Raw genomic sequence first — 56,554 nt, forward strand, 5'->3', positions numbered from 1 at the left:
TGCCCTTGGAGTGCACCTGTGCCCCGAACCGCACCACATGCGCCGGTTCGCTGTCCTCAGCCCCGGGAAGGGCCTGTTCCCAGGTCGGCAGCGCTTCCCGGGTGGCCGGGTCGACGAAGCCCTTGGCACGGTCACACCACACCGGCACCGTCTCGCCCGGGTAGACCAGCTCGTCATGCTTCGGCCACCACACCTGGTGGTAGGTCCCTGCGGTCACGAGGCGCACGAGTTCGTGCGGGATCGCACCACGGATTGCGGCATGCCAGTGCGGCGCCAGCCGCCGCTGAGGTTCCACGGTCGAGAAGTACTGCACCTCATAGCCCACCGCCCGGCGCAGGTTCTGCACCCACCGGTCCAACAACGCCGCGAAGTGCACCGCATCCCGAGCGGCCCGCCGGTAGTCATAGCCGTCCGGGTTGACCGGGGTGCCGTCATCGTGGACCCGCCCATAGGAATCCAGGGTCAGCGTGAGGAACATCGACGGGCGGAACCGCCCGGCGAACTCGCGGCCGAGGGTGTGCTTGGCGACCTTGCGCCGGGGCAACTCCGGCACGTCCTGCTTACGCCGGGTCGAGCGCTTGACCGGCTTGGCGGCCGGGGCGTCCAGGGCCGGGAGCTTGCCCCGCACCCCACCGGCCCGCAGCTCCACATCAACGGCCGCAACGGCTTCCCGCAGATCCTCCATTCCGGACTCGTCGCCCTCGGCCCGCGCGGCCTGGTAGTCCGCCCACAAGGTGGAGCGCAGCTCTGTCAGCGCCGTCTGGTCTGCCGTCGGCGCGGCCGGGGTGAAGTCCGGTTCGTCATCGAGGTGCCAGCCTTCCCGGCACTGGGCCATGCGCAGCTTGCGGGCCTTGTCCGCGCACGGGGCACACACGGAGGCCACAGTGGAGCCACAGGCCACCGGCAGGACATCCACGCGGCCGGTGGCGTAGTCCAACCTGCGTTGTGCCAGCGGCCGGACACAGACGCCGTTGGTCTCAGCCAGCGAGCGCACCACATCTAGGGCTAGGGGTTGGCGCATGCGATCAGCACGGGTGATATGCAGGCCTTCGGCCGGCATACGCTCACCAGCCTCGCTCACGTGCTCGGTCATCACCATGCACCCCCGCACGGGGTGAAGGCCACGGCCAGGCCACAGCCGGGGCAGTGCCCGTAGGCGCAGTCATCCTCAGCCCGTGTCCGCGTCCGGCAGCCACACCACAAGTCATGCAGCCACCCCGGCATCCCGGGAACACCATCGACCAGCCTCGGCACCATCTCGGGCCGGGGCGGGACCACGTTGTGCCGCAACACCTCCAGTGCCCGAGCGATCCGGGCCTGCTGGTCGCGGGAGAGTCGCCGGGTCATGCCGCCACCTCCCCATCCACGCCATAGCCGCCACCAGGGAAGGGCAGGACTTCGGCATGCACCACGTCGCGGCCGGTGACGTAGTCGACCAGGCGGCCCAGATCCGCGTCAGTGATGTGGAAAGCCCGTGCCCGCAACGGTTCCCGCCGATCATCGACCTTGACCCAGGTCACACCCGGGGTGGCTTCGCTGATCTCGTGAGCCGCCGCACCGCGTTGCCGCACACCCTCGCCCAGCACCATGTCCACCTGAGCCGCCTCATCCAGCCGGAGGGCGACCTTGGTGCCGAACAGGTGCCGGAAGGACACGATTTCCTTACGGGGGTCCTGGACCAGGCCCACGATGGCGAAGCCGGGGGCGCGGCCCTGGGATGCGATGGTCTGCACCGCCCGCGCCGCCCTTTCCCGCAGTCCCTTGTCGGTCTGGTAGGCGATCACGTCGGCCAACTCATCGATCACCAGCACCGTGAACGGCTCCCCGGTGCCGGGCTTGAAGCGCCGCAACAGACCCCGGTACCGCTCGGCCCGTTCCTTGAGTTCGGCGGCCAGGGCCTCCAGCAGCTCCACCGCTTCCACGCCGTTGGTGTAGGCCAGGCGATGGAACAGTTCCGGTGCCTGCCCGAGTTCCATGCCGCCCTTGGGGTCAATGCCGACCAGGCGGACCAGTCCGGCCTTGACCGCCGGGGCCAGGGCCCAGATCAGCGACCACATGACCGAGCCCTTGCCCGCGCCGGGCGAGCCCACCACGAGGAGGTGGTTTCCCTGTAGCCGCAACGTAAACGGCCGTCCAGTCTCCGTGCGGCCGATCAGCAGGCGCTTGAGGTCAACCGCGGAATCCTTGGCGGCCAGCGCGGGCACCGGGATCGGTCGGATGAGCGGGTCACGGTGGACCAGGTCCAGTTCTAGGCGTCCGGGCTTACGGACCCGCACCCGGCAGGCGGTCGCCCCGAAGGCATGCGCCAGCCCAGAGGCCCGTAGCTCGAACGCTTCGGGGGCCTGGCCCTTGACCATGCGCACCCGGACCCGGTCCCGCCACCCATCGGCCCGGACGCGGCCGAGCTTGGGCCGGTACTCCGCACCCCGCATGGACTTGGTCAGGTCGGCCAGGCGCATGACCGAGCGCCACTGCCACCCGTAGACCGTGCCGCGCCGCCACTCCGTGCGCACCTGAGACCAGCAGAACCGCACGAACGAGGAGCGGTGACCCCATGCCCACCAACCGAGCCCAATCCCTGCCACCGCAACAACAAAGCCGAGATTGCGCCCGCCGAACTGGACGTAGCCAACCCATCCGAGCAGCGGCAGGAACAGCGCCACCGGGTAGCGCACCGCCAGCCGGACCGCCCGGATGATCAGCCATCCGGCCGACCACACCAGGGCGACCGGCAGGAGGGTGAGCTTGGCCCAGGTCGGCAACAGGGTCCACCAGGGCAGCCGGGGCCGGGCGATCTCCAGGGCCGCCGGTTCGGCCAAAGGCTTACGGGAGAAGGCCATCACCACTCACCACCCTCAATGCAGGCGATGCAGCGGAAGACCTGCGAGCCACCAACGACCTGTCCGGCGGGCACGAAGGCGGCCGTGCCGATCCCACACGGGTGGTTGCACCCGAGGCACGTCAGGCCGTCCGCTTGGGCCTCGGTGAGCTTCATGCGCTGCACCGCAGCCCCGTCCAGCTTGACCGGGTAGATGCCGATGGTTTGCAGCCGTGCCAGCAGGCTCGACCACACCCGAGCCCGGGAGAACCGCACCCGCCGGGGCTGGGAAGCATCCTCGGTCGTGGCGTTGATCACGTCGGTGAAGTCCAGGGGCAACCAGCCCTCGCAGACCCCGCACCGGTGGTCTCCAGGCAACATGCGGGCGTACTTCCCGCAGGTGGAGCACCGGCGTTGACCTTTTCGGGGGACCCCGCCTAGCGGTGGCCTTCCGTCACGTCCTACAGTCATTCTTGTTCACTTCCTGTGGTTGTGGACGGCACAAGAGCGGCGAGGTTCCTAGGCCTGAGAGCCGCTCTTGTGTCTTTAGTTTTGTTACGCCGCAACAAGACGTGCGGTATCGCCACGGCACCCGAAGGTCCGTGTCTGTCCTTTGTGGACTGTCTCTTGTGGACTTATCGTTTGCGCTTCGGCTGTTCCGTCACGCTCCTTCCGTGCCGGACCAGCCAGGCCACGCACGACCGGCAGAAGTCCTGCCCGTCCCGCAGCCGCGTCCACTGCCCGCACACACCCGAGCAGCGCCGCCAGGACACCCGCACCCGCAACGCCCTCAGATGGGCGTAGGGGGCGTCGACGGGGTTCCCCCGCCGGATCCAGTTGCCTAGCCTGGACATCACCACCGCCTCACGTCGAGGTTCGTGGGAGGCACGAGGAGCGGGAACCACGGCTACCACCAACGGAGCCCGCCCCCGTGCCGACTCATTCCCCGTCACGTATCGCGTGCCTGCTCGCCCCGGCTACGACCTCGCCCGCGACCACTCCGCGCGCCTCGATCTGGTCGCGGTATGCCTGCGCGGAATGGAACGCGAACGTCTCCACCGCGTCCAGGAACTCACGCGCGACCTTCACCAGGTCCCGCGCCACCCGGACACCCATTGCCGACCCGTGGACCTCCGCAGACACCGCAAGGCGCACCGCGCCGCCACCGTCAACGATCGACAGCACCGGCTGGCCCTGCGACATGGTGCCGAAAGTGACCACGGTGCTCTCATCCGGCGTGACCCACACCTCAAGACTCATGCCGGATCACCTCCGTCGACCGCGACCTTTCGTTCACGGGCAACCAAAGCCAGTTCACCGTAAAGCCGCTCGAATTCGCCGCCGTCCAGCACCACCACGAACCTCTGTGACGGACCGTTGAACCCAATCGTCAAGTGCGCGTCATTCCACGACTCGACCTGAATATCCGTGTCTTTGTGAACAGAGATCGAGTAGTCACTGTAGAAGTAGCCTGGGTCGACCGTCACGTGAAGGCGACTCATGCCGGATCACCCACCGGTTCCGGCACAGGGTCGTAATGCCCCACGACCGGGGTCATGAGGTGGTAAAGCCGCTCGAAGTCGTCACGGTCCAAAACGACGACGATCCTTTGAACCGGCCCGCCGAAGATGACCAACAGGTTGTTGTCGTCCCACGGCTCGATCTGAATCCCGGTGTCGTCATAGATCGACACCGTCAGGTCCAGGCCCAGTTCGTCCCGGGTGATCGGCATGACTATGCCGCCTTAGAGGGGTCAGCCGCCTTGGCTTCGGCAGGCTTGGCCGCCGGAGTCTTGCCCGCATTCGTTCCCGCGGACTTGAACCCGGTCGCCCTGAACAGCCAGCCCTGATACTTGTACTCACCGCTGCCCGACACACGCGGTTCGACCGTCAGCCCGTCCAGCTCGATCTGGCGCATGCCCATTCCCGGCACCAGTTCGGCCGTGGTCGGGACCGGCTGAACGTCGGCGATGAACGTAATCTGGAACGACGCCCGCTTGGCCTTCAGTTCGTCCGGGTCGGTCACCGTGCCGACCCACTGACGCTTGCCCGTCACCGGGTCAACCTTCTGCCGAGGCTCCCTGTTCTTGTTCTCCTGATACTCGAAGTCCGGCGCGATCTCGCCGATCAGTACCAGGCCTTTGCCGAATGCCTGATCGAAGTCGATTGGGAACCGGTGGCCCTTCTGAATCGCCATGGTCGGAACCTCTCTACGTGGTGTGGCCGGGTCTCCGGCCTGTCCGTACCGCCTGCTCAGCGGCACAACATGAGGTTCGCCCATGAGGGAGTCGCGTCCACACCGGCGTCACGTCTCGTCTCGAACATTCGATACTCAGGTAGTCTCGTTAGGTCTCGCCTGTGTGGTACTCTCGTCTCGTCTCGTCCCATGGAGGTTGAGTGGTGGAACCACAGGCGAACCTGCTCAAGACGCTGCTGAGACAGCGGCACTTGCAGGCATACAGCGCGTTCTGTCGGGAGTACGACAAAGTGGCATTGAAGACCGAGTCGGTCCTAAAAGGGCGCTGGCCAAGCAAAGCGCAGTTCTATCGATGGCTTTCTGGCGAGCTGATTAGCCTGCCGCATGCCGATCACTGTCGGATATTGGAGGCAATGCTTCCGCCTCACGGCGTAGAAGCGCTATTTGCGCCATATAACGCGCCCCCCAAGGTCGAGCAGGAACCAGAGCGGCGAACCGATGTAATTGACTTCCCTATCCCAAGTCCTGTCACTTTCCCTATTGACCGTAGATATGCGGATACAAAGCAGATTTTCGTCAGTCGATCTGACTTCATGCACGAACTGCCACCCGGCAAGTTGTTTGATGGTGTGCGCGAAATCTGCATCACCGGCCTATCGAACAACCTGATTTGCCAGCAGTACTCCGACCGCGCACTAGTTGACGCGCTTGAGGATGGGGTGGAGATTCGCGCGCTATTCCTGGACCCAGAAGGCGAGCACATCAAAGCCAGAGAGCTAGAGGAAGGTCACCCGCCCGGAGTCCTCAGCACGCTTACTAGTCTAAATATCCAGGCGCTGCGTCGCCTTAAGTCGAAGGTTAGCGGAGAATCCGTAGGTGAGCTTGGGATTCGAACCTATGACGAGCCAATCAGGTTCAACATTATCATTATTGATCAGGTGACAGCCGTAGTTCAGCCGTATTTGCCCAACGCGAGAGGTGTGGAATCGCCAACAATGCTAATCGAGAAGGATGATGACTGGCCTAAGCGAACTGGACTTTTTGAGACCTTCAGTCAGGTGTTCGAATCCATGTGGGAACGCGGCAAGGAGATTTCCTGATGCGTCAGATCGCTTTTCTTTCCGGTGTTGCACAGAAGGCTACGGAGATTGGCTACAAAGCCATTCACGATACGCGCCCGCTGGACGTGCAGGACAAGAACGACCGCGATATCGTCACCGAACTTGATGTTCAAATCGAACGCGACATTCGCGCCTACCTGGCCGAGCAAACACCTGAAATTGGGTTTCTTGGCGAAGAGGAAGGCGAACGGGGCTCGCAAACCGGAGGTGACTGGCGGTGGATTCTTGACCCGATCGATGGCACTTCGAATTTCGTTCATGGGGTACCTCTCTCCGCAGTCTCCCTAGCCCTGTCTGACGGGGAGGCTATTATTGTCGCCGCAATCGCCCTTCCCTTCCTGAATCTCCAGTATGGAGCCGCAACAGGACTTGGGGCTTTCGTGAACGGGCGGAAGCTCGAAGCGAGCAAGACTTCCGAGCTGTCCAAGGCCATGGTGTCGATCGGTGACTACGCCGTCGGCGACAACGCCGCCAGCCGCAACGCCAGGCGACTTCAGGTGACGGCGAAGCTGGCCGAGAACGTTGAGCGCGTCCGCATGTTCGGCTCAGCCGCCGTTGATCTGGTGTGGGTGGCCGAGGGCCGACTTGACGCAGCAGTGATCATGGCCAACCACCCCTGGGACACTGCTCCAGGGGTGCTGATCGCTCGTGAAGCCGGTGCCGTTGTGGTTGATGCCACAGGAGCCCCGCACACGGCCAGGTCCACGGAAACCATTGCGGTGAACCCGAATCTGGCACAGCCGTTGCTTGAGGTCATCCGCGACAGCCAGTCATGATCTGATCCGTCGCTCGACACGGTTCTGTCCGCGTTCTGTTGCCGAATTTGGCTCTATGGGATCAAGGCGCGCCGCCAAGCGGCGCGCGGCGGGTGGTCGCGCTGGCCGCGACGGGCACACCCATCCAGGCACGGCCGCCTACCGCTCCGCTGCGGCGGCCGACCTGTCGGCGCGCCCGTCGAACCGGCGCCCACCTGCCGGGCCGGGTAGCCGCGCGCCGCCCCCATCACAGCCAACCCTTCCCGCGGAATTGCCTGCTCCGACCTGGCACTCAGCATGTCCCGAACGCCCCGGCCGGCATACCCCTTCGCGTGTATCCACACGAAGGACCATGCAGGCCGAGACGCCCAGGCCACACCGAGTACTTCCCAGCCAGGTCTTGTAACCCTCTGGATCACCCTGCGACGGCAACTCACGTTAATCCCTCACCTCCGCCTTTTTATTCTTTAACACCGGAATTACGGCATCAAGAGCGCCTACGGCGTCGCTCCGCGATGGACGCAAGCGCCCACTCTTGACACCTCCATTCCGGTGCTAACTGCCGCCGGGGCGAAGGAAACGGGAGGCGAGAGGTTCCCTCTCCACTTCCGCACCGCCGTCGACCAGGGAGGCCCCACCGTGAACCGCACCCGACGCCCCGGCCCCGGACAGCTCGCCCTCTGGACCGACCAGCCTGCCCCCAAGCCGGTCGGTCCCCGGGCCTGCCGCTACTGCCAGAGCTGGTTCACCCCGATCACCCGGTCCACCACCCTGTGCCCGCCCTGCGTGATCAACCAGGCCCACGCCGAGGACCGCCAGGCCGCCGACCGACGCGTCACCAGCCCCCAGCCCGGACAGCTCAAGCTGATCATCGACCGCCCCACGCCGACCAAGATCATGCCGTCCACAGGCCGTGAGACGTCCGGACCCAACCGGATGCAACCGGATGCAACCACCACGAAACGCCTGGTCAACGGCCTGCCGCAGATCAACGCCGCAGGTCCGTCCACCAGGCATTCAGTTGTCGTACTTGAGGTAGTCGACCTCCCAGTCGGCGAAGGTCTGGGCGTCGATCTCCTCGTGGTCCAGGCCACCGGGCATGGTCTTGGCGCAGGTGACCGTGCCCGCGCTGGTGTAGATGCCCAGTTTCAGGCCGCGGGCGTGCACGTAGTCGGCCAATGCCTTGATACCGCTGGGAAAGCGCTCCGGGTGGTGGGTGAGTCGTGTGGTCACCGGGTCCCGCTCCGGCGCGGCCCAGCAGTCGTCGATGTTGACGTATTCGTAGCCGGAGTCCTTGAGTCCCTTGCTGATGAACAGGTCGGCGGTGTCCCTGATCAGCTTCTCGTCCACCGCGCATCCGGTGGCGTTCCAGTTGTTGAAGCCCATCGGCGGGGTGAGCGCCTGCCCGTCCGGCAACGCCGCCGCCTGCTGCGGCAGCGCCACCAGGAGTCCGAGCACGGTGCCCGCCGCTCCGATCGTCGCGATCAGCTTGCGCGCCAACCTGTTCACCGCTACTCCCTTGCTGTCACTGGAGGATGTAACCCTTGTAGCCACGGATGAGCTGGTAGCAGTCCTTGAGTCCGGAGCTTTCGATGCTGCGGTAGATGCCCCACTTGGGGCGCAGGTAGTTCTTGTTGCGCCACATGTCCACCGCGGTGGTCCGGTAGTCCTGCACCACCCGGCCGCCGTCCTTGATCACCCAGCGCACGTAGCCGCCGCTGTTGACCGCCTTGACCTCGAACTCGATATCGATCCACTTGTTCTGCAACGGGGTCAGCGGCACCGGGGCGTGCACGGTGTTGGCGTCGTTGTCCCGCAGCGTGAGCATCTCGATCTTGGGTCCGTTGCGCTCACGCAAGGTCATGGTGATCAGCGGGCCGCCGACGTCCTGGACCTTCATCTGGAAGATGTGGCTGAACCGGGTGGTGGCGGTCAGCGAACTGGGAATGTAGGTCTGGTAGGTGATCCGCCAGGTCTGGCCCTCCTGGATCTTGTGCAGGGTGCCGCCGCTGCGCATGCCCTTAGACTCGTTGCGCTGCCGGTCGGAGCCGTCACGGTCCCTGGTGTGCATGTCGAAGCGCCAGTGGTCGGCCAGCGCGTGGATGTGCTTGACGCCGGGGTGCGAGCCGGATCGGTCGTCCTCCAGGCCCTCGAAGGCCTGCAGTTTGTCCACGGCGGGGCTGGGGTTCCAGCGCAGTGCCCAGTCGGCGGGCCGGGGTTCGACCGCGCTGGTGTAGGCCGGGGCGGCGAGCGCGGACAGCGGGGTGGCCAGCCCGCTGGCGGCCAGTGCGCCGAACGCGCCCAGGGTGAGCGCTTTCCGGCGGTCGATGCGGTTGGGTTCCTCGGACATGGGAGTCCCCTTCCTCATACAGGGTTGGTGACCTTCTCCAATGTCACGGCGAACACGTGCGAGCGTGGTTTCGCGTTGGCGGACAGGGTGATCGCGCGCAGTCGCCGCGTGCTGTCGGCGGCGAGAACCTGGTGGAACACCGCGGCCCGGAGCGGGACGGGCCCGGTGCGGGTGTGGATCTGGTTGGTGCGCAACGCTTCGCTCTCGCCGAAGGCGGCGGAGGCGAGCCAGTCGGTGAGCGCGAACTTGACGGGTGTGGCGGTGCCGTCGGTGTAGTGCAGGGTGACGGTGCTGTCGGTGTTGCCGTTGTCACTGGCGCCCAGGACGTGCAGCCTGCGGTAGTTGCCCTCGGGCAGTTCCACGGTCTGACCGGCGCCGATGATGTTGTTCCTGGTGCCTTCGTGGCCGTTGGTGAAGCGGAACGGCACGCCGTCGTTGGTGAGGGATCCGTTCTGTGGCAACGCGCCGGAGGGGTAGGTGCGGCCGGTGCCGTCGAAGTCGCCGTCGCCGAGGTAGAACTCGTTGGTGATGCCGTCGTTGGTGTAGAAGGGTTCCAGGTCGACGGTCACCATGTCGCCGCCGGGCGGCAGCGGCGGCAGGCCCCAGGGCGGCGCGGGTGTGCTGACCTTGACCGGGGCGATGGTGAGGTCGGGGCGGGCGCCCGCGGCGTGCACGATGACCTCCTCGCCGCGGCGCAGTTCGATCTCAATGGTGTTGTCGGCGCCCTGTTTGTAGCGGTGCGGGCGGCCGTGGCTGTCTCGCACGGCGAGGCGGCCGGGGATGCCGGTGCGCACCCGGCAGGGTTCGCCTGCCAGGCTGCGGATGCGCACGAAGTCGGTTTTTCCCTTGCGGCGCACCGCGCTGACCAGGAACGCGCCTTCGGTGCGGAAATCGTGCAGGGTGACCTCGGACCAGTCGCCGGGCACCGCGGGGAAGATCCGGATGATGCCGCCCCAGCTCTGGCAGAGCATGTCGTGCAGGGACTGCATGCCCGAGAGCGGGGTTTCGATGACCGGTCCGGCCTCGTAGTACATGGTGTTGGGCTGCAGGAAGCGGGCGACCAGCTCGCGCAGGTACTTCAGCGCGTCGTCACCGCGGCCGAACTGGCTGGAGATAGAGGCGGCGCCGGTGAAGCTGTAGCCGCGCAACGCGCCCTCGAAGCTGATCCAGTGTTTCAGCGAGCGGTCGATGAGGTCGCGGTGCTCGGGTTGTTCGGCGTTGACCAGGTAGAGCGGGTAGACCATGAGCAGGTGCGAGTAGTGCCGGTGTGATTTGGCGAACGGGGCGCCCGCGCCGATCATGAAACCGTTGCCGTCGACCGGATAGTCGACCAGCTTGTCCAGCACCTCCTGCCAGCGCGCGGCCAGGGGGTCGTGGATGCGTAGCAGCCGCACGGATTCGAGCAGGGTGGCACAGCTCCAGCGGATCAGCGCGAGGTCGTAGTTGCAGTCCGGCGCGCTGCCGTATTCGGGCGAGAACGTGGGTGGCAGGTGGAGTTTGCCGTCCGCGGCCGGGGCGAGGAAGTGCAGGTAGTAGTTCATCGCCTTGCGCAGCAAGGGGTAGAGCACCTCGCGCAGCAGGCGTTCGTCCATGCTGTGCCGGTAGCTGAGCCACACGTTGTGCAGCAGCCAGGGCAGGTCACCGACCTCCGGGTCGGGCGAGAATTGTCCTGGCACGCCGACGAATCCGGCGTCGTCGAACTGGGCGTCGGTGCTGCGGCGCAGTCCGGCCGAATCGTGCCGGTACTCCGGGCGCAGGCCGTCCACCAGGGTCTGCCGGTGGGTGGCCAGGGTGCGCGGGATCGGGTCGAGTTCGGGGTGGCCGGAACCGTGCACCGGCCAGTACTGCAGCTGGGCGTTGAGGTTCCACCACACCGAGGGCCAGGGTGTGGGTTCCAGCCAGGGGCCGGTGGTGGCCATCACCGGGCCACTGGCGCGGGAGGCGCTGGCGAGTTTGTAGAGCTGGATCCAGTAGAAGCTCTGCAGCAGACCGTCCGGAATGGACAGGAAGCTGCGGCGATAGCAGTCGTGCCACCAGTTCCGGTGCTCGCGCAGCAGTTCGCCCTCGCCGGTGAGCGCGGCACGGCGCACGGTGGTGCGGGCGAACTGCTCGGCGGTGGCGTCCGGGTGGGTGTGCGCGACCGAGAGCAGCAGGGTGGTCTCGTTGCGCCCCTTGGCTTCCCGGTAGGCGGTGGCGGTCTGACCGCCCGCGACCATGGGTTGGACGACGATCTTGAGGTCGCCCGCGGTGCGGAGTTCGGGTGGCGGGTTGCGGGTGAAGTTCTTCGGCGGCTCTTCGCGGATAGTGCGCGGGCTGATCGCCTCGGCCGGGTGGAAGGCGAGCGTGAAGTCCTTCTCCCCCAGGCTTCCTCGCACGGTCAGCCGTAGCAGCGACCGGACACTGTGGACGATCGCGCGGATCTCCAGGGTGCCGCGGTCGGTGGTGACGGTGCCGCGCAGTTCGGCCTGCCAGAGGTCCAGCCGCAGGTCCACGCCGGTGATCGTGCCGACCGGGGTGAGCAGCAATCGGCCCACCGGCAGCCGGGCCACGCCCCATTCGTTGCCAAAAGCCGGGCGGTGGTCCTGGACCTGACTGTGGTCGACGGTGAAGCGCAGCGCGTTCGCGCCGGGTTCGCGGTAGACGCTGGTGGCCAGGAAACCGTTGCCCAGGAAGGGTCCTTCGTACCAGGTGCGCGGCATTCTGGCCCAGCGCAGGTCCTGCGCGCCGAGGAAATCCGCCCAGGCCTGCTCGGAGCGCATCCGGTCGCGCAGCCCAGCCCTGGCCCCGTCGGCGGACTCGGCGGCCAGGCTCTCCGCGGCCAGCGGCCCGGCCAGCGATCCGGCGAGTGAGCCTGCCACCGCCACCCCCAGGAAGCCCCGGCGGGAGATGCCCGCGGTCCCCTCGTCCATCGACACCAAGTCCTCACTGTTCAAGCATGTAAACGTTGCTCAAAGATCGGATGTGTGACCGACCCGAGCGTAGGACGGGCCAAATCGGGCGTCAAGGCGCAGCCCCGGTTACGCCAACGGCAGGACAACGACTTCCTACCCTTGACAGTCCCTCTTGACCCCGGTGTGCTGGACGAACCGCCACCCACTCGCCGCCGCCGCTCTCAGTTGAGATCGGATGATTACCTTTACATCGAGAGGTGGACGACGTGATCACCACAACCCGCGCCCGCGGGCTGGTCCTCGGTCTGCTGCTGACCCTGACCACCACCCTGGGCGCCCCCGCCGCCCTCGCCGCACCGGCGGCGCCGGATGACTGGTCGAAGGCGGTCGTGGACTCGACCATGAAGCGCCACACCCCGGCCACTCTGGGCGGCTGGAGCTACACGCGCGGGCTGTACCTGTACGGCCAGTACCTGGTCTACAAGCGCACCGGGGAGAAGAAGTACTTCGACTACATCAAGGCGTGGGTGGACCGCTTCGTCAACGGCAACGGCGAGATCAGCAACAACTTCACCAACCTGGACTCGATGCGCGCCGCCACCCTGCTGATCATCCTGCACACCGAGACCGGGCAGGCGAAGTACAAGAAGGCCGCGGACAAACTGCGCAACCGATTCCCGGGCTACCCGCGCACCAGCGACGGCGGCATGTTCCACGCCGCCAGCAAGGTCGGCCAGCTGTGGGCGGACGGGGTGTACATGGCGCAGCCGTTCATCGCGGGCTACGCCAAGCAGTACAACGAGACCTACGGCTATGACGAGGCAGTGCGCAACCTGGCCGCCTACTTCAAGAACCTCAAGCGGGACAACGGTCTGCTGTGGCACGCCTACGACGAGGACGGCTCCGAGCCCTGGGCGAAGAACCCCGGCCGCCACTCCGCCGAACACTGGGCCAGGGCCATCGGCTGGTTCGGCATGACCGCCATCGACATCCTGGAAGTCCTGCCGGCCAACCACCCCCGCCGCGCCGAGGTGATCGCCATGGTGCAACACCTGGCCCGCGGCTACCAGCGCCACCAGGACGCCACGACCGGGCGCTGGTTCCAGGTCGTGGACAAGCCCACCGCCAGCGGCAACTGGACGGAAACCTCCGCCTCGGCGATGTACACCTTCATGATCTCCCGCGGCGTCGAGCGCGGCTACCTGGACGCGAGCTTCAGCGCGGTGAGCCGCAAGGGCTACCAGGGCGTGCTGGCCAAGGCGAGCCTGGGCTCGGACGGCCTGACCAACATCAAGGACATCAGCGAGGGCACCAACGTCGGCAACCTGTCCTACTACCTGGCCCGCCCCCGCAACACCAACGACTTCCACGGCCTGGGCGCATTCCTGATCATGAACGAACAACTCCGCAAATCCGGCGCCTAACCCACAACGGCCAACACTCGATGCGTTTCGAGTGTTGGCCGTTGTCGTACGCCGAGTTGGCCGTTATGGACGCCGAGTTGGCCGTTGTCGTACGGCAGGTTGGCCGTTGTTGTACGCCGTAGGCAGCTGCGACCGGGCGAAGCCCGAAAACCGGTGGCGGGGGTGGCTTTTCAAACTTCATCCGAGCGGTTCCCCATCCCCGTCAGCCTGGAGAGGACACACCGCATCTCACCGAGCGGCCCCTGCAACACAAACCGCCGCCAATCCTGCCCAGCGTGACGGGGGCCGCTCGGTGAGATGTGGTTTGGTATCGGAGGGCTGACGGGGATGGGGAACCGCACACGAGCACTGCTCTTGTCTTTGCTCTTCGTTCTTCCCCCCCATCCTTTGATTCCTGCCCGTCCGGCGAGGACGATCTTGATCTTCGCTCTTGACTGTCAACCCGAAGATCAAAAAAGGATGGCCTCGCCGGCCGGGCAGACCACCGGAGGGGTGGGACAGATCAACACCCGGGCGAGCAGGTTGCGGGGCGGGGTTTGGGCTGCCGACTCAAGACCCAGCGTGGCTCCGAGGGCTCGCGTGTTCTCCGCACGGCCTTCCGCCAGCCAACCACACCTCACCGAGCGGCCCCGGTCGCGTTGGGTTGGTTTGGCGGCGGTTTGTGTTGCAGGGGCCGCTCGGTGAGGTGTGGTCTGCATGCTCCAGGCCGTACGGAGAACACGCGAGAGCCCTCGTCGTGGGGTTTCACCCCCCACCCCTTGCCCCGCCCGTCCCACAACGGCCAACGTGGCGTACGAGTTGGGCCAACTTGGCGTCCACAACGGCCAACTCGCCGTACGAGAACGGCCAACACTCGCGGGAGGGGTTTGACCCTTCGCGCGTGTTGGCCGTTGTTGTACGGCACGTTGGCTGTTGTGGACGGTGGCTGAAGGTTTGCGGGGTCGTGACCATGGCGGGGTACGCTCGTTGACTCTCAGTAGTCGAGTGGTCACATCAAGGGGCGGGTTGTGGGTTCAGCGAGTATCGCGATCAGTGGCGGCGGGTCCGAGCAGTTGCGGGAGCTGGCCGGGTGGTTGCGTGATGAGGACGAGTTACGTGGCCGGGTGGAGCTGGTCGACGCCCCGGTCCGGTCCGGCGAGCTGGGTGCGGAGCTGGAGGCCGTGGTGGTGCTGGTGACCAGTGGGACGGCGACGGTGCTGGTGCGGTCACTGTTCGGCTGGCTTGGCAGGCGGACCGAGGCGCGGCGGGTGTCGTTGAAGATCAAGGCGCAGGGGCGGGAAGTCACCGTGCAGGCGGGGTCGGCGGATGAGGCGCAGGCCGTGCTCGCCGAGGTGCGCAGGATTCTTGACGGCGGGGCGTGAATGCGGGCGCCGGATCCCCGGTTGTCGCGGGCGGTGCTGATCGGCACCAGCCACTACGCGCATGCCGAGGAGTTGCCGCCGTTGCCCGCGGTCGGGGACAACCTGGCCGATCTGCGCCGGGCGCTGACCGATCCGGACACCGGCATCCTCGAACCGGCGCAGTGCACGGTGATCGACACGCCGGACTCGCCCGCGAGTCTGCTGGAGCGGCTGGGTGAGGCGGCGGGGCAGGCCGAGGATCTGCTGCTGGTCTATTACGCGGGGCATGGGATCCGGAGTCAGGTGCGGGAGCAGTTGTTCCTGGGGGTTCGGTTGACCAGTCCGCGGAACCTGTGGGGGACGGGGGTGCCGTTCGACTCGATCCGGGAGGTGGTCGAGGGGTCACCTGCGCGGACCCGGGTGTTGTTGCTGGACTGCTGTTACGCGGGGCTGGCGGTGCGCACGATGGCCGGGGCGGGGGTGGACATCCAGGAGGTGGATGTGCGGGGGACGGCGGTGATCGCGTCCTCGCCGCGGAACGAGCGCTCGCATTCCCCCGAGGGTGAGCGGCACACCGCGTTCACCGGGGAGGTGATCCGGTTGCTGCGGGACGGGGCGCCGGTGCGGGAGGCGCCGTTGACGGTGCAGCAGTTGTTCCGGTCGGTCTCGGCGGCGCTGGCCCGGCGGGAACTGCCGCGACCCAAGGGGAGTCTGGGGGACCTGAGTGGGGATCTGTTGCTGCGGCGGGAACCCGGGCGGGCGAGCGAGGCGGGGGCGGGGGCCGCGGTACCGGCGAATGGGGTTGCCACGATGGTGACGCCGATGCCGGTCAGGCCGGAGCCGGTGGCGCTGGAACCGGCCGGGCCGGAGCCGGTGGCGCCGATGCGGCCGGAACCCGCGGTGGCGAAGCCGGAACCCGCGGTGGTGGCGGCGGCGCTGGCCGCGCTGGCGCGGGAGGTGCCGGAGCCGGTTGCGGCGATGAGCGAGCCGGTGCCCTACGTGCCGCCGGGTCCGCCCACGGCCGAGTACCTGCGGGGCCGGCCCATGCCGCGTGCCTACTACCTCCGCGTCCTCGGCTCGGCGCTGGCCACCGCCCTGCTGTGGCTGCTGACCGGCTACCTGACCGCGATGGCCGCGGGGGCGGTGCTGGAGGCGTTCGTGCGGTCGGGGTTCAGCGCCACCACGGTGGTATTGCCGGTGCTGGCGGGGGCCTCGGGGATGGTGTTGCGTAACCGGTGGCGGATCCAGGTGTTGCGCGGGCCGCGGTGGCCCGCGCTGGCGGAGGTGCGGCCGCGGCTGGCGCTGCGGCTCTTCCACACGGCGAACCTGCTGCTCTGGGCCGCGTTGCCGCCGCTGGCGGTGGCGGTGCTGGCCGCGGCGGTCAACACCAAGGATCTCAGCCTCGGCATCCACTTCCTGGTGGCCGAGGCGTTCCTGGGCGCGATCTACCTGCTGCGCAGGCTCAGCAAGCTGCGCTGGTGACGGGTCAGTGCTCGCGTTGTCCGGGCAGGTGGAGCGCGGGCTCGGCCGGTTCGACCCGGTCCCGGCCGCTTTCCTTGGCCCGGTACAGCGCCGCGTCGGTGGCCGCGACCAGGCTGTCCAGGTCCGGGCCGTGGTCCGGGGAGATGCCCAGGCCGACGGAGGTGGTGCGGTCCTCGATGATGACCACGTGGCCGCCGCGCCGGTGCGTGGTCGGGACCTGCATCTCGCGCACCTTGGCCCGGATGCGCTCGGCCACGGTGTGCGCTTCCAGGCGGGAGACCTCGGGCAGCAGGACGATGAACTCCTCGCCGCCCCAGCGGCCGACCAGGTCGCCCGCCCTGGTGCTCTCGCGCAGGACCTCGGCCACCGCGCGCAGCACGTCGTCGCCCGCGACGTGGCCGTAGGTGTCGTTGATGGACTTGAAGTGGTCCAGGTCCAGCATCAGCAGGGCGGCCCGGTGGTCGGCGCGGACCAGGGTGCGGTTGGCCCGGTCGAGCCAGCCTCGGCGGTTGAGCAGGCCGGTCAGCGAGTCGGTGGAGGCGTCCCGTTCGAGCTGGCGGAGCAGGGCGATCCGGTTGAGCACCGCCGCGGCCGGGACCAGGGCGATCGCGATGAACGGGTTGTGGATCAGCACCACGGCGGCCACCGCGCCCAGTGCGATGGTCATCGCCTCCAGGGCGTTGTCCGGGGCGGTGCCGAAGAGTTCGGCGCGGGCGGGCTTGGGCATGCTCAGCGCGATCACGCCGGCCACCACGAGCAGCTGGGTCAGGCCGTAGGCGAGCGCGGCGGCCAGCGTGGTGCCCGCCTCGGCGAGCATGGTCAGCGGGTGCGCGGTGGTCCAGGCCGGGACGCCGAGCAGGTCGAGCATGCCCCGCGCGGCCAGCGCGGCGAGCAGGATGCTGCTCGTGCTGAAGGCGAAGCGGAACAGCGGGCGGCGCGCGATGAGGTAACGCTGGGTGCGAATGGCGATGACGACCAATGCCATCAACGGCACCGGCAACAGCAGAACCGCGGGCAGCGTCCAGATACTCGTAAGATCAATATGCGGGCCGGGCGCACTGCCGCGGCGTTGTTCCTCGGTCCGCCTGGACAGGTGCACGTGCGCCCCGCCGCAGGCGATGAGGACTAGACAAGTCAGCCATTCCCGGCCGTCGGGCACGGTCATGGCCAGCACGGACGTGATCAGCGCGGCGAGCACCGCCACCTCGACTACCAGCAGATAAACGATTACCCGCCGAGGCAGACTCCACAGCGCCCATTTACTCGGGCGAATTCGTCGCAACGATTCCCGCTTCTTCGTTTGGCCCGTGTGCGACTGACCCCCCACACTGTTCATACCTCTATCCCGTGTGCCCGGCACACGGGTGTCGTGTAGCTGCGGCCTGAGCGTGGCGCTGACCTCCCGGGGAGGTGGTCTCCGTGTCCGACCGCGACTGGTGAAGGTCATGGCCGTCCCCTTTCGCCCGCACCCACCGCAGCCCACCGGAGGTGATTCCCGTGACTGACCGCGACTGGTGACTCTCGCTTGGTTTGTCGGCGCCGCAGCCCGGCGTCGTTACACCGGTGTACCCCGTTTGCCACACCGTGTGACCGGCAACCGCTGAGTCTCACACCCATGACGGACTCACCGGCCCTTCCTGACGCGCCCGCCGCCATGCCCACGCGGCCGGAACCGCCAGGACCAGGCCCACGGCCCCCGCCAGGGTAACCGTCGTGCTCGGGCTACCGATCAATTCCGTTGAGACGCCGCCCGCGACGACCCCCAAACCCTGCACCACGCGGAGCCCGGTGCGAGCCACGCCATAGGCCGCGCCCCGGTCCGCGTCCGGCACCGCGGCCATGAACTCGGCCGCCGCCGTGACCTGGTAGGCGGCCAGCGCGCCGGAGATCGCGAGCAGGATCAGCGCGCCGGTCAGGCCTACCCCGGCGAAGCCGAGCAGCATCGCGACCGAACCCACCGCGAACACCCCGAGCAGCCGCAACCTGGTCTCCGTGCTGGTCCAGCGGGTCAGCAGGAAGGTGCTCAGCGCGTAGGCGGCCGGGTCCACCGCCAGCAGCCAGCCCACCGCGGCCGGTCCGGCCCCGTACTCGGCGGCCAGCGGCGCGGCCAGTCCCTCGGGCACCACCGCGATCCCGGCCAGCCAGGACAGGCCCAGCAGCGCGCGCAGCCGCCGGTTCCGCCACACCAGCAGCACCCCGGAGCTGCGCCGGGCGGCGGTCGCGGGCGCCTCCCGAGCCGCGGGGCGGTGTTTGACGCCGAGCCGGACCAGCAGCGCGACCAGGGCGAAGGTGAGCGCGTCCACGGCCAGGGCCAGGTGCGGGCCGAGCAGGCCGACCGCGAGCCCGCCGCCGGCCAGGCCGAGCAGCATGGCCGCGTTCGCGGTGATCTGCCGCAGCGCCTGTCCGGCCTGGTAGACCTCGCCTTCCAGCACCACCGGCACGGTGGCGGCCTGGGCCGCGGCGAAGGGCGCCTGCACCAGCTGGACCAGCACCAGCAGCGCGGCGACCAGCCACAGCGGCATGCCGGGCACCGCCATCAGACCGACCAGCAACGCTTGGGCAAGGGAGGTGTGCACCATGACCGTGCGGCGCGGATAGCGGTCGGCCAGCCAGGACAGCAGCGGACCGGCGACGAGCTGGGGCAGCATGGTCAGCGCGTAGGCCCCTGCGGTCAGCAGGGCCGAGCGGGTGCGCTCGAAGACCAGCAGCGAGAGCGCGACCTTGGCGAGTTGATCTCCGATCACCGATTGGAGTTCCGCGAGCCACAGCGCACGGAACTCGGCGATTCCGAACGCCGCAACGAACCCACCCTGCCGCGACACATCGAACACCCTAAGAGCGCACGAATGCGCACGCTGCCTTCGGCGCAGGTCGTACCGGAAAAGAGCAACACAGGGTGCTTCCCGGTGACGGTGGGTACCCGGAATCCGCGCAAACCGCTGGTAGGCAAGCCTGATTTGGCGGGGGGCGGTAGCGGCGGGTAAACGTGACGTATGAGCGAGAACGCGGTGGAGTTCTACTGGCGCCCTGGCTGCGGCTTCTGCATGAACCTGGAACGGGCGCTGACCCAGGCCGGCCTGCCGTATACCAAGGTCAACATCTGGGAGGACCCGGACGCCGCCGCGCGGGTGCGGTCGGTGGCCAACGGGAACGAGATCGTGCCGACGGTCTTCGTCGGACCGGCCGCGATGGTCAACCCCAGCCTGCGCGAGGTCACCGCCGCGGTCCGCGAACACGCCCCCGAACTGCTGCCGCAGGCATGACCGACTGGGAGCCCTTGGCAGGCAGGCTCGCGCACGAGGCGCTCGCCGAGGGCGCCCCCACCGCCTGGTTCGACCGGCTCTACCGGGCGGGCACGCACGGCGAGGTGGACCTGCCATGGGACCGCCGGGTCCCGCAGCCGCTGCTGGCCGCCTGGGCGGCCGCCAGCGAGCTGTCCGGGGCCGGACGGCGGGCCGTGGTGGTCGGCTGCGGGCTGGGCGCGGACGCGGAGTTCCTGGCCGGCCTGGGCTTCGCCACCACCGGCTTCGACATCGCCGAGACCGCGATCCGGACCAACCGGGAACGCCGCCCGGACTCCCCCGTGCACTACACCACCGCGGACCTGTTCGCGCTGCCGCCGGACTGGCGGCGCGCCTTCGACCTGGTGGTGGAGATCTTCACCGTGCAGGCCCTGCCCGGGGAGGTGCGCCCGGCCGCGGTGGCCGGGGTGCGGGACCTGGTCGCGCCCGGCGGGACGCTGCTGGTCATCGCCCGGCACGCCGAGCACCCGCCCGCCGAGGCCGAGGGGCCACCCTGGCCGTTGACCAGGGCCGACCTGGACACCTTCACCGTGGATGACCTGGTGGAACGCCGGGTGGAGCAGGTCGAGGACACCGGCAGGCCGAGCCGGGGCAGCTGCTGGGTGGCCGAGTTCGAGCGCCGCCGGTAACTGTTCACATCCCCGCCGCGTCGCGGAACTCTCCCTTCGCTAGCGTTGTCGCGCCGGAAACCGGGCAATAACCACAGGACAGCGTCGTCCCGCGACACCCCCTGGAGCAGCCATGCGGCCGTGGCCTGGCCACGCCTACCCCCTCGGCGCGACCTACGACGGCGCGGGGACGAACTTCACCCTGTACTCCGAGGTCGCCAAGCGGGTCGAACTCTGCCTCTTCGACGAGGACGGCGCGGAGAGCCGGGTGGTGCTGCCCGAGGTCGACGGGTTCGTCTGGCACGGCTACCTGCCCGGCGTCGGCCCTGGTCAGCGCTACGGCTACCGGGTATACGGGCCGCACGACCCGGAGCACGGGCTGCGCTGCAACCCGAACAAGCTGCTGCTGGATCCCTACGCCAAGGCCGTGGACGGCCAGATCGACTGGGACGAGTCGCTGTTCGGGTACCGCTTCTCCGACCACGACGCGCGCAACAACCTGGACTCGGCGCCGCACGTGCCCAAGTCGGTGGTGATCAACCCGTTCTTCGACTGGAACAGCGACCGGCCGCCGCGCACCCCGTACCACCAGACGGTGATCTACGAGACGCACGTGCGCGGGCTGACCATCGAGCACCCGGACATCCCAGCCGAGCTGCGCGGCACCTACTCCGGGCTGGCGCACCCGGTGATGATCGACTACTTCCGGGAGCTGGGCGTCACCGCGGTCGAGCTGATGCCGGTGCACCAGTTCATCAACGACCACCACCTGGCCGAGCGCGGGCTGACCAACTACTGGGGCTACAACACCCTGGCCTTCTTCGCCCCGCACGACGGCTACGCCGCGGTGACCGCGCAGGGCAACCAGGTGCAGGAGTTCAAGGCGATGGTGCGGGCGCTGCACACGGCCGGGATCGAGGTGATCCTGGACGTGGTCTACAACCACACCGCCGAGGGCAACCACCTCGGGCCGACGCTGTCCTGGCGCGGCATCGACAACGCCGCCTACTACCGCCTGGTCGAGGACGACCCTCGGCACTACATGGACTACACCGGCACCGGGAACTCGCTCAACGCGCGCAACCCGCACACCCTGCAACTGATCATGGACTCGCTGCGGTACTGGGTGACCGAGATGCGGGTGGACGGCTTCCGCTTCGACCTGGCCTCCACCCTGGCCCGCGAGTTCTACGACGTGGACAAGCTGAGCGCGTTCTTCGACATCGTGCAGCAGGACCCGATCATCAGCCAGGTCAAGCTGATCGCCGAACCCTGGGACGTCGGACCCGGCGGCTACCAGGTGGGCAACTTCCCTCCACTGTGGACGGAGTGGAACGGCAAGTACCGGGACACCGTGCGCGATTTCTGGCGCGGGGAACCGGCCACGCTGGGCGAGTTCGCCTCCCGGATCACCGGTTCCTCCGATCTCTACCAGGACGACGGCCGCCGCCCGTACGCCTCGATCAACTTCGTCACCGCGCACGATGGCTTCACCCTCAACGACCTGGTGTCCTACAACGACAAGCACAACCAGGACAACGGCGAGGACGGCCGGGACGGGCACGACGACAACCGCTCCTGGAACTGCGGCGCCGAGGGCCTGACCGAGGATCCGGAGATCAACGCGCTGCGCGAGCGGCAGCGGCGCAACTTCATCGCCACCCTGTTCCTGGCCCAGGGCGTGCCGATGCTCTCCCACGGCGACGAGCTGGGCCGCACCCAGCGCGGCAACAACAACGCCTACTGCCAGGACAACGAGATCGCCTGGGTGGACTGGTCGCTGCTGGAGTCCACTGTGGACCTGCTGCACTTCACCAGGGCCACCGCGCGGCTGCGCCGGGAGCACCCGGTGTTCCGGCGGCGGCGGTTCTTCCGCGGCCGGCCGGTGCGCAAGGGCGAGGAGCTGCGCGATATCGCCTGGTTCACCCCCGCAGGCGAGGAGATGACCGAACAGGACTGGGAATCCGGCTTCGGGCGCTGCATCATGGTCTTCCTCAACGGCGACGGCATCACCGACCTGGACGCCCGCGGCGAACGGGTCACCGACGACTCGTTCCTGCTCTGCTTCAACGCCCACGACGGCGAACTGGAGCTGACCGTGCCTGATTCGGGGTATGGCAACACCTGGACGGTCGTGCTCGACACCGCCACCGGCGAGGCCCTCGGCGGCTCCGGCGGCGGCGTGGTGACCGGGGTGATCGCGGGCGGCACCCCCACCCGCGCCCGGACTGTCCGCGGCGGGGAGACGATCAAGGTCGTCGACCGCTCGCTGCTCGTGCTCCAGCGCACCGACTGACCAGCTCACTCCACCGACGGGGGCACCACCGATGACCACGCCGAGTTCGACCTACCGGCTGCAGCTCAACGCGGAGACCACCTTCGCCGACGCCGCCGAACTGGCCGACTACCTGGCCGGGCTGGGCGCGGGCGCGCTGTACGCCTCCCCCGTGCTGCAGGCGGCGCCCGGATCCACGCACGGCTACGACGTGGTGGACCCGACCAAGGCCTCCGAGGCACTGGGCGGGGCGGACGGGCGGGCCGCGCTGAGCACCAGGCTCGGGCAGCGCGGACTGGGCCTGGTGCTGGACATCGTGCCCAACCACATGGGCGTGGCCGACGCCGCGGCCAACTCGTGGTGGTGGGATGTGCTCAAGCTCGGCCAGGCCTCGCCGTGCGCGCACTACTTCGACATCGAGTGGTCGCACGGTCCGCTGCTCATCCCGGTGCTCGCCGACGACGAAGCGGCCCTGGAGGAGTTGCAGGTCAAGGAGGACTGCCTGGTCTACGGCGATCTCCGGTTCCCCCTAGCCCCGGACACCGCGGAGGGCACGCCGCGGGCGGTGCACGAACGGCAGCACTACCGCCTGGTGGACTGGCGGCGGGCCTCGACCGAGCTGAACTACCGGCGGTTCTTCGACATCAACGAGCTGGCCGCGGTGCGGGTGGAGGACGAGGAGGTCTTCCAGGCCACCCACGGCGAACTGCTGCGCTGGCTGAGCGCGGGGCAGGTCACCGGGTTGCGGATCGACCACCCGGACGGCCTGACCGACCCCGGTGGCTACCTGCGGCGGCTGCGCACGGCCGCGCCGGAGGCCTGGCTGGTGGTGGAGAAGATCCTCGGCGCGGACGAGGCGCTGCCGACCTCCTGGCCGGTGGACGGCACCACCGGCTACGACGCGCTGCGCGAGATCTGCGGGGTGTTCATCGACCCCAAGGGCGAACCGGTGTTCACCCGGCTGGCCGCCGAACTCGGGGTGCCGGTGCAGGTGCACGAGGTCGAGCGTGGCTGCCGCCGACGGGCGGCCACGACCAGCCTGGCCGCCGAGGTGCGCCGGATCGCCCGGCTGCTGCCCGAATTCGAGCCCGCGCGGGCCGAGGCCGGGATCGCCGAACTGCTCTCCTCCTTCCGCGTCTACCGCAGCTATCTGCCGGAGGGGCGCGGGCCGCTGTGCGCGGCGCTGGCCGCGGCCAGCATGGCCCGGCCGGATCTCTCCGACGTGATCAGCCTGGCCGGGCAGCGGATGCTCACCGATCCGGAGTGCGAGCTGACCCGGCGGGTGCAGCAGACCTCGGGCATGGTGATGGCCAAGGGCGTGGAGGACACCGCGTTCTACCGGTGCACCCGGTTCGCCGCGCTGAACGAGGTCGGCGGCGCGCTGGACCGGTTCGGGGTGTCCGTGGCCGAACTGCACTTCCGCAACGCCGCCCGCGAGGCTGGGTGGCCGGGCACGATGACCGCGCTGTCCACCCACGACACCAAGCGCGCCGAGGACGTGCGGGCCCGGCTGGCGGTGCTGGCCGAGGTGCGCGATGAGTTCGCCGGGGCGGTGCGCCGGTGGACCGCGCGGGCCGGGCTGCCCGAGCCCTCGCTGAACCTGCTGGCCTGGCAGACCCTGGTCGGGGCCTGGCCGATCAGCCCGGAGCGGCTGCGCGACTACCTGGCCAAGGCGGCCAAGGAAGCCAAGGTCGCCACCTCGTGGACCGACCCGGACCCGGAGTTCGACGCGCTGGTGGCCGCCTGGCCGGAGCGGGTGCTGGCCGAGGCCGAGCTGGCCAAGGACGTCGGCGCCTTCGCCGAGGCGATCCGGGCGCACGGCTGGTCGAACTCGCTGGGGCAGAAGCTGATCCAGCTCGCCGGGCCGGGTGTGCCCGATGTGTACCAGGGCACCGAGCTGTGGGACCTGTCCCTGGTGGACCCGGACAACCGGCGACCGGTGGACTTCCCGGCACGGCGGGAACTGCTGGCGCGCATTGATTCCGGCTGGCTGCCCGAGGTGGATGAGGAGGGCGCGGCCAAACTGCTGGTGACCGCCAAGGCGCTGCGGTTGCGCCGGGACCGGCCCGAGCTGTTCACCGGCTACCGGCCCCTGGACGCCGAGGGCCCCTCGGCCGAGCACGCCTTCGCCTTCGCCCGCGGCCCGAAGCTGGACCTGGTCGCGGTGGCCACCCGGCTGCCGGTCGGCCTGGGCGCCGCGGGCGGCTGGCGGTCCACCATCCTGCCGCTGCCGATCGGCGACGGCTCCTGGACGGACGCGCTGACCGGTCGGCCGGTCTCCGGCAGCCCGCGGCTGGCCGAGCTGCTCTCCCCGTACCCGGTCGCGCTGCTGGTGCGGGCATGACCGACTTCAGCGTGTGGGCACCCAGGGCCGAGCGGGTCCGGCTGCGCCTGGACAACGCCATCCACGACCTGAACCGCCACGACGATGGCTGGTGGCGACCGGCGGAACCGTTGTCCGGCACCGACTACGGCTATCTGCTCGACGAGGATCCGACTGTGCTGCCGGACCCGCGCTCGCTGCGTCAGCCCGCCGGTGTGCACGAGCGCTCCCGGGTCTACCGGCACGAGTTCGCTTGGACCGACAGCGGCTGGACCGGCCGCGCGCTGCCCGGTTCGGTGGTCTACGAGCTGCACATCGGCACCTTCACTCCCGGCCGCACCTTCGATGCCGCGATCGAGCGCCTGGACCACCTGGTTGAGCTGGGCGTGGATTTCGTGGAGGTGCTGCCGGTCAACTCCTTCGACGGCCCGCACGGCTGGGGCTATGACGGGGTGCTCTGGTACGCCGCGCAGGAGTCCTACGGCGGCCCGGACGGCTTGAAGCGGTTCGTGAACGCCTGCCACGGCAAGGGTTTGGGCGTCATCCTGGACGTGGTCTACAACCATCTCGGCCCGTCCGGGGCCTATCTGGACCGGTTTGGCCCGTACTTCGCCGGGCAGACCATCTGGGGGCCGACGCTCAATCTGGATGGCCCGGACTCCGGCGAGGTCCGCCGGTATGTGCTGGACAACGCGCTGTCCTGGCTGCGTGATTTCCATCTGGACGGCCTGCGCCTGGACGCGGTGCACGCCTTGTCCGACCGCCGCGCCACTCACCTCCTGGAGGAGCTGGCCGTGGAGGTCGAGGCGTTGTCCGCGCACCTGCGCCGCCCGCTGACGCTGATCGCCGAGTCCGATCTCAACGACGCCCGCCTGGTCACCCCGCGCGAGGCGGGCGGCTACGGCCTGCACGCGCAGTGGGACGACGATCTCCACCACTGCCTGCACACCACGCTCACCGGCGAACGCCAGGGCTACTACGCCGACTTCGGCTCCCTGGAGTCCCTGGCCCGCACGCTGCGCGAAGCCTTCTTCCACAACGGAACCTGGTCTTCCTTCCGCGGTCGCACGCACGGCCGCCCGATCGACCCGCACCGCCAGTCCGGCCACCGTTTCCTGGCCTACCTGCAGAACCACGACCAGATCGGCAACCGCGCCACCGGCGACCGCCTCTCCGCGACTCTGTCCCCCGGCCTGCTGGCCTGCGGCGCGGCCCTGGTCTTCACCGGCCCGTACACGCCGATGCTGTTCATGGGCGAGGAGTGGGGCGCGCGCACCCCGTGGCAGTTCTTCGCCACCTTCCCGGACCCGAAGCTGGCCGAGGCGGTGCGCACCGGCCGCCGCCGCGAGTTCGCCGACCACGGCTGGGCCGAGGAAGAAGTCCCGGACCCCATGTCACCCCAGACTCTCGCACAGTCCACAGTGGACTGGTCCGAGCCGGAAGACCCCCGGCACGCCGAGATCCTCGCCCTGTACCGGAATCTGATCCACCTCCGCCGCAAGCACCCGGCCCTGTCCGACCCGCGCCTGGACCGCCTCCAGGTCGACTACGACGAACAGTCCCGCTGGCTGGTGCTGCATCGCGGCCCGCTCCGGGTGGCGGTGAACCTGGCCGCCACCGAGGTCACCCTGCCCATCCCGGCCCACACCGTGCTGCTGTCCTCGGCCCCGGTCACTCCCGCCAACACCCTCACCCTGCCCGCGGAGTCCTTCGCCATCGTCGAGTTGGCCCAAGTCGTACGCTGAGTTGGCCCAAGTGGGCGTACGACTTTGGCCAACTCGACGGCGGATGACCCGGTCAGGGCATGGACCGGAACAGCACCGCCAGTTGAGTCCGGGTCGCGGTCCCGGTTTCCGCGTACACCCGGCTCAGGTGCTTCTTCACCGTGTCCGCGCCGATGAACAGCCGCCGCCCGATCTGCGGATTGGTCAGCCCCCGCACCGCCAGTTCCGCGACCTCCCGCTCCCTCGGGGTGAGCCGCCACTCCCGCACCCGTGGCCGCCCCAGCTGTTCCGCGGCCAGTGGCGCCAGGTGCCGCCGCAAGACCCGTAACACCGCCACATCCCGCACCGGCACGGTCGCCGCGCCGCGCACCACCGCGCCCACGTACAGCACTCCGGCCGCGCCCCCGTCGATCACCGCGCCCAGCTTGTCGTTGATCCCGTGCGGCCGCAGGAACCCGTCCACGTACGCCTGGTGCTCCGGCGCCAGCAGATCCCGCAGCGTCACCACACCCCGCTCGTCCAGCAGCGCGAACGCCCGCGGCGTCAGGAACGGATCAGCCGCGATCCACTGGGTCGCGTACTCCGCCAGGAACGCCTCGGAGTACCCCGTCTTCACCCCGGCGCCACCACGTAACGCCTCGGCCAGGGTGCGCCCGTGCAACACCACCACCGTGCTGTACCCGAACCAGGTCTGCAGCGCCCGCACCAGCGCCTCGGCGAAGGCCTCCAGGTCCGGCGCCCGGTCCACCGCCTCCAGCACCCCCACCAGTCGCCGATAGTCCTCCGGCGGCAACACCTCGCCGTCCGGCAACGGCCGCGGCGGCCCCGGAGTCTCCACCAGGGCCCGCCGGGCAGCGCGCGGTTCGATAGCCATACCCCCGTTGTATGCCGTGCCAACCCGGCACAGCAACCCGGAACCTTCCACCATCGGGCCATACCCGCCCATCCCGCGCCCCGGCAGGCTCTCCCCCATGCGAATCTGGTTCATCACCGGCGCCAACAGCGGTTTCGGCGCGGCCTTCACCCAGGCCGCGCTCGACGCGGGCGACACGGTCATCGCCGCCGTCCGCCGCCCGGAAACCATGAAGGCCAGCGCCGAAGCCAACCCCGGCCGGGTCACCGTCGTGCCCCTCGACGTCAGCGACCCCACCGCCTGCGAACACGCCGTCGGCCAGGCCCTGGCCACCCACGGCCGCATCGACATCCTGGTCAACAACGCCGGTTTCGGCTACGTCGGCGCCATCGAGGAAACCCCCGAAGCGGACCTCCGCAACGTCATGGAGGTCATGTTCTTCGCCCCGATCCGCCTGACCCAGTTGGTCCTGCCGCACATGCGGGCCCGCCGCACCGGCGCCATCGTCCAGCTCACCAGCATGGGCGGCCTGCTCGCCTTCCCCGGTGTCGGCGCCTACTGCGCGGCCAAGGGTGCCCTGGAACAGGCCAGCGAAGCCCTGGCGGGTGAAGTGGCCCCGTTGGGCATCCGGGTCCTGATCGTCGAGCCCGGCGCCTACCGCACCGAATTCGCCGGCCCCAGCCTGACCACCACCGCACAGATCCCCGACTACGACGCCACCGTCAACCCGGTCCGCCAAACCCTGTCCGACAGCCACGGCATCCAGCCCGGCGACCCAGCCGAAGCCGCCGCCGCGGTCCTGACTGCCCTGGACCTCCCCGACCTGCCGCTGCGCCTCCCCCTCGGCGAGGACGCGGTCCAGGCCATCCAGGACAAGCTCAAAGCGGTGGCCAACGACCTGGACCGCACCGCACACCTCCGTCGATAAGCTCGCCCCACCATGAAGATGATCGCCATCCCCGCCGGCCAGGCCACCCTGTCCGACCGCCGCACCCAGCGCACCTGGACGGTCGACCTACTCCCATTCCACCTGGCCGCCCACCCGGTAACCCAAGCCGACTACGCCACGGTGACCGGCCACCACCCCAGCACCACCAAGGGCGAGAACCACCCGGTGGAAACAGTGTCCTGGCTGGACGCGATCACCTTCTGCAACACCCGGTCCCACCAGGAAAACCTCACCCCGGCCTACCAGCTCAACGGCGACCTGACCAATTACGACCGCACCGCACCGGGTTACCGCCTACCCACTGAGGCCGAATGGGAATACGCGTGCCGGGCAGGCACAACCACTCCCCGCTACGGCCCCTTGGACGACATCGCCTGGTACCGGGACAACTCCGGCGAACACCCGCACAAGGTGGGCGAGAAAGCCGCCAACGCCTGGGGCCTGCACGACATGCTCGGCAACGTCTGGGAGTGGTGCTGGGACCTGTACGACCCCGAGGTCTACGGCACCTACCGCGTGCTCAAAGGCGGCGGCTGGCTGGACGAACACTGGAGCTGCCGGGCCGGGGTGCGCAGGAGAAGCCACCCGACGTTCGCCATCGACGACGTGGGCTTCCGGCTGGCGAGATCCGCATAGCGCAATCCGTACCACTTGGGCCAACTGGTACGCCCACTTGGGCAAAACCGGCGTACCACTTGGCCCAACTCGCCGGAACCTCAGTCCCCGGCCCCGACCCGCACCGCGATCCGCCCCCAATTCCCGCTGGTATAAGGCCATAATCGGTCAGCCTCCCGAACCACCCCGTGCAGCTCCTCAGCCGAAAGCCCGGGCGCGAAAACAGTAGCCACCACCTCCACGCTGTATTCCCCATTCAGTCCCCCCACGAACTGCGAGGACGCCGCCACCCGGAATTTCCCGGCCGCCACCCCCAGCCGTCCGGCGGCCTCGGCGACGGCATGCCACAGGCAACCGGCCATCGCCTCCGCGTGGAGTTGCTCGGGCGAGAACCGCCCCTCATCAACCGCGACGGCTTCGGCACGACGCACGGGCGTGGGTTCGATGACATCCATGTCCAGGCAAGTGCCCGCCAACCTGCCTGCGAAAACGGAGTTTCAACCGCCGATCCCTGGTTACTCCGAACGCAGTCACGGAAAGGAGCCCGCGCGATGAGCCCGCACGTGCAACACGCCGACCAGCGAACCACCGGCGAACTCGTCAAGTCCCTGACAGAGCAGGTCAGCACCCTGGTCAGGGAGGAAATGGCGCTCGCCAGGGCCGAACTCCAGCACAAGGGAAAGCAAGCCGGAGTCGGCGCCGGACTGGCCGGCGCGGCCGGTCTGCTCGCCCTCTACGGCCTGGCCGCGGTGATCGCCGGGCTGATCCTCCTGCTGGCCACCGTCCTGCTCCCCTGGGCCGCGGCACTGGTCATCGGCGCGGGCATCCTGCTGATCGCGGGCATCCTGGCCCTGGCCGGACGGGCCCAGCTCAAGCGAGCGATCCCGCCGATTCCGGAACAGGCCAGGGAAAACCTCCGCAAGGACGTCGAGCTACTCCAGGAAGGAACCCGGCGATGAGCGGCACCGACCAGGTCGAGGAACTCCAGCACCAGGTCCAGCACACGCGGGCGCAGCTCGGTGACACCGTCGACGAACTCAACCGCCGGGCCGAGCAGAAGCTGCACAAGGCCGCCGAGATCGTCCCGTTCGCCCTCGGCGGCCTGGCGCTACTGGTCGTTGTCTTGCTACTGCGCAAAATCCGCCGCTAACCGGCGGGCGCGACCTCCGGCCGACTTCGCCGCCAGGCGATGACCAGCAACCCCACCAAACCGAACAACGGCAACGTGCTGATGGCCCAGCTCAACCCCATCGGCGGTCCCGGCTGCTCCAGCACCGGCACGCTGAGCTGCCCGGTCCCTGCCCCCTGCGCACCGTCCACAGTGAACTTGAGCGTCCAGTTCCCTTCTGTGGGCAGGCTTTGCACGTCCAGTCCCCACACCTCCCGCTTGCGCGGATGCCGCACCAGCGGTCGCGGCCGCTCCCGGGTGACATCCGGTCCCAGCACGGTCAGCGTGCCGGACCGCCCCTGGATCCCGCCCTCCGGCGCGAAGCTGAAGTCCAGTGACTGCAACGCTTTCAGCGGCCAGGCGCTGAAGCCGACGGTCAGCTTGTACGGTCCGGCCTGCACCGTCTCCGCGTGCACCACGTTCACCGGCTCGTAGGCCAGCGCGGGCGCGGCCGAGCCCAGCAACAGAGCCACCGCACCCAGCATCGCCGCCACAGTTGCGCGCATCCCGCTCATCCTTCCCGCACCGGAGCGAGCTGCCGCAGCATCCCGCCGAACCGCACCGCCAAGAACCCGCCAACCGCACCCAGCACCAACCCGGCAACCGCGGTGGCGATCAGCACATCCGCACCCGGCAACGGCAAACTCCGCAACAACACCGTCTGCACCGGCGCCAGTCCGCCGACCACCAGACCCGCCACGCCCCCGGCGAGCCAGCCTGCCCGCCTCAGATTCCCGCCCCGCCGCGTTACCCCGAGCAGCAGCTCCACCAGCCCGCCGACCACCAACAGGCTCAACGGCCAGAGCGACGGCAGGTCAGGCACCCCGTCCACGTAGTCCCGCACCGGCAGCCCGATCGCGTCCGCGTAAACCCTTGCCGCCCAAGGCGAGAACCACCAGAACACCGCCTGCAACGCGGCCAGCACCGCGGCCACACCCAGTGCGCCACCGGGCCGATCCAGCAACCGCGCCCCCAGAATCAGGATCAACGCGGCCAAGAACGCGGTTCCCGCCGCCAGCGGCTCCACCGGCCCGGTCGGAATCTGGCCAAGCCCAATGGTGATCACCGTGCTGAACCCGAACAGCACCGCCAGGCTGACCAGCCCACCGATCAGGCCCCAGCGCTGGTGCCGCGCGGTCGCGAACACCATCACCGTGCCCACCATGGTGATCGCCACCGACAGCAGCAAGCCGATGTGCGGCGGCGAGGCGATCACCGCGTCAAACCCGTACAGCGAATGCCACCACTGATCCCACAACCCGTACAACAGGAACGACGCCGCCCCCAGCCCGGAGATCAGATATCCCACCGGCGCGGCGAAGGTACGGCCGAACACCCCGACCGCACGCCCACCCACGATCGGATCCACCGTGCGGCCCGCCCGCTCGGCCGCCGTGGTCAGCAAAACCACCACCAGACTCGCGATCCCGGCGATGGCGCTCCCCGAGTACAGGAGTAGATGCGGCAGCGTGAAGAAGGTGTCCGGCCCGACATCGCTGTGCCACTGGATGTCCCAGGTCAACCCGGTCAGCGACAGCACACTGCCGCCGAGCACGAACCCGGCCGCGACCACTCCCTTCGGCGCGCTCGTCGACACCGCTGTCGCGGCCGGCGCGGTGATCTCCATTGGCGTTCCTCTCACTTGACCAGCAACGGAAAGGCGACCCGGTCGACCCCGGACGGCCCGTGCAACACCACGGTCAGCTGCCACGGCCCGGACATGTGGAACAGGTAGCCGTGCGCCCGGAACCGTCCCGGCGCCTCGGCCACCGCGCTGACCGGGGTGAGCGCGTGCCCCATCTGCGGCATCACCGGTTCCACGCTGACCCGGTCCACCGCGGCGGGCTGCCCGTTCCGCTCGGTCACCGCCAGGATCACCGTGTTGTCCCCGGGTTTCGGGTCGGTGATGGACAGCTCGACGGTGTGCTTGGGCGTGCTCTGCTTCGCGGTCGTGGTCCCGGCCTCGGCTCGCGGCCAGAAGAACACCAGCAGCCCGGCGACGACCAGAAGTACCGCCGCGGCAAGGAGAATCGACTTCCTCATCGAGCAGCCTCGGGCACGTCGATGACCGCGGCGACCGTGCGCACGGCGTAGTCACGCTCGGCCTGCGCCCACACCAGATACCGGCCGGGCAACGGAAAGGTGTAGGTGAAGGGCACATCCGGCCCGTACGCGGCCACGCTCTCATCCGGCCGCGCCAGCTGGCCGGGAGTCGGCGGGATCATCGAGTGCGCATGCGCCCACACCGGTGAGTCCGCGATCTCCCCGCGCACCGGACCGACCACGATCAGATGGCCCAGCATGCCCAGCCAGGGCTGGAGATCCGCCTTGCCGAACCGCGCGGTCAGCGTGCTCGGCGTGCCGGCGGGCTCGATCGCCCTGGTCAGCTCGACCTGCTCCAGCTGCGTCACCGAGGGCGCGATCTGGTTGAGCCGCGACGAAGTCCGGGCCAGCTGACGGCCACCGCCCCGGCGCGCCACCTCGGCCGCCACCGCGTACCGACCGGTTTCCGGCGCGATCAACCGGGCCCGGTAGTCCCCCGGCGCCACCCGGATCGGGTGCAGGTGCCACAACCGGCCCGACGGTGAGACCACCGCGAGGTGCACCAACGCGTTGTCGTGCACCAGCAGGTCGTCCACCGGCTGCCCGGTGGCGCTGTCGGTGATGGCCAGCCGCAGGTCCTCGCCGACCTGGTCGGCGACCACGGTGACCGGCGGCCGGGCCGGGTCGATCGCGGGCTGCGGCGGCCGGGCGTAGGGGTCGGCGACGTTGTCGTAGGTCGGATCCCAGACCGAGCCGGGCGCGGGCGGCGGTGGCACGGTGGCGGACAACAGCGCCGCGGTGACCGCCACCGCGAGCGCGGCGATCATCCCCGCGGCCGGGGCCATCGCGAGCAGGCCGTGGCCGCGCAGGGCCAGCAGCAGTGCGGCCAGCAGCAGGATCCCGGCCGCGACGAAGCCGCCGTACACGGTGTTCTCCGCGGTGGACTTCACCCTGGCCGGGACCACGAACGGGATGGTGGCGACCCGGTTGCCGTCGTCAACGGCCAACTCCCACGGGCCCGCGCGGTCCACGCTCAGCGTGCCGCGGTGGAAGCCGGGGGTGGCGCCGAGCTGGACGCGGGCCGCGCTGAACTGCACGCCGGAGCTGGACAGCCGCAGCACGAGTTCGCCGGGCGGGCTGCCCGCATGCGTGACCACGTCCACCCGCACCGGGCCGGGCACCGGTTCGACGGTGCGGATCACCACGGTCAGCTCGCGCTCGCCGAGGGTCTGGGCGACCTGGATGTCCGCGCCGGTGTCCGCGCCGTCGGCCAGCGCGACGCCGGGGCCGAGTAGCAGGCCGAGCGCGCACACCAGGCTGACCAGCACCGTTGCTCGGGTTCTGCCGGAGATGTCCATCACCGCTGGACGTTAGGGTCCGCTGGGGCGGAAAGCGTCACGGCGCAGGGTGATCCGGGCTCCCCCGCACGGGGGACTCGGCCTCCGGGGGCGGTGTCGGATCATCTCAGGGTCGGCCTGGCGGATGTGGTGGGGAGGACGGGTCATGCGCATTGGCGCCAACGAGCCGAGCCGGTCGTTGTCCCGGCAGTCGGTGCTGGTCGCCGCGGTGTGCACGCTGACCGACTCGCTGCTGTTCCTGATGACCGGCTGCGGCCGGAACTGGCCGGAGTGGGCGGCACTGGCCGCGGTGGTCCTGGTGGACGCGGCGCTGGCCGGTCCGGCCCGGCATTCGGGGGTGCTGGCCGCCCTGCACGGGCTGGTGCAGATGGCCTCGCCGCTGCTGATGGTGCCGGGTAACGACGCCGGGCTGATGATCGCCGGCTACCGGGCGGGGGCCTGGCTGTCCGGGTGGCAGGCGTGGACCGCGCTCGGCGTGCTGGTGATCACCAGGGTGGCCACCCAGCTGCTGCACCGGCCGGAGGTGTGGCACCTGTGGCCGGTGGCGGTGCTGACCGGGGCGGTGCTGCCCTGGCTGGTCGGCCGGTACACCACGGCGCGGCGGGCCTACCTGGCCGAGCTGGAGCAGCGGGCCGAACGGGAACGGCGGGACGCCGAGCAGGCCATGGCCCAGGCGATCGCCAGGGAGCGCAGTGCGATCGCGCGGGACCTGCACGATGTGATCGCGCACCACGTCAGCGCGATCAACCTGCACGCCGGGGCGGCCCGGCTGAGCCTGGCGCCAGGGGCGGGGGCAGCCAGCTCGCTGCGCGCGGTGGAGAGCGCCAGCCAGGCCGCGATGGTGGACCTGCGGCACCTGCTGGACCTGCTGCACGGGGACAACGGGGACGGCGCGCGGCAGCCAGGGCTGGCGAACCTGGACGAGTTGCTCGACGGGGTGCGGGCGGCGGGGATCCCGGCCCGGTTGCGGCGCAGCGGAGCGCCGAGGGCGGTGCCGGACTCACTGGGGATCACGCTGTACCGGATCATCCAGGAAATGCTCACGAACGCGTTGCGGCACGGGGATTCCGGTGGGGTGGACGTGGCACTGGAGTTCCGGGCCGGGGCCCTGGAGGTGCGCGCGAGCAACACGGTGGCGGTGGCGCGGGATCCCGCGGCGGGTGGCGGGCGCGGGCTGGCCGGGATTCGCAGCCGGGCCGGGATGTTCGACGGGGTGGCGACCTACGGGGTGGATCCGGACGGGCGGACCTGGTCGACGTCGGTGACGTTTCCGTTGGGGGTGCGGGGATGACCGTGCGGGTGCTGCTGGCCGACGATCACGCGATGTTGCGCTCGGGATTGCGGGCCCTGCTGAGCACCCAGGCCGATCTGGAGTGCGTTGGCGAGGCCGCGGACGGGCGGGCCGCGGTGGCCGAGGTGGCCCGGTTGCGGCCGGATGTGGCGATGCTGGACATCCGGATGCCCAAGGTGGACGGATTGAGCGCCACCGAGGCCATTCTGGCCGCGCCGGAGAATCGGACCAAGGTCGTGGTGCTGACGACCTATGACAATGACGAGTACGTATACCGGGCATTGCGGGCGGGAGCGAGCGGGTTCCTGCTGAAAAGCCTGCCGCCGGAGGAGTTGCTGACCGCGGTCCGGGTGGCCGCGCGCGGGGACGCGTTGATCGATCCCTCGGTCACCCAGCGGTTGATCGCCCGGTTCGCCGGGAGTATCGCGCCGCCCGCCTCGGCTCCGGGACTGGAATCGCTGACCACCCGGGAGCGGGAGGTCTTACTGCTCCTCGCCCGCGCTTGCAGCAACGCGGAGATCGCCGCGGCTTTGCACGTGGGCGATGAGACGGTGAAAACCCACGTGTCCCGGATCCTGGCCAAACTGGGCTTGCGGGACCGGGTGCACGCGGTGGTGTACGCGCACCTGAACGGCCTGGTCTGAGGTCAGGGCCTGCCCATCCAGTCCAGGCAGACGCCGACCGCGTCATCGTCGAGGTACTGGTCCTGGCAGAAGGCGCGCAGGTCGTGCAGCAGCGCCCTGATCGCCTCGCCAGGGGGGAGGTTGGCGGTGGTCTTGAGCATGCGTTCCAGGGTGTCGGCGTAGCGGCGGCCCTCGAAGATGGACTCGAAGATGCCGTCGCTGAGCAGGAACAGGCGGTCGCCCGGCCGGACGTTGAACTCCTGCTCCACGTAGACGGTGCTGTCGAACATGCCCAGCGGGAGCTGCGGCTCCAGGTGCACGGGCGCCACCTCGCCCGCGCGCAGCCGCCAGATCCGGGGCGAGCCCGCGTCGATGGCGGTGACCCGGCCGTCGGCGATGTCCAGCCGGAGCAGCAGGGTGGAGACGTGCTGGCGGCCGCCGTGCTGGGACCAGACGGCCTGGTCGGCCAGTGCGGCCTGGTCAGGCAGGCTGACCCCGGCTCGTCTGGCGTTGCGCAGGGCGTTGATGGCCAGGCTGGTGAGCAGCGCGGCGTCCACGCTCTCGCCCATGCCGTTGGTGACGGCGATGGTCAGGGAGTCGGCGTCGGCGGTCCAGTCGAAGTTGTCGCCGCAGACGGCGTAGGCCGGTTCGAGTTGACCCGCCAGGGTGAACTCGGCGCGTTCCAGGCCCCGGCCGGGCAGCAGCTGCCACTGGATCTCCGCGGCCAGGGTCAGGCGTTCGGCCCTGCGGGCCTGGCGGAACCGGTCGGTGGCGGACTCGGCCACCCGGAACGCCTGCGCGGCGGCGTGCGCCAGCTCGACCAGCTCCTCGGCGTCCTCCTCGGCGGGCTGACCGGGGAAGACCACCCTGAGCACGCCGAAGCGGTCACCGCGGACGGTCATCGGCAGGTAGAGGACCTCGTGCGTGTCCTCGGTGCGGCGGACCGGTTCCTGGCTGCCGAAGGCCAGGCCGGCCGGGGTGCCCGCGATGGCCATCGGGGCTGGGGCTACCGCGCGCAGGGGTTGCAGGGCCAGCATGCGGTAGTCGGCGAGGAACACCTCAGTGTCATTCGCTCCGTACTCGGCATGGAGAATGTCCGCCAGGACCTCACCCAGATCGTGCGCGGGCGCGCGGAGCATGGCACGCTCAGCGAAGGCGAGACGGTTGGCACGCATGTCAAGACACCTGCCTGAGTGGAGTACTGCCCTGGTGAGGAACCACAGTCACCGTCCGGCCGAACTGGCGGCCGCGGTGGAGGCTGCGGCGGAAACGCTGGTCATCGTGTGGGGACGCGCCGCGGAGAGTGTCCACCCCAAGGTATCGGCCTCGCAGCTGGGCGCGCTGGTCGTGGTGGAGCGGCACCAGTCGATCACGCTGGGCAAGCTGGCCGAGGAGCTGGGCGCGATCCCGTCCTCGGCGAGCCGGTTGTGCGATCGGCTGCAGGCCGCGGGCCTGCTGGCGCGGCGATCCAACCTGGCCGATCGGCGTGAGGTGTCGCTGGAACTCACCAAGGACGGTTCCCGGCTGCTGGCGCAATTGCGGAGTGCGCGCCAGGCCGAACTGCGCCGGGTGCTGGAGAGCATGAGCCCGGCCGAGCAGACCGCGTTGCTGACCGGGCTCGCGGGCTTCCACTCGGCCTCGGGCACGCTCGGCGTGGAACGCGAGGATACGGCGTAGTCGCCACCGCATTGCCGTCCTCCGCGCGTAGACCCAGCCAGGTATTTGTCATGAGGCAAGGATCTTAGCCTTAAACCCTTGTCCTCCCGCAACTTTCTCCGCGGCGGGTCGGGGCACTCACCGGTGGTCAGCCGGTCTCGGTGCTGACGATGCGGGTGCCACCGGCGAGCAGCGTGCTGGCGTTGAGGCCGAACATCCGGTGGAAACTGGTGCTGAAATGGGCCGCGGAGGCGAAGCCGACCGCGTTGGCGGCGGTGGTCAGGTCCTGCCCGTCGCCGATGGCCCTGGCCATGCGCAGCATCCGGGTCCACAGCCGGTACTGGCGGAAACTGGTCCGGGTGTGCGCGGCGAACAGGTGCAGGAACCGGGAGGTCGACAGGTGCACCTGGGCGGCGATCTCGGCGGCGCCGTACTGGCTTTCCGGGTGGGCGCGCATGATGTCCAGCGCGGTGCGAATTCGCTCGTCCACCTGCTCGGCGCCGGGTTTGCCCATGAGGTCGAAAAGCGTTTCCGGGTCGGGTTCGGCGGTGTGCTGGAAATGCCGGATCAGCTCGGATTCGCCGGAGTGGCCGAAGTGCGCGATCGGTGTGTGTTCGCGCATCCGGTCCCGGAGCTGGGTGGCCAGTGCGGTGTGCGGGTCCAGGTAGCAGAACAGGATCTGGCCGTCGGCGATGATCTGGTGCCGGGTGCGCGCGGGGATCAGGGCACTGCGGGACTTGCGTTCGCCGATGCCGTCCGCACGCAGGGTGAACGGCTGCTCCAGGCCAACGGCGAGGCAGTCCACCGATCCGGAATGCGGGTCGAGGCGCAGTGACGGACCCCGGTAAACGGCCTGACCCAGCCGGATCCAGATGGTGGCCGCCGGGTCAGGACAGCACGTTTCTGGAAGCGGACCGGTGTCCATGTCGGCGATGATCGCACAAGGCCACCGGGAGGGATCGGAATGCGAGTGGGCACGTTCAGCACACGACTGGGGCAGGGTTTGCTGGTACTGGCCGGGCTGATCAACATCCTGCCGGGTGGGGGCGCGTTGTCGGTGCCGAGTGCGGAATCCGCGTATGGCGTGGAGATCGCCGGTGCGGATTTGCAGGTGCTGATGCGTCATCGCGCGGTGTTGCTCGCGCTGATCGGCGTTATGTGCGTGATCGGGGCGTTCCGGCCGGGCTGGCGTCCGGCGGCGGTTGTGGGCAGTGGGATCAGCTTCGGCAGTTTCCTGATTGTGGTGGTGGCGAACACGCCGGTGAATCCGGAGTTGACCAGGGTGGCCTGGATTGACGTGGTGGCGCTGGTCATCCTGTCCGGTGGGGCGGTGCTGGCGCGGGAGCGGCGGCCGGGGTGAGCACGGTGCCGCCCAGCAGCTCCAGGGCGGTCGCGGCGGCCGAGCCCGGTTCGGCGTGGAAGAGCACCAGGCGCTGGCCGTCGGTGCCGGGCAGGGTGAGCAGGTCGTCGGTCAGGGTGAGGCGGCCGACCAGCGGGTGCCGGTAGTCGCGACTGTGGCTGGCGCAGTCGCGCACCGGGTGGCCGGACCACAGCGTGCTGAACTCGGGGCTGGCCAGCGCCAGCTCGCCGATCAGTTCGGCCAGCGCCGGGTCACCCTGGTGATGACCGGCGATGCGGCGCAGGTCGGCGACGGTGTCCCTGGCCTTGCGCGCCCAGTCGGCGAAGAGTTCGCGCAGGTGCGGGTCCAGGAAGAAGAGCCTGGCCCAGTTGGGGCGGGTGGCCGGGGTGTCGGGGGCGGCCGGGTCCAGGTGCCCGGCGAGCAGGGCGTGCGCCAGGGGGTTCCAGGCCAGGATGTCGGTGTGGCGGCCCAGGATCAGCGCGGGCAGGTTGAGCGTGGCGACCAGGGTGCGCAGGTGCGGCTGGAGGCGTTCCGGGCGCCTGCGGCGGCGGGCCTTGGGGGCCGGGTGGGCCAGGGTGTGCAGGTGGGCGCGTTCGTCCTGGTCCAGTTGGAGGGCGTCGGCCAGGGCGTCCAGGACCGCGGCGGAGGCGTGCTGGCTCTGGCCCTGTTCCAGGCGGGTGTAGTAGCCCGCGCTGACCCCTGCTAGGTGGGCCAGTTCCTCGCGGCGCAGGCCGGGCACGCGGCGGCGCTCGCCGTAGCCGGCGAGACCGGCGGCGGCCGGGGTGAGGCGGGCGCGGCGGGATCGCAGGAACTCGCCCAAGACCGTGTCCATGGCTCCAGCATGCGCGAGTTCGACGCGGATTTCCTGCACCTGACAGGGGCAGGCTGGCCGGCCGGATGCCGGGCACGATCGGTGACATGGTGAAGGTGCTGGTGATCGGCGGGTCCGGGACGATCGGGTCCGCGGTGGTACGGGAGTTGCGGGAGCGCGGACACACGGTGTTGAGCGCCTCCCGGTCGGGTGAACTCGCGGTGGACGTCGAGCGGCCGGAGTCGGTGCACGCGCTGCTCGACGGCGTGCCGGAGCTGGACGCGGTGGTGTGCTGTGCGGCCAGTGGCGGACTGACCATGGTGGACGCGGGCAGTGACGCCGAGTTCACCCGGGGGTTGGACGGGAAGCTGCTCGGTCAGGTGCGTTTGTTGCGCAGCGCTATCCCCCGGTTACGGGACGGCGGATCGGTGACGCTGACCGGGGGCACGTTCGTGGAACCGTTGCCGGGGGCCAGTTTCGGCGCGCTGGTCAATGCCGGGCTGGCGGCGTTCGTGGCCGCGGCGGCACTGGAGTTGCCGCGTGGGTTGCGGGTGAACCTGGTGGCGCCGGGATGGGTGCGGGAAACCCTGGGCTCGGCCACGGCTGGGGTGCCCGCGGCGGAGGTGGCATTGGCCTACGCGCGGGCGGTGACCGAGGCCGGGCTCAGCGGGAGCACTTTAATTGTCGCCCGACAAGGATAGGGGTTACTGTGTAGTGGTGATTCCCGCGACGCACGAACCGGGCGAGCCGCAGCACAGCCAGGAGATGCTGGAGTTGTCCACGCGCTCCGCGGGTGACGCCTTGGTGCTGACCGCGGTCGGTGAGATCGATCTGCTGACCGTGGACGCACTGCGCACGGCATTGCACGAGCAGCTCGCCGCCGCACCGTCGCTGCTGGTCCTGGACCTCGGCGGGGTGTCCTTCCTGGCCTCCTGCGGGCTGGCCGAGCTGGTGGAGTTCGAACGGGCCGCGACCGAGCAGTCGGTGAAACTGCGGCTGGTGTCCACCGCGCGTTCGGTCACCCGCCCCCTGCAAGCCACCGGGTTGCTGCGCACCTTCGAGCTGTTCGACGACGTCCAGTCAGCCCTGCCCTGACCGCGTGATCCGCGCTCTCGTACCACTTGGGCCAACTGGTACGCCCACTGTGGCCAAACCGGCGTACCAGTTGGGCCAACTCGCCGTCCATAACGGCCAACACACCGTCGACAACGGCCAACACGGTGTGGGTGGGGTCAGTGTTTGCTGCGGCCTACTTTGGCTGCCCAGGGGTGGTTCAGGTAGGACGGGCCGGTGGGGGCGCCGGTGATCCGGTGGTTGAGGTAGAGCGTGTTCGGTAGCTGGACCAGCGGGATCCAGCGTGTCCAGGCCGGGTCTTCCAGGGTGGGTGCGCCAGTCACCAGGGTCAGGTCGGCGCGGCCCTCGCCGATCCGGGCGGGCAGGCCGATCCGGGCGCAGGCGGCGAGCACCTCGTGCGCGACCGCGGTGGCCTCCAGGCCGCTGCCGACCTGGAGGACCAGGTCCTGGCGCGGTGGTTCGGCCTCGGCGACGAGCTGGCGGGCCTGTTCCAGCGCGGAGCGCGGCAGCTGCGGGCTGGCGCCGGCGGCCAGGATGGTGCCCTCGGCATCGCCGTCGGCAGCCGGTGGTTCGGTGGGCTGGACCAGGCCGGCGTAGGCGGCGCGGGCGATGGCCTCGCGGTCCAGGGCCAGGGACAGGGCCCGGCCCAGCCGCGGGTCGGCCAGCGCGCCGCCGGGTCGCGGGTCCAGTGCGGCCAGGGTGTCGCCCTGGCCGAAGTAGACCCGGCCGGTGACGCCGCGGGTCAGCCGGACCATCGCGGTGGGGCTGGCCAGGTAGCTGCCCTCGATCGAGGAGTCCAGCAGGCCGTTGATCAGCGCGGGGCCGTCGGCGAAGGTGAACCGGACCGAACCGGCCCTGGCCCGTCCGGCCTGGTTCCAGTAGCCGTCGAAGCGGGTGAGCAGGATGTGCGAGCCGGGAACCCATTCGGCCAGCCGGAACGGGCCACTGCAACCGTCCGATGTGGACGGTGCACCGGCGGCGAGGTAACGCAGGCTGGCCACCACGCCCGCGTTGCCGGACAGGGCGTTGGCGAGCAGCGGATCGGGCTGGCGCAGCCGCAGGGTGACCTCCAGGGGCCCGGTCGCGCTGATGCTCGCCACCTTGTCGAAGCGGTGCGCGTGCGCGCCGCCGAGACCGCGGTCGGCCGAACGGCGCAGGCTGGCGACCGCGTCCGCGGCGGTCAGCTGGCGGCCGTCGTGGAAGCGGATGCCACCGCGCAGCCGGTAGATCAGGGTCAGCGGGTCCGGGGTGGCGATCTCGGTGGCCAGTCCGGGCAGCCGTTCGCACAGGTTCGCGGTGACGGTGTCCTCGGGCGGTTCGCCGCCGCGCAGCCAGTCCAGTGACCGGGGTTCGCGCCGGATGGCCCAGCTGAACCCGGCGATGTCCCCGGCCGCGGCCGGGGTCTCGGTGGAGTAGCGCAACTGCACCAGTCCCGGTGAGACCGCCCCGCACCCGGCCAGCAGCACGCCGAGCAGGGCGAGCGCGACCGGGCGGAAAGTCATGGCCCGATGCTGACAAAACCGCTGCCACTGCGGCAAGCCCTGTGGCTGTGGTCTTTCGGACCAAATCCTTCGGGACCGAATGATCTCCGGTCCACAGTGGATCAGCCAGCGGCGGCCACCGGGGTCTGCTCGCGGACCCGGCGGGCCGGCACCACCAGCGGGGTGCCGGTCTCCGGGCACGGGATGACCCGGCAGGCCAGCCCGAACACCTCCCGCACCAGCTCGGCGGTGACGATCTCCCTGGGGTCGCCCTGGGCCACGATCCGGCCGCCGCGCATGGCGATCAGATGGGTGGCGTAGCGGCAGGCGTGGTTGAGGTCGTGCAGCACCGCGACCAGGGTGTGCCCGCGCTGCTCGTGCAGGTCGGCGCACAGGTCCAGCACCTCGACCTGGTGTGCGATGTCCAGGAAGGTGGTCGGCTCGTCCAGCAGCAGGATCGGGGTCTGCTGGGCCAGCACCATGGCCAGCCAGACCCGCTGCCGCTGTCCGCCGGAGAGTTCGTCCACGAACCGCTCGGCCAGTTCGTCCACGCCGGTCAGCGCCAGCGCCTCGGCCACCGCGGCCTCGTCCTCGGTGGACCACTGGCGGAGCAGCCGCTGGTGCGGGTACCGGCCGCGGGCGACCAGGTCGGCCACGGTGATCCCGCTGGGCGCGATGGAGGTCTGCGGCAGCAGGCCGAGCCGCCGGGCGACCTCCTTGGCCGGATAGGAGGAGATCGCCGCGCCGTCCAGCACCACCGCGCCCGCCTTGGGCTTGAGGATCCGGGACAGCGCCTTGAGCAGGGTGGACTTGCCGCAGGCGTTCGGGCCGACGATCACGGTGAAGGATCCGTCCGGGATCCGCACGCCCAGTCCCTCGGCCACGATCCGGGCCTCGTAGGCCAGCGTCAGGCCCTCGGCGTGCAGCCGGGGCTCGTTGTGTTCCACCGCCATCGATCTACCTTCCTCGCCATTCGGTGGCCAGCAGCCAGGCGAGGTAGATCCCGCCGACCGCCGCCGTCATGACCCCGACCGGCACCGCGACCGGGGAGAAGAGCCGTTGTGCCGCGAAGTCGCTGAGTGAGACCACGAACGCGCCCATCAGCGCGGTGGGCACCAGCACAGGGGAGGCGGCCCTGGTGAGCCGCCGGGCCAGCTGGGGCGCCATCAGCGCGACGAAGGCGACCGGCCCGGCCGAGGCCACCGCGACCGCGGCCAGTGCCACGCTGGTGACCATGAGCACGGCCCGGCTGCGCTGCACCGGCACGCCCAGCGCGCTGGCCGCCTCATCGCCCATCTCCAGCAGCGCCAGCCGCCGGGCCATGGTGAAGGCCAGTGGCAGCAGCAGGACCAGTGCGATGCCCACCGGCAGCACGTGTTCCCAGCCGCGGGAGTTGAGGCTGCCGGTGAGCCAGGCCTGGGCGATGGTGGCATCGCGCAGGTCTGCCCGGCTGATCAGGTAGGAGTTGACCGCGATCAGGATCGCGTTCACCCCGACGCCGACCAGCACCAGCCGGGAGCCGTGCACGCCCCTGGTGAAGGCCAGCAGGTACATGGCCAGCGCGGTGAGCAGGCCGCCCGCGATGGCCCCGAAGGCCAGCTGGGCCGCGCTCGCGCCCGCGATGATCATCAGGATGCCGCCGGTGGCCGCGCCGGTGGTGAAGCCGATGAAGTCGGGGCTGCCCAACGGGTTGCGGGCCAGGCTCTGCATGAGCGCGCCGCTGACCGCCAGCGCGGCGCCGATGAGCAGGCCGGTGAGCCAGCGCGGCAGCCGGAACTCGGTGATCACGTACTGGGCGGCCCGGCCGCCCTCGCCCGCCAGCGCGGAGAGCACCTGGCCGACGGTGAGTTCGTATTCGCCGATGGTCAGGGTGAACGCGCCGATGACCAGGATGGCCAGCACCAGGCCGAGCACCACGGCGGCGGTGCGGCCGTGCAGGCGCAGTGAGAAGTGGCCGCCGCGACTGCGCAGCACGCGGGACGGGCGGGGCCTGGTGGCCAGCTCGGTCATGCCGCCACCAGCTTCCGGCGGCGCACCAGCAAGATGAACACGGGCGCGCCGAGGAACGCGGTGACCACGCCGACCTCCAGTTCGCCCGGTGCGAGCAGGATCCGGCCGAGGATGTCGGCGGCCAGCAGCAGCACCGGGGCCAGGACCATCGAGTAGGGCAGCAGCCAGCGCTGGTCGGGACCGGTGAAGCCGCGGACCATGTGCGGCACGGCCAGTCCGACGAAGCCGATCGGTCCGGCGGCGGCGGTGGCCGCGCCGCAGAGCAGGGTGATCGCGATCGCGCCCAGCGCGCGGGTGCGGCCGATGTTGGCGCCCAGCGCCCGGCCCGCTTCCTCGCCGAGCGCGACCGCGTTGAGCGAGCGGGCCAGCAGCAGGGCCAGCACGATCCCGGCGAGCAGGAACGGGGCCAGTTCGAGCACGGTGGACATCTTGCGCCCGGCCAGCGCGCCGACCACCCAGTAGCGGAACTGGTCGAAGGTCTTGTTGTCCAGCAGCACGATGGTGGAGATGAACGCGCTCAGCGCCGCGCTGATCGCCACCCCGGCCAGCACCAGGCGTTCGGGGGTGGCGGCCCGCCGTCCGGCCGAGCCGAGCAGGAACACCAGCACCGCGGCGGCCGCGGCCCCGGCGAAGGCGAACCAGACGTAGCCGCCGGCCGCGCCGACGCCGAACCAGCCGATGCCGATCACCACCGCCGCGGAGGCGCCCAGGTTGACCCCGAGCAGGCCGGGGTCGGCCAGCGGGTTGCGGGTCAGCGCCTGCATGAGCGCACCCGCGAGCCCGAGGGCCGCGCCGACGCCGAGGCCGAGCAGGGTGCGCGGGATGCGCAGGTCGTGGATGACCAGGGACTCGGTGGAGTCCGTCGGCGACCAGAGCGCCTGCCAGACCTCGGACAGCGGGATGCCGCGCGCGCCAATGGCGATGCTGAGCAGGCACACCAGCACCAGCACCCCGACGGCGCCGAGCAGCCCGGCCCCCCGGGTGGCGCTACCGGCCGAGATCACCCTGTCCCCCTTCTGCCCCATGTCAGTTCAACTAAGGCGAGGCTAACTAAAGGGGTTCAGCGGCTCAATGACGGGGGTCGCCAGCGCGGTTGCGGTCGGATGTCGATCAGGACACGAGGGGCCGCCACACCGGATCCACCCGGGATGACCAACCGGTATCCAATCTGGGTATACTCTTCGGTATGACAACCACGACGATCAAGGTCGACAGCGCTGTGCGCGACCGACTGGCTCTCGTCGCGCGGGCACGCGGCGTGACGATGACCGCGTTATTGCAGACCGTTTCGGTCGATCTCCAGAACGAGCAGGAGTGGGCGGAGATCGAGGCCGCCTACACCCGCCTGCGCCAAGAAGACCCACAAGCCTGGGCCGAGTACCTGAACGAGCTTGGCGAGTGGGACACCGTGTCCACCGACCCCGGCGATGCCGCCGATGAATGGCCGGAGTACAACAGCCCGTGAAAATCCAGCATGGTCACATCTGGTTGCTGACCTTGGATCCCACCCTCGCGAACGAGCAGGCCGGTGTCCGGCCCTGTGTGGTGGTCTCGGTTGACCGGTTCAACGCACTGCCGATCCGACAGGCGATCGTAGTGCCGGTGACCAGCCGCGAGCGAGGATTACCGCACCACATCCGGATCGTGGACGACGGCGGACTGGACCGGCCCAGCTGGGCCATGTGCGAGGGCCTCCGCACGGTGTCCACCCAGCGGTTCAAGCGACGGATCAGTGTCGCCAGCCAGCAGACAGTCGAGGCCATCAGCGCGCAAATAGGCATGTGGCTGGGCACCAGTAACTGATCCCCAGCCAGATCCTCGCTGGTCAGGGCTTCGCCAGCCGGGCGGCCACTTCCCGCTTGTCGATCTTGCCCACCGCGGTGCGCGGCAGGTCCGCGGCCAGTTCGAGCAGGTCCGGGAGTTTGTACTGGGCCAGGCCGCGGGCGGTGAGGAAGGTCTTCAGCTCGCGTAGTGCGGGGGCCTCGCCCTCGGGGACGACGACCGCGCAGACGCGTTCGCCGAGCATCTCGTCGGGCACCGGGATCACCGCGACCTGGCGGATGCCGGGGTGCGCGAGGAGGTGCTCTTCGAGTTCCTCGGCCGAGACGTTCTCGCCGCCGCGGTTGATGACCTCTTTGACCCGGCCGGTGACCACGAGGTGGCCGCTGGGCAGCTGGCGGACCAGGTCGCCACTGCGGTAGTAGCCGTCAGGGGTGATCGCGGTTTCGTTGTGCTTGGCCGCGCGGTAGTAGCCGCGGATGGTGTACGGGCCGCGGACCAGGAGTTCGCCGGTCTCCCCCGCCGGGACGTCGTTGCCCTCGGCGTCGACCACGCGCAGTTCGTCGTCGGCGGAGAGCGGACGGCCCTGGCTGATGGCCACGATCTCGTCGTCGTCGGTGGCGCGGGTGTAGTTGAGCAGGCCCTCGGCCATGCCGAAGACCTGTTGCAACCGGCAGCCGAGCTGGCCGGGCAGCGCGCGGGCGGGTTCGGGGGCGAGTTTGGCGCCGCCGACCTGGAGCAGGCGCAGCGAGGACAGGTCGCCGTCCTCCCATTCGGTGGCCTGGCCCCAGAGCATGGCCAGCGGCGGCACCAGCGCGGTGACGGTGGCCCCGGCCCGCTCGATCAGCGGGAAGGCGTTGTCTGGACTGGGATCGGAGAGGAAGACCGCGCTGCCGCCCACGCCCAGGATGCCCAGCACGCCGGGGCAGGCCAGCGGGAAGTTGTGCGCCACCGGCAGTGCGACCAGGTAGACGTCGTCCTGGGTGAGTTCGCAGACCTCGGCGCTGGCGCGGGCGTTGTAGGCGTAGTCGTTGTGGGTCCTGGGGATCAGCTTGGGCAGGCCGGTGGTGCCGCCGGAGACCAGCAGCACCGCCACGTCGGCCGGGTTCACCACGGGCAGCGCCACCGGATCGGCGTCCACTGTGGACAGTGCGGCGCCGAGGTCACCGGGGTCGCCGAGCACCAGGACGTGCCGGACCGAGTGGACGCGGGCGGTGACCTCGCGGGCCAGTTCGCGGTAGTCGAAGCCGCCGAAGGTGTCCGGGATGACGTAGGCGACCGCCTCGGACAGCTCGGCCAGGTGGCCGATCTCGTGCGAGCGGTGCGCGGGCAGGGTCAGCGCCGGGACCGCGCCGACCCGGAGCAGGGCGAAGAGCAGGACCACGAACTCGGCCACGTTGGGCAGCTGGACCACTACCCGATCCCCTTGGCGGACACCGAGTTCGAGCAGTCCGGCGGCCATCCGGTCGGCGGCGGCGTCCAGCTGAGCGTAGCTGATCCGCCGGTCGCCGTCGAGTAGCGCGGTGCGGTCGGCGTGGCGGGCGGCCCACTCGCGGAGCAGCTCACCCAGTGGCACGTCCTGCCAGTGCCCCGCCTCGCGGTAGCGCGCGGCGTACTCGGCAGGCCACGGCACAAAACCGTCCATTGTGGACTGATTCTCGATCATCACGCCCTCATTCGCCCGCGGTGCGGGACAGTTCGGCCTCGACCTCGTCGGCCGACATCTCCAGCACGGCCAGGTAGATCTCGGCGACCTGGGCCAGCCGGCCCGGGGTGGTCTCGCGCTCGGCCAGCTGACCCGCCATCGCACCCACCGACAGGGTGGCGAAGAGCAACTTCACCGAGACGGCCGTGGTGTCCAGGGCCTCGCGCAGCTTGCTGACGATGGTGGTGGCCAGCACGGAATCGCCGCCCCGCTGGAAAAAGTCGTCGTCCAGGCCGAACTGCGCGCCGCCGAGCACCTCGTGCCAGATGCTCGCGACGACCTTCTCCAGCGCGGTGCGCGGCGGCACGAACGGCTTGCTGTCGCCCTGGTCGGCCCACAGCTGCTGCACCGCGCGGCGGTCGATCTTGCCGTTGGCGGTCAGCGGCAACTCGGCCAGCACCACGATCCGCTCCGGCACCATGTGCGGCGGCAGCGCCTGGCGGACCTGCTCGCGCAGTTCGTCGCCGGTGACGCCGGTGGCGGCCACCGCGGCGACCAGGGTCGCGCCGGGTGCCCTGGTCACGCCCGCGATGGCGCGGCCGACGCTGTCCAGGGCGCCGAGCGCGGATTCGACCTCGCCGAGTTCGATCCGGAAACCACGCAGCTTCACCTGGTGGTCGCGGCGGCCGAGGAACTCCAGGGTCCCGTCCGGCCAGTAGCGGCCGAGGTCGCCGGTGCGGTACCAGTTCTGTCCATTGTGGACAACGAAGCGGTCGGCGGTGCGTTCCGGGTCGCCGCGGTAGCCCAGGGCCACGCCGTCGCCGCCGATCCAGAGTTCGCCTGCCACCCAGTCCGGGCAGTCCCGGCCGCGGGCGTCGACCACCCGGCAGCGCACGTTGGTCAGCGGGGTGCCGTAGGGCACCGAGATCCAGTGCGCGGGCACCTCGCCGGTGACCTCGCACACGGTGGAGTGGATGGCGGTCTCGGTGGTGCCGCCGAGGCCGGCGAAGCGGGCGGCGGGGGCCTGGGCGCGCAGCCGGCCGGGCAGGTCGACGGTGACCCAGTCGCCGCCGAGCAGCACCAGGCGCAGGGTGTCGCCCAGGTCGCCCGCGGTGAGCAGCATGTCCAGCAGTGGCGGCACGCAGTTGACAATGGTCACCCCGCGCTCGCGGACCAGGGTGGCCCAGTCGGCGGCCTCGCGCCGTTCGCTCTCGCCGACCAGGACGATCGCGCCGCCGACGGACAGCGGGCCGAAGATGTCGAAGACGGAGAGGTCGAAGTCGAGCGCGGACACGCCAAGGGTGCGGTCGGCGGGGCCGATCTCATAGCGGGCGTTGAGGTCGTCGATGGTGTTCATCGCGGCCCGGTGCGGCACCTCGACGCCCTTGGGCTCGCCGGTGGAGCCGGAGGTGAACAGCACGTAGGCGGGGATTTCCTCCTCGCCCAGCACGGGTTCGACGGGTTCGGCGCGCAGGGCTTCGGCGAGCCGGTCGGCGTCGAGAACGAGGCGTACCCCGGCCCTGGCGTGGATGCGTTCGCGCCGGGCGGCCGGTTGTTCCACGCTGACCGGCACGTAGGTGGCCCCGGCGGCGAGTACTCCGAGCACGGCGACGAGCTGGTCAGGGCCCTTGGGCAGGGTGATCGCGACGGCCTCGCCGGCTTCGACGCCGCGGGTGCGCAGCGCGCCGGCGACCCGGCGGGCCCGGTCGGCGAGTTCGCGGTAGCTGAGTTCGCCGTCGGCGCCCCAGAGCACGGCGGGCGCGTCCGGGGTTTCCTTGGCCTGGTTGAAGAATCCTTCGTGCAGGCGGCGGCCGGAGCGCGGCGCGGCGGTGTCGTTGGCGGTGTCGCGGGCGGTGAGCTGGGCGGTGGGCAGCAGCGCGGGCACCGGCTGCTGCCAGTCCGAGTCGGCCGAGCCGAGCCAGTGCACCAGGGTGCGGTAGGCCTCGAACATGGCGTCCATCAGCCCGGCGGGGAAGGCGGTCTCGCGGATGTCCCAGTTGACCAGCAGCCCGCCGTTGACCTCGGTGACCTGGGCGTCGAGCAGCACCTGCGGGCCCTGGGAGATGATCCACACCGGTTCGCCGAAGCTGCCCTTGACCGTCTCGTCGAACAGCTCACCCAGGTTGAGCGCGCTGGTGTAGACGACCGGGGCGAGGACCTGTTCGCCGTTGGCGCGGGAGAGGTCGCGCAGCACTTCGACGCCGGAGTAGTCGGCGTAGGCGGCGTCGGTGTGCATGCGGGCCTGCAGCCTGCGCGCGTCCTCCAGGAAGGAGCGCGGTTCGGACAGGTCCACGTCCAGCAGCACCGAGCTGGTGAAGTCGCCGACCAGTTTGCCGACGTCGGCGTGGGTGTTCTCACGGTCGAACAGCGGCAGGTTGAGCAGGAACCGGGGCTGCCCGCTCCAGGCGGCGAGCACCTCGGCGAACACGGTGGCCAGGGCCATGGCCGGGGTGATCCGGTGCTGGTGCGCGCGTTCGATCAGCCGCTGCTTGTCCCCGGGCGCGAGCCACAGGTGCTTGCGCACGGTGTGCAGGCTGTCACCGCGGTCCGCTTCGGGCACCAGCGGCAGGTCGGGTGCGGCGGGCAGTTCGGGCAGCCTGCTCTGCCACCAGCCGCGCGCGCGTTCCCAGGCCTCGCGGCGCAGCGGGGCGCGCTCGGCGAGGTACTGCGGGTAGCTGTAGTCGATGGGGGCGAGGGTGTCGCCCTGGTAGAGCGCGGCGAGGTCGGCGAGCAGCACCCGGAAGCTGAGCGCGTCGGCGGCGACCATGTCCACGTCCACGTGCAGCCTGCTCCGGCCGCCGGGCAGCCGGGTGAGCTGGAGCGCGAAGACCTGGCCGCCCTCGATGTCCAGGATCTGGTGCGACCACTGCTCGCGCAGTTCAGCGAGCCTGGCCTCGGCGTCGGCGTGTTCGCGCAGGTCCTCGACGGTGAGCGCGTCGTGGCTTGGCTGGTCCTGGATGCGCTGGCGGCCGTCGTCGGTGAGCCGGGCCCGCAACATGCCGTGCCGGGCGACCAGGGCGCGCACCGCGGGTGCGAACCGCTCCGGGTCGACCTCGCCACCGTCGAACTCGACGTAGAGGTGCGCGGCCACCGCACCGAGCGCCTGCCCGTCACCGCGGCCGACCCAGTAGGCGTGCTGCATGAGCGCCAGCGGGAACTCCGCGCCGCTGTCGAAGCGCTCGACCGGCGCGGCGGGCGCCACCGGGGCGGGCGCCGGGGCCAGTCGCCCGCTCAGCAGCTCGAACCACTCGCCGAGGCTGGGCCGCTCGGCCAGTTCGGCGAAGGTCACCTCGATGCCGCGCTTGCGCCACTGCCCGGCCAGCCGCATCAGCCGGATCGAGTCCAGCCCCAGCTCGATGAGGTTGTCCGCGTCCAGGAGTTCCTCCGGCGTGCGGTCCACCAGTTGTGCCACTTCACGGCGCAGGTCATCGGCGGTCGGGCTGCTCGACACGGGCTTGTGCTCCCTTGTGATCCAGGCTGCATGGCACACTGGCCTCTTGCAAAAGTGAGGCTAACCTAAGCAAGGTTTACCTCATAGCCCCTGCTCCGCGCTCTCCGAGGACAACGACTGATGACGAACGAACCGGGCGCGCGGGACGACGCCGCGGCCAAGCGACGTGCGTTGATGCGCCAGCTCATGGCCAAAGCGGGCATCGCCGAGGACTCGTCGCCGGATCGCGTCGTCCGGCGGGACCGCGCGGTGCGCACGCCGCTGTCCTTCGCGCAGCAGAGCATGTGGGTGCACCAGCGGACATTCCCGCAGTCCACGACCTACAACGTGCCACTGCTGATCCGCCTATCCGGCCCGGTGGACGTGCCCGCGCTGCACCGCGCGCTGCGGTCCCTGGTCGACCGGCACGAGATCCTGCGCACGCGGTACCTGGCCGAGCCGGACGGCTCCGCGCACCAGGTGGTCACCGCGGACTACCGGGTCGAGTTGCCCGTGAGCGAACACACATCGCTGTCCGAGTCCGAGTGGGCGGCCACGGGGCGTGCGGCGGCCGAGCGGATGGCCGCGGTGCCCTACGACCTGTCCACGGAGGAGTCGATCCGGCTGGCCCTGCTTCGCTTCGCCGAGCAGGAGTTCGCGCTGATCCTGGTGGTGCATCACATCGCCTGGGACGGCGGCACCTGGGGTGTGCTCTCGCACGAACTGTCCGCGCTGTACCGGGCCGAGGTCACCGGGGAGCCCAGCGGGCTGCCGCCAATGGAGGTGCAGTTCGCCGACTACGCGGCCTGGGAACAGGGCCGCTGGCCCGCCGAGAGCACGGCCACCGACCTGGCGTACTGGCGCGCACAGCTCACCCCTGCCCCGGAACCCCTTGACCTGCCTACGGATCACCCACGCCCCAAGGGCAACTCCGAACGTGGTGGGCTGATCGCGAAATGGTTCGACCCGGCGATCGCGCACGGCCTGCGGGCGGTCGCGGCGAGCGAGAACGTCACCCCGTTCATGATCATGGTGGCCGCGTGTTCGGTGCTGTTGCGGCGCTATACCGGCGCGAGTGACATCCCGCTCGGGTCCGCGGTGATGGACCGGGGACACGCACAGGCGCAGAACCTGGTCGGCAACTTCGGCAACACCCTGGTGCTGCGCACGGACGTCTCCGGCGATCCGACCTTCCGCGAACTGCTCGGGCAGGTGCGGCGCACCGCCACCGACGGCTTCGCCCACCAGGGCCTGCCCTTCGACAAGCTCATCGACGACCTCCGGCCGGAACGACGACGCGGTCACAACCCGCTCTTCGACGTGATGCTGCTGTTCTTGGCCCAGCGCATCGGCGGTCTGGACCTGCCCGGCATCAAGACCGACTGGGAACACATCCGCAACGACGGCGCCCAGTTCGACCTGTGGCTGGAGGCATTCCTGCGGCCGGACGGGCTGCTGGTGGAGGCCACCTACCGGCTGGACCTGTTCGAGGCGGACCGGATCACCAGACTGCTGGCACATCTGGAGCACCTGCTCGGCGCCGCGCTGTCCACTCCGGACACTCCGATCAGCGCATTGCCTTTGTTGCCAACGGAAGAACTGCTCAGCCAGCTCGCCGAGTGGAACGACACCGAGCGCGCGGTGCCGGCGACCACGGTGGTGAACCGGTTCGAGGACCAGGTCCGGCGCACCCCGGACGCGGTGGCGGTGCGTGGCGAGGACGGGTCGACGCTGAGCTACGCCGAGCTGGACCACCGGTCCGAGCGGTTGGCGGCGGCCTTGTGCGCCAAGGGGATCGGCGCGGAGTCGGTGGTGGCGTTGTTGCTGCCGCGCACCCCGGACCTGGTGGTCGCGCTGCTCGGCGTGCTCAAGTCCGGCGCGGCCTACCTGCCGCTGGACGCCGACCACCCGGCCGACCGGCTGGACTACATGATCACCGACGCGGGCGCGGCCTGCGTGCTCACCACGGCCGCGCTGGCCGAACTGGCACCAGGGCCGGACCGGCTGGTGCTGGACCAGCCAGGCTGGGACGCGCTGGCCGCGGAGCCGACCGGGCGGCTGCTGCCGGCCCAGCTCGCCTACACCATCTACACCTCCGGTTCCACCGGCCGCCCCAAGGGCGTGGGCATCCCGCACTCGGCGCTGGCCAACTTCCTGTCCACAATGGACGAACTGAGCCCGCTGACCGGGTCGGACCGGCTGCTCGCGGTGACCACCATCGCCTTTGACATCGCCGCGCTGGAGATCTACCTGCCGCTGGTCTCCGGCGCCCAGGTCGTGCTGGCCACCAAGGACACCGTGCGCGATCCGGCCCGGCTGGCCCGGCTGGCCGCCGAGTCCGGGGCCACCGTCATCCAGGCCACCCCCTCGCTCTTCGGCGCGATCCTGGGCCAGGAACCGGGTTTCCTGCGCGAGCTGCGGGTGCTGGTCGGCGGTGAGGCGCTGCCCCCGGCCACCGCGGCCGAGCTGCGCGCGGCGGCCGCGCGGGTGACCAACGTGTACGGGCCCACCGAGGCCACCATCTGGGCGACCTCGGCCGAGGTGACCGGGGCGCCGGTGATCGGCAGGCCGTTCCACAACACCCAGGCCTACGTGCTGGACGAGCGGCTGCGACCGGTGCCCTTCGGCGTCACCGGCGAGCTTTACCTGGCGGGCGCCCAGCTCGCCCGCGGGTACGCGGGGCGGCCGGGCCTGTCCGCGGAACGCTTCACCGCCAACCCCTACGGCCCGGCGGGCAGCCGGATGTACCGGACCGGGGACCTGGCGCGCTGGCTGCCGGACGGCACCCTGGACTGCCTGGGCCGGGTGGACGAGCAGGTCAAGATCCGCGGTTTCCGGGTGGAGCTGGGTGAGATCGAAGCCGCGCTGGCCGCCCAGCCCGAGGTCGCACAGTGCGCGGTCGTGGTGCGCCACGGCCTGCCGGTCGCCTACGTCGTGCCTGCCGGTGCGGTCGACCTCGCCGAGCTGCGGGCCGCGGTGGCCGAGCAGGTGCCGGACTACATGGTGCCCGCGGCGTTCGTGACCCTCGACCGGCTGCCGGTGACGGTGAACGGCAAGCTGGACCGCCGCGCGCTGCCCGAGCCCGACCTGGCCGCCCAGGTGTCCGGCCGCGGTCCGCGCAGCGAGCGGGAACGCGTGCTGTGCGGGGTGTTCGCCGAGGTGCTCGGCCTGCCCGAGATCGGTATCGACGACGACTTCTTCGCCCTCGGCGGGCATTCGCTGCTGGTCACCAAGGTGATCGGCCGGGTGCGCGGGCTGCTGTCGGTGGAGCTGGACCTGCGGACGCTCTTCGACGCGCCCACCGTGGCCGAGCTGGCCGAACGGCTGCCCGCGGCCACCGGCACCAGGTTCGCGGTGCGCGAGGTGCGGCGGCCCGAGGTGGCCCCGGCCTCGTTCCCGCAGACCGGGATGTGGTTCGAGGAGAAGCTGCGCGGCCCGTCCACCTCCTACGGGCTGCCGCTGGGCGTGCGGGTGCGCGGACCGGTCGACCTGGACGCGCTGCGGGCCGCCTTCGGCGATGTGGTGGCCCGGCACGAGGCACTGCGCACGCTGCTGATCGAAGGCCCGGACGGCCTTCCGGTGCAACGGATCCTGTCCCCGGCCGAGGCGCGGACCCGGCTCACTGTGTCCACTGTGGACGATCTGAGTACGGCGGCGACGCACACCTTCCGGCTGGACACCGAGCTGCCGGTGCGGGTGAGCCTGGCCCGGACCGGCGAGCAGGAATGGGAGTTCGTGCTGCTGCTGCACCACACCGCCGCGGACGAGTGGTCCTTCGGGCCGCTGCTGGCCACCCTCGGCGAGGCCTACGCCGCCAGGGTGGCCGGGCGGGCCCCGGAGTGGCCGGAGCCGCCGGTGCGGTACACCGACTTCGCGGTGTGGCAGCGGGAGATCCTCGGTTCCCGCGCCGAAGCGGACTCGGTGGCCAGTCGCCAGCTCGACTACTGGGCGCGCACCCTGGCCGGCTCCCCCGAGGAACTGAGCCTGCCCACCGACCGGCCGCGGCCCGCGGAGGCGAGTCACCGTGGCGGGCTGGTGCAGTTCCACCTGTCCCAGGAGCTGCTCGCGGGGATGCGCGCGCTGTCGGCGAGCCATGGCGTCAGTGTGTTCATGGTGCTGCACGCCGCGCTGGCCGCGCTGCTGCGCAAACTCGGCGCCGGCACCGACATCCCGCTCGGCTCGCCGATCACCGGCCGCGCCGACGCGGATCTGGAAGACCTGGTGGGCCTGTTCGCCAACACCCTGGTGCTGCGCACCGACCTGTCCGGCGACCCGAGTTTCACCGAACTGCTGGGCCGGGTGCGCGCCGCCGACCTGGACGCCTTCGCGCACGCCGACGTGCCCTTCGACTGGGTGGTGGAGCGGGTCGCGCCGGAGCGCTCGCTGTCCCGGCATCCGCTGTTCCAGGTGATGCTGATCCACCAGCGCGCCGACGACCTCGAACTCCAGCTGCCCGGACTGACCACCGAGCCGTTCCTGCCGGGCACCGGCGGGGTCAAGTTCGACCTGGACCTGTACTTCACCGAGACCGCCGCCGCCGGGGTGGACGGGTTCGCCGTCTACGCCAAGGACCTGTTCGACCAGGACACCGTGCGCGGCCTGATCGACCGGCTGGAACTGCTGCTGCGCGCGGTGCTCGCCGGACCGGACCACCCACTGTCCACCGTGGACATCATGTCCGCGGCCGAACTGACCGCGGTGACCACCGGCGGCAACAACACCGCAGCCGACCTCACCGCACCCACCCCGGCCGCGTTGTTCGCCGCCCAGGTCGCGCGCACGCCCGAGGCCACCGCGGTACTCGCCGGGACCGGGACCCTGACCTACGCCGAACTCGACCGCCGGGCCGAGGCGCTCGCGGACGCGCTGGCCGCCAGGGGCGCCGGGCCGGAGCAGGTGGTCGCGCTGGCCTTGCCACGCACCGCCGAACTGGTGGTGGCGCTGCTGGCGATCGTCAAGACCGGGGCCGCGTACCTGCCCGTCGACCTGGGTTACCCGCGGGACCGGGTCGAGTTGATGCTGGCCGATGCCCAGCCCGCGATCACGGTGTGCCAGCCCGAGTTCGCCGCCGGGTTCGGCTTGACCGGCACCTGTTCGCCGACGGCCACCGGACCCGCGCGGGCCGCGGTGGCCATCCAGGGCGGGCACCCGGCGTACCTGGTGTTCACCTCCGGCTCCACCGGCCGCCCCAAGGCGGTGACCGGCACCCAGTCCGCGCTGGCCAACCGCCTGGACTGGGGACGGGGGCTGGCCGGCGGGGTGCGGATCGCGAAGAGTTCGCTGAGCTTCATCGACGGCTCCACCGAACTGCTCGGCGGCCTGGTCGCCGGGGACACCGTGGTGCTGGCCGACGACGCGGCGGTCAGCGATCCGGCCGCGCTCATCGAGTTGATCGACCGGCACGCGGTGGACCTGGTCACCGTGGTGCCCAGCCTGCTCTCCGCGCTGCTGCGCACCGCGCCCGCGGACTCGCTCGGTTCGGTGCGCACCTGGATCACCAGTGGCGAGGCGTTGTCCGCCGAACTGGCCGAGCAGGCGGGCGCCCGCTGGCCGCTGGCCCGGCTGGTCAACCTCTACGGCTGCTCGGAAGCCGCCGGGGACAGCCTCGCGCAGGTCGGCAGCCTGGGCGCGGGTTCGGTGCCGATCGGCCTGCCGGTGGCCAACACCCAGGCCTACGTGCTGGACGAGGCGCTGCGGCCGGTGCCGCCCGGCGTGGCCGGTGAGCTGTACCTGGCCGGGCACGGACTGGCCCGCGGCTACCTCGGCCAGCCCGGCCGGACCGCGGAACGCTTCCTGGCC

49 protein-coding genes and 1 pseudogene (1 of these 50 cut by a window edge) are annotated in these 56,554 nt (G+C 70.2%); 23 read left to right on the top strand and 27 right to left on the bottom strand.

The window, feature by feature from the left end; genetic code table 11:
• From ACTOWY_RS38025 to ACTOWY_RS38055, 7 genes are all read right to left on the bottom strand, one after another.
• Positions 1-1,093: replication initiator (locus tag ACTOWY_RS38025; protein WP_441314434.1), on the bottom strand; the 1,093-nt coding region annotated here is incomplete at its 3' end.
• Between the two features lie 250 nt (positions 1,094-1,343).
• Entirely contained in the window at positions 1,344-2,840 is a 1,497-nt protein-coding gene (locus tag ACTOWY_RS38030; RefSeq protein WP_441314435.1) for an FtsK/SpoIIIE domain-containing protein, read from the bottom strand.
• Positions 2,840-3,199: a hypothetical protein gene (locus ACTOWY_RS38035; protein WP_441314436.1), complete on the bottom strand. Its 360-nt coding sequence runs from the start codon at positions 3,197-3,199 to the stop codon at positions 2,840-2,842. Before ACTOWY_RS38035 ends, ACTOWY_RS38030 begins: the two co-directional genes overlap by 1 nt.
• Before the next feature lie 558 nt (positions 3,200-3,757).
• Positions 3,758-4,078 carry a hypothetical protein gene (locus tag ACTOWY_RS38040; RefSeq protein WP_441314437.1) on the bottom strand — a complete coding sequence of 107 codons (321 nt, stop codon included), beginning with the start codon at positions 4,076-4,078 and terminating at the stop codon, positions 3,758-3,760.
• Positions 4,075-4,320 (bottom strand): hypothetical protein, encoded by a 246-nt coding sequence (locus ACTOWY_RS38045; protein WP_441314438.1) that lies wholly within the window; start codon positions 4,318-4,320, stop codon positions 4,075-4,077. Before ACTOWY_RS38045 ends, ACTOWY_RS38040 begins: the two co-directional genes overlap by 4 nt.
• Complete coding sequence (locus ACTOWY_RS38050; RefSeq protein ID WP_441314439.1) at positions 4,317-4,550, bottom strand: hypothetical protein; 234 nt, start codon at positions 4,548-4,550, stop codon at positions 4,317-4,319. Before ACTOWY_RS38050 ends, ACTOWY_RS38045 begins: the two co-directional genes overlap by 4 nt.
• A gap of 2 nt (positions 4,551-4,552) precedes the next feature.
• Positions 4,553-5,014 carry a hypothetical protein gene (locus ACTOWY_RS38055; RefSeq protein ID WP_441314440.1) on the bottom strand — a complete coding sequence of 154 codons (462 nt, stop codon included), beginning with the start codon at positions 5,012-5,014 and terminating at the stop codon, positions 4,553-4,555.
• Positions 5,015-5,214: 200 nt separating this feature from the next.
• Here ACTOWY_RS38055 and ACTOWY_RS38060 point away from each other — a divergent pair, with 200 nt between their 5' ends.
• Both ACTOWY_RS38060 and ACTOWY_RS38065 read left to right on the top strand, forming a co-directional pair.
• Positions 5,215-6,114 (top strand): DUF5919 domain-containing protein, encoded by a 900-nt coding sequence (locus ACTOWY_RS38060; protein WP_441314441.1) that lies wholly within the window; start codon positions 5,215-5,217, stop codon positions 6,112-6,114.
• A complete protein-coding gene (locus ACTOWY_RS38065; RefSeq protein WP_441314442.1) occupies positions 6,114-6,911 on the top strand; it encodes an inositol monophosphatase family protein in 798 nt (265 codons plus the stop codon). Before ACTOWY_RS38060 ends, ACTOWY_RS38065 begins: the two co-directional genes overlap by 1 nt.
• 999 nt (positions 6,912-7,910) lie before the next feature.
• Here the strand turns inward: ACTOWY_RS38065 and ACTOWY_RS38070 are convergent.
• The 3 genes and pseudogenes from ACTOWY_RS38070 to ACTOWY_RS38080 all read right to left on the bottom strand — a co-directional run.
• A pseudogene (locus tag ACTOWY_RS38070) lies at positions 7,911-8,366 on the bottom strand (glycoside hydrolase family 27 protein); the annotation flags it as partial.
• Between the two features lie 49 nt (positions 8,367-8,415).
• Positions 8,416-9,240, bottom strand: coding sequence for a Tat pathway signal sequence domain protein (locus ACTOWY_RS38075; protein ID WP_441314443.1), 825 nt, complete (start codon positions 9,238-9,240; stop codon positions 8,416-8,418).
• A gap of 14 nt (positions 9,241-9,254) precedes the next feature.
• Positions 9,255-12,149, bottom strand: a complete 2,895-nt coding sequence (locus ACTOWY_RS38080; protein WP_441314444.1) for a glycosyl hydrolase family 95 catalytic domain-containing protein — start codon at positions 12,147-12,149, stop codon at positions 9,255-9,257.
• Positions 12,150-12,400: 251 nt separating this feature from the next.
• Here ACTOWY_RS38080 and ACTOWY_RS38085 point away from each other — a divergent pair, with 251 nt between their 5' ends.
• From ACTOWY_RS38085 to ACTOWY_RS38095, 3 genes are all read left to right on the top strand, one after another.
• Entirely contained in the window at positions 12,401-13,555 is a 1,155-nt protein-coding gene (locus ACTOWY_RS38085; protein ID WP_441314510.1) for a glycoside hydrolase family 88/105 protein, read from the top strand.
• A gap of 1,007 nt (positions 13,556-14,562) precedes the next feature.
• Positions 14,563-14,916: an effector-associated constant component EACC1 gene (locus tag ACTOWY_RS38090; protein ID WP_441314445.1), complete on the top strand. Its 354-nt coding sequence runs from the start codon at positions 14,563-14,565 to the stop codon at positions 14,914-14,916.
• Positions 14,917-16,377 carry a caspase, EACC1-associated type gene (locus ACTOWY_RS38095; RefSeq protein WP_441314446.1) on the top strand — a complete coding sequence of 487 codons (1,461 nt, stop codon included), beginning with the start codon at positions 14,917-14,919 and terminating at the stop codon, positions 16,375-16,377.
• A gap of 4 nt (positions 16,378-16,381) precedes the next feature.
• Here the strand turns inward: ACTOWY_RS38095 and ACTOWY_RS38100 are convergent, their stop codons facing one another.
• Entirely contained in the window at positions 16,382-17,659 is a 1,278-nt protein-coding gene (locus ACTOWY_RS38100; RefSeq protein ID WP_441314447.1) for a diguanylate cyclase, read from the bottom strand.
• A 325-nt stretch (positions 17,660-17,984) separates the two neighbouring features.
• On the bottom strand, positions 17,985-19,199 hold the full coding sequence (locus ACTOWY_RS38105; RefSeq protein WP_247765713.1) for an MFS transporter: 1,215 nt from the start codon (positions 19,197-19,199) through the stop codon (positions 17,985-17,987).
• A 171-nt stretch (positions 19,200-19,370) separates the two neighbouring features.
• Between ACTOWY_RS38105 and ACTOWY_RS38110 the strand changes: the two genes are divergently transcribed.
• The 5 genes from ACTOWY_RS38110 (at position 19,371) to treZ (ending at position 26,630) form a co-directional block, all read left to right on the top strand.
• Complete coding sequence (locus tag ACTOWY_RS38110) at positions 19,371-19,640, top strand: glutaredoxin domain-containing protein (RefSeq protein WP_441314448.1); 270 nt, start codon at positions 19,371-19,373, stop codon at positions 19,638-19,640.
• Entirely contained in the window at positions 19,637-20,308 is a 672-nt protein-coding gene (locus tag ACTOWY_RS38115; protein ID WP_441314449.1) for a class I SAM-dependent methyltransferase, read from the top strand. Before ACTOWY_RS38110 ends, ACTOWY_RS38115 begins: the two co-directional genes overlap by 4 nt.
• 112 nt (positions 20,309-20,420) lie before the next feature.
• Positions 20,421-22,583, top strand: coding sequence for a glycogen debranching protein GlgX (glgX, locus tag ACTOWY_RS38120; RefSeq protein WP_441314450.1), 2,163 nt, complete (start codon positions 20,421-20,423; stop codon positions 22,581-22,583).
• Positions 22,584-22,614: 31 nt separating this feature from the next.
• Positions 22,615-24,906 carry a malto-oligosyltrehalose synthase gene (gene treY / locus ACTOWY_RS38125; RefSeq protein ID WP_441314451.1) on the top strand — a complete coding sequence of 764 codons (2,292 nt, stop codon included), beginning with the start codon at positions 22,615-22,617 and terminating at the stop codon, positions 24,904-24,906.
• Positions 24,903-26,630, top strand: a complete 1,728-nt coding sequence (treZ, locus tag ACTOWY_RS38130) for a malto-oligosyltrehalose trehalohydrolase (RefSeq protein ID WP_441314452.1) — start codon at positions 24,903-24,905, stop codon at positions 26,628-26,630. Before treY ends, treZ begins: the two co-directional genes overlap by 4 nt.
• A gap of 52 nt (positions 26,631-26,682) precedes the next feature.
• Here treZ and ACTOWY_RS38135 read toward each other — a convergent pair whose 3' ends face one another.
• Positions 26,683-27,483, bottom strand: coding sequence for a helix-turn-helix transcriptional regulator (locus tag ACTOWY_RS38135; RefSeq protein WP_441314453.1), 801 nt, complete (start codon positions 27,481-27,483; stop codon positions 26,683-26,685).
• 97 nt (positions 27,484-27,580) lie between these two features.
• Between ACTOWY_RS38135 and ACTOWY_RS38140 the strand changes: the two genes are divergently transcribed.
• Both ACTOWY_RS38140 and ACTOWY_RS38145 read left to right on the top strand, forming a co-directional pair.
• Entirely contained in the window at positions 27,581-28,390 is an 810-nt protein-coding gene (locus ACTOWY_RS38140) for an oxidoreductase (RefSeq protein WP_441314454.1), read from the top strand.
• Between the two features lie 12 nt (positions 28,391-28,402).
• The gene (locus ACTOWY_RS38145) at positions 28,403-29,047 is read left to right on the top strand and encodes a formylglycine-generating enzyme family protein (protein WP_441314455.1); all 645 of its coding nucleotides are present in this window, start codon (positions 28,403-28,405) and stop codon (positions 29,045-29,047) included.
• Positions 29,048-29,127: 80 nt separating this feature from the next.
• Here ACTOWY_RS38145 and ACTOWY_RS38150 read toward each other — a convergent pair whose 3' ends face one another.
• Positions 29,128-29,481, bottom strand: a complete 354-nt coding sequence (locus ACTOWY_RS38150; RefSeq protein ID WP_441314456.1) for an OsmC family protein — start codon at positions 29,479-29,481, stop codon at positions 29,128-29,130.
• A 96-nt stretch (positions 29,482-29,577) separates the two neighbouring features.
• Here ACTOWY_RS38150 and ACTOWY_RS38155 point away from each other — a divergent pair, with 96 nt between their 5' ends.
• Both ACTOWY_RS38155 and ACTOWY_RS38160 read left to right on the top strand, forming a co-directional pair.
• Positions 29,578-29,985 (top strand): phage holin family protein, encoded by a 408-nt coding sequence (locus tag ACTOWY_RS38155; protein WP_441314457.1) that lies wholly within the window; start codon positions 29,578-29,580, stop codon positions 29,983-29,985.
• A complete protein-coding gene (locus ACTOWY_RS38160) occupies positions 29,982-30,176 on the top strand; it encodes a DUF3618 domain-containing protein (RefSeq protein WP_441314458.1) in 195 nt (64 codons plus the stop codon). The genes ACTOWY_RS38155 and ACTOWY_RS38160 overlap by 4 nt, the downstream gene beginning before the upstream one ends.
• Here the strand turns inward: ACTOWY_RS38160 and ACTOWY_RS38165 are convergent.
• Genes ACTOWY_RS38165 through ACTOWY_RS38180 form a run of 4 tightly spaced genes read right to left on the bottom strand, consistent with a single transcriptional unit; the run spans position 30,173 to position 33,595 of the window.
• The gene (locus tag ACTOWY_RS38165; protein WP_441314459.1) at positions 30,173-30,700 is read right to left on the bottom strand and encodes a hypothetical protein; all 528 of its coding nucleotides are present in this window, start codon (positions 30,698-30,700) and stop codon (positions 30,173-30,175) included. The genes ACTOWY_RS38160 and ACTOWY_RS38165 overlap by 4 nt on opposite strands.
• A 5-nt stretch (positions 30,701-30,705) precedes the next feature.
• The gene (locus ACTOWY_RS38170) at positions 30,706-31,821 is read right to left on the bottom strand and encodes a hypothetical protein (protein ID WP_441314460.1); all 1,116 of its coding nucleotides are present in this window, start codon (positions 31,819-31,821) and stop codon (positions 30,706-30,708) included.
• Between the two features lie 11 nt (positions 31,822-31,832).
• Positions 31,833-32,237: a FixH family protein gene (locus ACTOWY_RS38175; RefSeq protein WP_441314461.1), complete on the bottom strand. Its 405-nt coding sequence runs from the start codon at positions 32,235-32,237 to the stop codon at positions 31,833-31,835.
• Positions 32,234-33,595, bottom strand: a complete 1,362-nt coding sequence (locus tag ACTOWY_RS38180) for a hypothetical protein (protein WP_441314511.1) — start codon at positions 33,593-33,595, stop codon at positions 32,234-32,236. Before ACTOWY_RS38180 ends, ACTOWY_RS38175 begins: the two co-directional genes overlap by 4 nt.
• 145 nt (positions 33,596-33,740) lie before the next feature.
• Between ACTOWY_RS38180 and ACTOWY_RS38185 the strand changes: the two genes are divergently transcribed.
• Complete coding sequence (locus tag ACTOWY_RS38185; RefSeq protein ID WP_441314462.1) at positions 33,741-34,886, top strand: sensor histidine kinase; 1,146 nt, start codon at positions 33,741-33,743, stop codon at positions 34,884-34,886.
• Complete coding sequence (locus tag ACTOWY_RS38190; RefSeq protein ID WP_441314463.1) at positions 34,883-35,530, top strand: response regulator; 648 nt, start codon at positions 34,883-34,885, stop codon at positions 35,528-35,530. Before ACTOWY_RS38185 ends, ACTOWY_RS38190 begins: the two co-directional genes overlap by 4 nt.
• Before the next feature lie 2 nt (positions 35,531-35,532).
• On the opposite strand, the gene ACTOWY_RS38195 is transcribed toward ACTOWY_RS38190, so the two are convergent.
• On the bottom strand, positions 35,533-36,684 hold the full coding sequence (locus ACTOWY_RS38195) for a PP2C family protein-serine/threonine phosphatase (protein WP_441314464.1): 1,152 nt from the start codon (positions 36,682-36,684) through the stop codon (positions 35,533-35,535).
• A gap of 34 nt (positions 36,685-36,718) precedes the next feature.
• On the opposite strand from ACTOWY_RS38195, the gene ACTOWY_RS38200 reads away from it, so the two are divergent.
• A complete protein-coding gene (locus ACTOWY_RS38200; RefSeq protein WP_441314465.1) occupies positions 36,719-37,186 on the top strand; it encodes a MarR family winged helix-turn-helix transcriptional regulator in 468 nt (155 codons plus the stop codon).
• Between the two features lie 127 nt (positions 37,187-37,313).
• Here ACTOWY_RS38200 and ACTOWY_RS38205 read toward each other — a convergent pair whose 3' ends face one another.
• Positions 37,314-38,090, bottom strand: coding sequence for a helix-turn-helix domain-containing protein (locus tag ACTOWY_RS38205; RefSeq protein ID WP_441314466.1), 777 nt, complete (start codon positions 38,088-38,090; stop codon positions 37,314-37,316).
• 39 nt (positions 38,091-38,129) lie between these two features.
• Here ACTOWY_RS38205 and ACTOWY_RS38210 point away from each other — a divergent pair, with 39 nt between their 5' ends.
• On the top strand, positions 38,130-38,525 hold the full coding sequence (locus ACTOWY_RS38210; protein WP_441314467.1) for a hypothetical protein: 396 nt from the start codon (positions 38,130-38,132) through the stop codon (positions 38,523-38,525).
• Here the strand turns inward: ACTOWY_RS38210 and ACTOWY_RS38215 are convergent.
• Entirely contained in the window at positions 38,476-39,357 is an 882-nt protein-coding gene (locus tag ACTOWY_RS38215) for an MmyB family transcriptional regulator (protein ID WP_441314468.1), read from the bottom strand. The genes ACTOWY_RS38210 and ACTOWY_RS38215 overlap by 50 nt on opposite strands.
• Before the next feature lie 86 nt (positions 39,358-39,443).
• Between ACTOWY_RS38215 and ACTOWY_RS38220 the strand changes: the two genes are divergently transcribed.
• Entirely contained in the window at positions 39,444-40,037 is a 594-nt protein-coding gene (locus ACTOWY_RS38220; RefSeq protein ID WP_441314469.1) for a short chain dehydrogenase, read from the top strand.
• 16 nt (positions 40,038-40,053) lie between these two features.
• Positions 40,054-40,431, top strand: a complete 378-nt coding sequence (locus ACTOWY_RS38225) for an STAS domain-containing protein (protein ID WP_441314470.1) — start codon at positions 40,054-40,056, stop codon at positions 40,429-40,431.
• A gap of 137 nt (positions 40,432-40,568) precedes the next feature.
• Here the strand turns inward: ACTOWY_RS38225 and ACTOWY_RS38230 are convergent, their stop codons facing one another.
• The 4 genes from ACTOWY_RS38230 to ACTOWY_RS38245 all read right to left on the bottom strand — a co-directional run bounded on the left by ACTOWY_RS38230 (position 40,569) and on the right by ACTOWY_RS38245 (position 44,926).
• A complete protein-coding gene (locus ACTOWY_RS38230; protein ID WP_441314471.1) occupies positions 40,569-41,912 on the bottom strand; it encodes an ABC transporter substrate-binding protein in 1,344 nt (447 codons plus the stop codon).
• Between the two features lie 101 nt (positions 41,913-42,013).
• Positions 42,014-42,844, bottom strand: coding sequence for an ABC transporter ATP-binding protein (locus tag ACTOWY_RS38235; protein WP_441314472.1), 831 nt, complete (start codon positions 42,842-42,844; stop codon positions 42,014-42,016).
• A gap of 4 nt (positions 42,845-42,848) precedes the next feature.
• Complete coding sequence (locus ACTOWY_RS38240) at positions 42,849-43,901, bottom strand: FecCD family ABC transporter permease (protein WP_441314473.1); 1,053 nt, start codon at positions 43,899-43,901, stop codon at positions 42,849-42,851.
• Entirely contained in the window at positions 43,898-44,926 is a 1,029-nt protein-coding gene (locus ACTOWY_RS38245) for a FecCD family ABC transporter permease (protein WP_441314474.1), read from the bottom strand. Before ACTOWY_RS38245 ends, ACTOWY_RS38240 begins: the two co-directional genes overlap by 4 nt.
• A gap of 161 nt (positions 44,927-45,087) precedes the next feature.
• Here ACTOWY_RS38245 and ACTOWY_RS38250 point away from each other — a divergent pair, with 161 nt between their 5' ends.
• Together ACTOWY_RS38250 and ACTOWY_RS38255 are read left to right on the top strand one after the other, a co-directional pair.
• Positions 45,088-45,366: a hypothetical protein gene (locus tag ACTOWY_RS38250; protein ID WP_441314475.1), complete on the top strand. Its 279-nt coding sequence runs from the start codon at positions 45,088-45,090 to the stop codon at positions 45,364-45,366.
• On the top strand, positions 45,342-45,704 hold the full coding sequence (locus tag ACTOWY_RS38255) for a type II toxin-antitoxin system PemK/MazF family toxin (RefSeq protein WP_441314476.1): 363 nt from the start codon (positions 45,342-45,344) through the stop codon (positions 45,702-45,704). The genes ACTOWY_RS38250 and ACTOWY_RS38255 overlap by 25 nt, the downstream gene beginning before the upstream one ends.
• 22 nt (positions 45,705-45,726) lie before the next feature.
• Here the strand turns inward: ACTOWY_RS38255 and ACTOWY_RS38260 are convergent, their stop codons facing one another.
• Positions 45,727-47,346, bottom strand: a complete 1,620-nt coding sequence (locus ACTOWY_RS38260) for a (2,3-dihydroxybenzoyl)adenylate synthase (RefSeq protein ID WP_441314477.1) — start codon at positions 47,344-47,346, stop codon at positions 45,727-45,729.
• 7 nt (positions 47,347-47,353) lie between these two features.
• Positions 47,354-50,776 carry a non-ribosomal peptide synthetase gene (locus ACTOWY_RS38265; protein ID WP_441314478.1) on the bottom strand — a complete coding sequence of 1,141 codons (3,423 nt, stop codon included), beginning with the start codon at positions 50,774-50,776 and terminating at the stop codon, positions 47,354-47,356.
• A gap of 120 nt (positions 50,777-50,896) precedes the next feature.
• On the opposite strand from ACTOWY_RS38265, the gene ACTOWY_RS38270 reads away from it, so the two are divergent.
• Positions 50,897-56,554, top strand: the 5' portion of a protein-coding gene (locus ACTOWY_RS38270) for an amino acid adenylation domain-containing protein (RefSeq protein WP_441314479.1). The gene runs 1,701 nt beyond the window's last position; 5,658 of the gene's 7,359 nt are visible here — the first part of the coding sequence; it begins with the start codon at positions 50,897-50,899; the stop codon falls past the right edge of the window.

The sequence above is a fragment of the Crossiella sp. CA198 genome (assembly GCF_052078295.1).
Lineage (GTDB): Bacteria > Actinomycetota > Actinomycetes > Mycobacteriales > Pseudonocardiaceae > Crossiella.

Coding starts and splice junctions, on each gene's coding strand:
- ACTOWY_RS38045 (WP_441314438.1), bottom strand. CDS start 4,320: ATGAGTCGCCTTCACGTGACGGTCGACCCAGGCTACTTCTACAGTGAC.
- ACTOWY_RS38030 (WP_441314435.1), bottom strand. CDS start 2,840: ATGGCCTTCTCCCGTAAGCCTTTGGCCGAACCGGCGGCCCTGGAGATC.
- ACTOWY_RS38190 (WP_441314463.1), top strand. CDS start 34,883: ATGACCGTGCGGGTGCTGCTGGCCGACGATCACGCGATGTTGCGCTCG.
- ACTOWY_RS38095 (WP_441314446.1), top strand. CDS start 14,917: ATGCGGGCGCCGGATCCCCGGTTGTCGCGGGCGGTGCTGATCGGCACC.
- ACTOWY_RS38160 (WP_441314458.1), top strand. CDS start 29,982: ATGAGCGGCACCGACCAGGTCGAGGAACTCCAGCACCAGGTCCAGCAC.
- ACTOWY_RS38240 (WP_441314473.1), bottom strand. CDS start 43,901: ATGACCGAGCTGGCCACCAGGCCCCGCCCGTCCCGCGTGCTGCGCAGT.
- ACTOWY_RS38170 (WP_441314460.1), bottom strand. CDS start 31,821: ATGGAGATCACCGCGCCGGCCGCGACAGCGGTGTCGACGAGCGCGCCG.
- treY (WP_441314451.1), top strand. CDS start 22,615: ATGACCACGCCGAGTTCGACCTACCGGCTGCAGCTCAACGCGGAGACC.
- ACTOWY_RS38155 (WP_441314457.1), top strand. CDS start 29,578: ATGAGCCCGCACGTGCAACACGCCGACCAGCGAACCACCGGCGAACTC.
- ACTOWY_RS38185 (WP_441314462.1), top strand. CDS start 33,741: ATGCGCATTGGCGCCAACGAGCCGAGCCGGTCGTTGTCCCGGCAGTCG.
- ACTOWY_RS38115 (WP_441314449.1), top strand. CDS start 19,637: ATGACCGACTGGGAGCCCTTGGCAGGCAGGCTCGCGCACGAGGCGCTC.
- ACTOWY_RS38135 (WP_441314453.1), bottom strand. CDS start 27,483: ATGGCTATCGAACCGCGCGCTGCCCGGCGGGCCCTGGTGGAGACTCCG.
- ACTOWY_RS38075 (WP_441314443.1), bottom strand. CDS start 9,240: ATGTCCGAGGAACCCAACCGCATCGACCGCCGGAAAGCGCTCACCCTG.
- ACTOWY_RS38255 (WP_441314476.1), top strand. CDS start 45,342: ATGGCCGGAGTACAACAGCCCGTGAAAATCCAGCATGGTCACATCTGG.
- ACTOWY_RS38230 (WP_441314471.1), bottom strand. CDS start 41,912: ATGACTTTCCGCCCGGTCGCGCTCGCCCTGCTCGGCGTGCTGCTGGCC.
- ACTOWY_RS38145 (WP_441314455.1), top strand. CDS start 28,403: ATGAAGATGATCGCCATCCCCGCCGGCCAGGCCACCCTGTCCGACCGC.
- ACTOWY_RS38180 (WP_441314511.1), bottom strand. CDS start 33,595: ATGGACATCTCCGGCAGAACCCGAGCAACGGTGCTGGTCAGCCTGGTG.
- ACTOWY_RS38235 (WP_441314472.1), bottom strand. CDS start 42,844: ATGGCGGTGGAACACAACGAGCCCCGGCTGCACGCCGAGGGCCTGACG.
- ACTOWY_RS38065 (WP_441314442.1), top strand. CDS start 6,114: ATGCGTCAGATCGCTTTTCTTTCCGGTGTTGCACAGAAGGCTACGGAG.
- ACTOWY_RS38215 (WP_441314468.1), bottom strand. CDS start 39,357: ATGGACACGGTCTTGGGCGAGTTCCTGCGATCCCGCCGCGCCCGCCTC.
- ACTOWY_RS38220 (WP_441314469.1), top strand. CDS start 39,444: ATGGTGAAGGTGCTGGTGATCGGCGGGTCCGGGACGATCGGGTCCGCG.
- glgX (WP_441314450.1), top strand. CDS start 20,421: ATGCGGCCGTGGCCTGGCCACGCCTACCCCCTCGGCGCGACCTACGAC.
- ACTOWY_RS38195 (WP_441314464.1), bottom strand. CDS start 36,684: ATGCGTGCCAACCGTCTCGCCTTCGCTGAGCGTGCCATGCTCCGCGCG.
- ACTOWY_RS38080 (WP_441314444.1), bottom strand. CDS start 12,149: ATGGACGAGGGGACCGCGGGCATCTCCCGCCGGGGCTTCCTGGGGGTG.
- ACTOWY_RS38250 (WP_441314475.1), top strand. CDS start 45,088: ATGACAACCACGACGATCAAGGTCGACAGCGCTGTGCGCGACCGACTG.
- ACTOWY_RS38110 (WP_441314448.1), top strand. CDS start 19,371: ATGAGCGAGAACGCGGTGGAGTTCTACTGGCGCCCTGGCTGCGGCTTC.
- ACTOWY_RS38040 (WP_441314437.1), bottom strand. CDS start 4,078: ATGAGTCTTGAGGTGTGGGTCACGCCGGATGAGAGCACCGTGGTCACT.
- ACTOWY_RS38175 (WP_441314461.1), bottom strand. CDS start 32,237: ATGAGGAAGTCGATTCTCCTTGCCGCGGCGGTACTTCTGGTCGTCGCC.
- ACTOWY_RS38205 (WP_441314466.1), bottom strand. CDS start 38,090: ATGGACACCGGTCCGCTTCCAGAAACGTGCTGTCCTGACCCGGCGGCC.
- ACTOWY_RS38055 (WP_441314440.1), bottom strand. CDS start 5,014: ATGGCGATTCAGAAGGGCCACCGGTTCCCAATCGACTTCGATCAGGCA.
- ACTOWY_RS38035 (WP_441314436.1), bottom strand. CDS start 3,199: ATGTTGCCTGGAGACCACCGGTGCGGGGTCTGCGAGGGCTGGTTGCCC.
- ACTOWY_RS38165 (WP_441314459.1), bottom strand. CDS start 30,700: ATGCGCGCAACTGTGGCGGCGATGCTGGGTGCGGTGGCTCTGTTGCTG.
- ACTOWY_RS38050 (WP_441314439.1), bottom strand. CDS start 4,550: ATGCCGATCACCCGGGACGAACTGGGCCTGGACCTGACGGTGTCGATC.
- ACTOWY_RS38150 (WP_441314456.1), bottom strand. CDS start 29,481: ATGGATGTCATCGAACCCACGCCCGTGCGTCGTGCCGAAGCCGTCGCG.
- treZ (WP_441314452.1), top strand. CDS start 24,903: ATGACCGACTTCAGCGTGTGGGCACCCAGGGCCGAGCGGGTCCGGCTG.
- ACTOWY_RS38260 (WP_441314477.1), bottom strand. CDS start 47,346: ATGATCGAGAATCAGTCCACAATGGACGGTTTTGTGCCGTGGCCTGCC.
- ACTOWY_RS38210 (WP_441314467.1), top strand. CDS start 38,130: ATGCGAGTGGGCACGTTCAGCACACGACTGGGGCAGGGTTTGCTGGTA.
- ACTOWY_RS38245 (WP_441314474.1), bottom strand. CDS start 44,926: ATGGGGCAGAAGGGGGACAGGGTGATCTCGGCCGGTAGCGCCACCCGG.
- ACTOWY_RS38140 (WP_441314454.1), top strand. CDS start 27,581: ATGCGAATCTGGTTCATCACCGGCGCCAACAGCGGTTTCGGCGCGGCC.